Annotated in this window: 46 protein-coding genes and 11 pseudogenes (1 of these 57 cut by a window edge); 29 read left to right on the top strand and 28 right to left on the bottom strand. The window is 61.5% G+C overall.

Going from position 1 to position 57,262, the window contains the following annotated elements; translation table 11 throughout:
* A protein-coding gene (locus tag G3436_RS01415; protein WP_163940568.1) for a TonB-dependent receptor domain-containing protein crosses the window boundary here: on the top strand, positions 1-358 show its 3' portion. 1,616 nt of this gene lie to the left of the window's left edge; 358 of the gene's 1,974 nt are visible here — the last part of the coding sequence; the start codon falls outside the window, past its left edge; the stop codon is at positions 356-358.
* On the opposite strand, the pseudogene G3436_RS01410 reads toward G3436_RS01415, so the two are convergent.
* From G3436_RS01410 to G3436_RS01400, 3 pseudogenes are all read right to left on the bottom strand, one after another.
* Positions 348-1,674 (bottom strand): annotated as a pseudogene (locus tag G3436_RS01410) (ATP-binding protein). The gene G3436_RS01415 and the pseudogene G3436_RS01410 overlap by 11 nt on opposite strands.
* A 23-nt stretch (positions 1,675-1,697) precedes the next feature.
* Positions 1,698-2,425 (bottom strand): annotated as a pseudogene (locus G3436_RS01405) (response regulator).
* 128 nt (positions 2,426-2,553) lie between these two features.
* A pseudogene (locus tag G3436_RS01400) lies at positions 2,554-3,434 on the bottom strand (LysR family transcriptional regulator).
* A 101-nt stretch (positions 3,435-3,535) separates the two neighbouring features.
* On the opposite strand from G3436_RS01400, the gene G3436_RS01395 reads away from it, so the two are divergent.
* The 3 genes from G3436_RS01395 (at position 3,536) to G3436_RS01385 (ending at position 6,095) form a co-directional block, all read left to right on the top strand.
* Positions 3,536-4,600: an alkene reductase gene (locus G3436_RS01395; RefSeq protein WP_163940566.1), complete on the top strand. Its 1,065-nt coding sequence runs from the start codon at positions 3,536-3,538 to the stop codon at positions 4,598-4,600.
* A gap of 11 nt (positions 4,601-4,611) precedes the next feature.
* Positions 4,612-5,448 (top strand): pirin family protein, encoded by an 837-nt coding sequence (locus G3436_RS01390; protein ID WP_163940564.1) that lies wholly within the window; start codon positions 4,612-4,614, stop codon positions 5,446-5,448.
* Between the two features lie 62 nt (positions 5,449-5,510).
* Positions 5,511-6,095, top strand: coding sequence for an isochorismatase family protein (locus G3436_RS01385; RefSeq protein ID WP_163940562.1), 585 nt, complete (start codon positions 5,511-5,513; stop codon positions 6,093-6,095).
* Positions 6,096-6,412: 317 nt separating this feature from the next.
* Here G3436_RS01385 and G3436_RS01380 read toward each other — a convergent pair whose 3' ends face one another.
* Genes G3436_RS01380 through G3436_RS27195 form a run of 3 tightly spaced genes read right to left on the bottom strand, consistent with a single transcriptional unit; the run spans position 6,413 to position 8,434 of the window.
* Positions 6,413-7,639 (bottom strand): MFS transporter, encoded by a 1,227-nt coding sequence (locus tag G3436_RS01380; RefSeq protein WP_163940560.1) that lies wholly within the window; start codon positions 7,637-7,639, stop codon positions 6,413-6,415.
* A gap of 48 nt (positions 7,640-7,687) precedes the next feature.
* Complete coding sequence (locus tag G3436_RS01375; RefSeq protein WP_163940558.1) at positions 7,688-8,074, bottom strand: ectoine synthase; 387 nt, start codon at positions 8,072-8,074, stop codon at positions 7,688-7,690.
* 36 nt (positions 8,075-8,110) lie between these two features.
* Entirely contained in the window at positions 8,111-8,434 is a 324-nt protein-coding gene (locus G3436_RS27195; RefSeq protein ID WP_243666968.1) for a hypothetical protein, read from the bottom strand.
* Positions 8,435-10,494: 2,060 nt separating this feature from the next.
* Between G3436_RS27195 and G3436_RS01365 the strand changes: the two are divergent.
* Positions 10,495-12,554, top strand: a pseudogene (locus G3436_RS01365) (TonB-dependent receptor).
* A 211-nt stretch (positions 12,555-12,765) separates the two neighbouring features.
* On the opposite strand, the gene G3436_RS01360 reads toward G3436_RS01365, so the two are convergent.
* The 3 genes from G3436_RS01360 to G3436_RS01350 form a co-directional block, all read right to left on the bottom strand.
* Positions 12,766-13,764, bottom strand: coding sequence for an NADP-dependent oxidoreductase (locus tag G3436_RS01360; protein ID WP_163940556.1), 999 nt, complete (start codon positions 13,762-13,764; stop codon positions 12,766-12,768).
* An 83-nt stretch (positions 13,765-13,847) separates the two neighbouring features.
* Complete coding sequence (locus G3436_RS01355; protein ID WP_163940554.1) at positions 13,848-14,636, bottom strand: SDR family NAD(P)-dependent oxidoreductase; 789 nt, start codon at positions 14,634-14,636, stop codon at positions 13,848-13,850.
* Between the two features lie 71 nt (positions 14,637-14,707).
* Positions 14,708-15,802 carry an alkene reductase gene (locus G3436_RS01350; protein ID WP_163940552.1) on the bottom strand — a complete coding sequence of 365 codons (1,095 nt, stop codon included), beginning with the start codon at positions 15,800-15,802 and terminating at the stop codon, positions 14,708-14,710.
* Between the two features lie 146 nt (positions 15,803-15,948).
* On the opposite strand from G3436_RS01350, the gene G3436_RS01345 reads away from it, so the two are divergent.
* From G3436_RS01345 to G3436_RS01335, 3 genes are all read left to right on the top strand, one after another.
* On the top strand, positions 15,949-16,524 hold the full coding sequence (locus G3436_RS01345) for a TetR family transcriptional regulator (protein WP_163940582.1): 576 nt from the start codon (positions 15,949-15,951) through the stop codon (positions 16,522-16,524).
* A gap of 138 nt (positions 16,525-16,662) precedes the next feature.
* The gene (locus tag G3436_RS01340; RefSeq protein ID WP_163940550.1) at positions 16,663-17,169 is read left to right on the top strand and encodes a DMT family transporter; all 507 of its coding nucleotides are present in this window, start codon (positions 16,663-16,665) and stop codon (positions 17,167-17,169) included.
* A 213-nt stretch (positions 17,170-17,382) separates the two neighbouring features.
* Positions 17,383-17,799 (top strand): VOC family protein, encoded by a 417-nt coding sequence (locus tag G3436_RS01335; RefSeq protein ID WP_163940580.1) that lies wholly within the window; start codon positions 17,383-17,385, stop codon positions 17,797-17,799.
* 86 nt (positions 17,800-17,885) lie between these two features.
* Here the strand turns inward: G3436_RS01335 and G3436_RS01330 are convergent, their stop codons facing one another.
* Positions 17,886-18,791, bottom strand: a complete 906-nt coding sequence (locus G3436_RS01330) for a LysR family transcriptional regulator (RefSeq protein WP_163940548.1) — start codon at positions 18,789-18,791, stop codon at positions 17,886-17,888.
* 198 nt (positions 18,792-18,989) lie between these two features.
* Here G3436_RS01330 and G3436_RS01325 point away from each other — a divergent pair, with 198 nt between their 5' ends.
* Together G3436_RS01325 and G3436_RS01320 are read left to right on the top strand one after the other, a co-directional pair.
* Positions 18,990-19,142, top strand: coding sequence for a hypothetical protein (locus G3436_RS01325; protein ID WP_163940547.1), 153 nt, complete (start codon positions 18,990-18,992; stop codon positions 19,140-19,142).
* On the top strand, positions 19,139-19,363 hold the full coding sequence (locus G3436_RS01320; RefSeq protein WP_163940545.1) for a hypothetical protein: 225 nt from the start codon (positions 19,139-19,141) through the stop codon (positions 19,361-19,363). Before G3436_RS01325 ends, G3436_RS01320 begins: the two co-directional genes overlap by 4 nt.
* Before the next feature lie 35 nt (positions 19,364-19,398).
* On the opposite strand, the gene G3436_RS01315 is transcribed toward G3436_RS01320, so the two are convergent.
* The 3 genes from G3436_RS01315 to G3436_RS01305 all read right to left on the bottom strand — a co-directional run bounded on the left by G3436_RS01315 (position 19,399) and on the right by G3436_RS01305 (position 21,406).
* On the bottom strand, positions 19,399-19,911 hold the full coding sequence (locus G3436_RS01315; RefSeq protein WP_163940543.1) for a hypothetical protein: 513 nt from the start codon (positions 19,909-19,911) through the stop codon (positions 19,399-19,401).
* 23 nt (positions 19,912-19,934) lie between these two features.
* On the bottom strand, positions 19,935-20,891 hold the full coding sequence (locus G3436_RS01310; protein WP_163940541.1) for a YncE family protein: 957 nt from the start codon (positions 20,889-20,891) through the stop codon (positions 19,935-19,937).
* 137 nt (positions 20,892-21,028) lie between these two features.
* Positions 21,029-21,406 (bottom strand): hypothetical protein, encoded by a 378-nt coding sequence (locus G3436_RS01305; RefSeq protein ID WP_163940539.1) that lies wholly within the window; start codon positions 21,404-21,406, stop codon positions 21,029-21,031.
* 366 nt (positions 21,407-21,772) lie between these two features.
* On the opposite strand from G3436_RS01305, the gene G3436_RS01300 reads away from it, so the two are divergent.
* Complete coding sequence (locus G3436_RS01300; RefSeq protein WP_163940537.1) at positions 21,773-22,180, top strand: hypothetical protein; 408 nt, start codon at positions 21,773-21,775, stop codon at positions 22,178-22,180.
* Here the strand turns inward: G3436_RS01300 and G3436_RS01295 are convergent.
* Positions 22,113-23,051 (bottom strand): LysR family transcriptional regulator, encoded by a 939-nt coding sequence (locus tag G3436_RS01295; RefSeq protein ID WP_163940534.1) that lies wholly within the window; start codon positions 23,049-23,051, stop codon positions 22,113-22,115. The two genes, G3436_RS01300 and G3436_RS01295, sit on opposite strands and share 68 nt — an antisense overlap.
* A 110-nt stretch (positions 23,052-23,161) precedes the next feature.
* Between G3436_RS01295 and G3436_RS01290 the strand changes: the two genes are divergently transcribed.
* The 7 genes and pseudogenes from G3436_RS01290 to G3436_RS01260 all read left to right on the top strand — a co-directional run bounded on the left by G3436_RS01290 (position 23,162) and on the right by G3436_RS01260 (position 30,372).
* Positions 23,162-24,085 (top strand): NAD(P)-dependent oxidoreductase, encoded by a 924-nt coding sequence (locus G3436_RS01290; protein WP_163940532.1) that lies wholly within the window; start codon positions 23,162-23,164, stop codon positions 24,083-24,085.
* Positions 24,086-24,092: 7 nt separating this feature from the next.
* A pseudogene (locus G3436_RS01285) lies at positions 24,093-24,556 on the top strand (2-keto-4-pentenoate hydratase); the annotation flags it as partial.
* A 100-nt stretch (positions 24,557-24,656) separates the two neighbouring features.
* Positions 24,657-25,380: pseudogene (locus tag G3436_RS01280) on the top strand (transporter substrate-binding domain-containing protein).
* A gap of 211 nt (positions 25,381-25,591) precedes the next feature.
* On the top strand, positions 25,592-26,989 hold the full coding sequence (locus G3436_RS01275; RefSeq protein WP_163940530.1) for an amino acid permease: 1,398 nt from the start codon (positions 25,592-25,594) through the stop codon (positions 26,987-26,989).
* A 77-nt stretch (positions 26,990-27,066) separates the two neighbouring features.
* Positions 27,067-28,431, top strand: coding sequence for an NAD(P)/FAD-dependent oxidoreductase (locus G3436_RS01270; RefSeq protein WP_243666966.1), 1,365 nt, complete (start codon positions 27,067-27,069; stop codon positions 28,429-28,431).
* 12 nt (positions 28,432-28,443) lie between these two features.
* On the top strand, positions 28,444-28,794 hold the full coding sequence (locus tag G3436_RS01265; protein WP_163940526.1) for a cupin domain-containing protein: 351 nt from the start codon (positions 28,444-28,446) through the stop codon (positions 28,792-28,794).
* A gap of 66 nt (positions 28,795-28,860) precedes the next feature.
* Positions 28,861-30,372 carry a CoA-acylating methylmalonate-semialdehyde dehydrogenase gene (locus G3436_RS01260; RefSeq protein WP_163940524.1) on the top strand — a complete coding sequence of 504 codons (1,512 nt, stop codon included), beginning with the start codon at positions 28,861-28,863 and terminating at the stop codon, positions 30,370-30,372.
* Between the two features lie 56 nt (positions 30,373-30,428).
* On the opposite strand, the gene G3436_RS01255 is transcribed toward G3436_RS01260, so the two are convergent.
* Positions 30,429-31,877, bottom strand: a complete 1,449-nt coding sequence (locus G3436_RS01255) for a PucR family transcriptional regulator (protein WP_163940522.1) — start codon at positions 31,875-31,877, stop codon at positions 30,429-30,431.
* Between the two features lie 48 nt (positions 31,878-31,925).
* Positions 31,926-32,465 (bottom strand): P-loop NTPase family protein, encoded by a 540-nt coding sequence (locus G3436_RS01250; protein ID WP_163940520.1) that lies wholly within the window; start codon positions 32,463-32,465, stop codon positions 31,926-31,928.
* 277 nt (positions 32,466-32,742) lie between these two features.
* Between G3436_RS01250 and G3436_RS01245 the strand changes: the two genes are divergently transcribed.
* Together G3436_RS01245 and G3436_RS01240 are read left to right on the top strand one after the other, a co-directional pair.
* Positions 32,743-35,241, top strand: a complete 2,499-nt coding sequence (locus G3436_RS01245) for a PAS domain-containing protein (RefSeq protein WP_163940578.1) — start codon at positions 32,743-32,745, stop codon at positions 35,239-35,241.
* A 71-nt stretch (positions 35,242-35,312) separates the two neighbouring features.
* A complete protein-coding gene (locus G3436_RS01240) occupies positions 35,313-35,822 on the top strand; it encodes a hypothetical protein (protein WP_163940518.1) in 510 nt (169 codons plus the stop codon).
* Positions 35,823-35,898: 76 nt separating this feature from the next.
* Here the strand turns inward: G3436_RS01240 and G3436_RS01235 are convergent, their stop codons facing one another.
* On the bottom strand, positions 35,899-36,537 hold the full coding sequence (locus G3436_RS01235) for a hypothetical protein (RefSeq protein ID WP_163940516.1): 639 nt from the start codon (positions 36,535-36,537) through the stop codon (positions 35,899-35,901).
* 232 nt (positions 36,538-36,769) lie between these two features.
* Here G3436_RS01235 and G3436_RS01230 point away from each other — a divergent pair.
* A pseudogene (locus tag G3436_RS01230) lies at positions 36,770-37,276 on the top strand (serine hydrolase family protein); the annotation flags it as partial.
* A 15-nt stretch (positions 37,277-37,291) separates the two neighbouring features.
* On the opposite strand, the gene G3436_RS01225 reads toward G3436_RS01230, so the two are convergent.
* Both G3436_RS01225 and G3436_RS01220 read right to left on the bottom strand, forming a co-directional pair.
* Entirely contained in the window at positions 37,292-37,879 is a 588-nt protein-coding gene (locus G3436_RS01225; RefSeq protein ID WP_163940576.1) for a P-loop NTPase family protein, read from the bottom strand.
* Between the two features lie 63 nt (positions 37,880-37,942).
* A complete protein-coding gene (locus tag G3436_RS01220; protein WP_163940514.1) occupies positions 37,943-38,248 on the bottom strand; it encodes a DUF6124 family protein in 306 nt (101 codons plus the stop codon).
* A gap of 434 nt (positions 38,249-38,682) precedes the next feature.
* On the opposite strand from G3436_RS01220, the gene G3436_RS01215 reads away from it, so the two are divergent.
* The 6 genes and pseudogenes from G3436_RS01215 to G3436_RS01190 all read left to right on the top strand — a co-directional run bounded on the left by G3436_RS01215 (position 38,683) and on the right by G3436_RS01190 (position 46,297).
* Positions 38,683-39,666: an IS5 family transposase gene (locus tag G3436_RS01215; RefSeq protein WP_163940512.1), complete on the top strand. Its 984-nt coding sequence runs from the start codon at positions 38,683-38,685 to the stop codon at positions 39,664-39,666.
* Positions 39,667-40,025: 359 nt separating this feature from the next.
* Entirely contained in the window at positions 40,026-40,328 is a 303-nt protein-coding gene (locus tag G3436_RS01210; RefSeq protein ID WP_163940510.1) for a hypothetical protein, read from the top strand.
* Between the two features lie 694 nt (positions 40,329-41,022).
* Positions 41,023-41,538 carry a sigma-70 family RNA polymerase sigma factor gene (locus tag G3436_RS01205; protein ID WP_163940508.1) on the top strand — a complete coding sequence of 172 codons (516 nt, stop codon included), beginning with the start codon at positions 41,023-41,025 and terminating at the stop codon, positions 41,536-41,538.
* Positions 41,525-42,515: pseudogene (locus G3436_RS01200) on the top strand (FecR domain-containing protein). Before G3436_RS01205 ends, G3436_RS01200 begins: the two are co-directional and overlap by 14 nt.
* 120 nt (positions 42,516-42,635) lie before the next feature.
* On the top strand, positions 42,636-45,047 hold the full coding sequence (locus tag G3436_RS01195) for a TonB-dependent siderophore receptor (RefSeq protein WP_163940506.1): 2,412 nt from the start codon (positions 42,636-42,638) through the stop codon (positions 45,045-45,047).
* A gap of 830 nt (positions 45,048-45,877) precedes the next feature.
* Positions 45,878-46,297, top strand: a complete 420-nt coding sequence (locus G3436_RS01190; RefSeq protein ID WP_163940504.1) for a hypothetical protein — start codon at positions 45,878-45,880, stop codon at positions 46,295-46,297.
* A 306-nt stretch (positions 46,298-46,603) separates the two neighbouring features.
* Here the strand turns inward: G3436_RS01190 and G3436_RS01185 are convergent, their stop codons facing one another.
* The 4 genes from G3436_RS01185 to G3436_RS01170 all read right to left on the bottom strand — a co-directional run bounded on the left by G3436_RS01185 (position 46,604) and on the right by G3436_RS01170 (position 51,318).
* Positions 46,604-49,072, bottom strand: a complete 2,469-nt coding sequence (locus G3436_RS01185) for a TonB-dependent siderophore receptor (RefSeq protein ID WP_163940502.1) — start codon at positions 49,070-49,072, stop codon at positions 46,604-46,606.
* Positions 49,073-49,165: 93 nt separating this feature from the next.
* Entirely contained in the window at positions 49,166-50,095 is a 930-nt protein-coding gene (locus tag G3436_RS01180; protein WP_163940500.1) for a FecR family protein, read from the bottom strand.
* 5 nt (positions 50,096-50,100) lie between these two features.
* Complete coding sequence (locus G3436_RS01175; protein ID WP_338001184.1) at positions 50,101-50,697, bottom strand: RNA polymerase sigma factor; 597 nt, start codon at positions 50,695-50,697, stop codon at positions 50,101-50,103.
* A 42-nt stretch (positions 50,698-50,739) separates the two neighbouring features.
* The gene (locus tag G3436_RS01170) at positions 50,740-51,318 is read right to left on the bottom strand and encodes a hypothetical protein (RefSeq protein ID WP_163940498.1); all 579 of its coding nucleotides are present in this window, start codon (positions 51,316-51,318) and stop codon (positions 50,740-50,742) included.
* 171 nt (positions 51,319-51,489) lie between these two features.
* Here G3436_RS01170 and G3436_RS01165 point away from each other — a divergent pair.
* A pseudogene (locus G3436_RS01165) lies at positions 51,490-51,822 on the top strand (NAD(P)H-binding protein); the annotation flags it as partial.
* A 297-nt stretch (positions 51,823-52,119) separates the two neighbouring features.
* Here G3436_RS01165 and G3436_RS01160 read toward each other — a convergent pair.
* The 5 genes and pseudogenes from G3436_RS01160 to gcvA all read right to left on the bottom strand — a co-directional run bounded on the left by G3436_RS01160 (position 52,120) and on the right by gcvA (position 55,427).
* Positions 52,120-52,329, bottom strand: a complete 210-nt coding sequence (locus tag G3436_RS01160; RefSeq protein WP_163940494.1) for a cold-shock protein — start codon at positions 52,327-52,329, stop codon at positions 52,120-52,122.
* Positions 52,330-52,533: 204 nt separating this feature from the next.
* Positions 52,534-52,752 carry a cold shock domain-containing protein gene (locus tag G3436_RS01155; protein WP_163940492.1) on the bottom strand — a complete coding sequence of 73 codons (219 nt, stop codon included), beginning with the start codon at positions 52,750-52,752 and terminating at the stop codon, positions 52,534-52,536.
* Between the two features lie 62 nt (positions 52,753-52,814).
* Positions 52,815-53,024, bottom strand: coding sequence for a cold-shock protein (locus tag G3436_RS01150; protein ID WP_044461546.1), 210 nt, complete (start codon positions 53,022-53,024; stop codon positions 52,815-52,817).
* A gap of 173 nt (positions 53,025-53,197) precedes the next feature.
* A pseudogene (locus tag G3436_RS01145) lies at positions 53,198-54,447 on the bottom strand (2-aminoadipate transaminase).
* Positions 54,448-54,536: 89 nt separating this feature from the next.
* Positions 54,537-55,427 (bottom strand): transcriptional regulator GcvA, encoded by an 891-nt coding sequence (gcvA, locus tag G3436_RS01140; protein WP_163940490.1) that lies wholly within the window; start codon positions 55,425-55,427, stop codon positions 54,537-54,539.
* A 335-nt stretch (positions 55,428-55,762) separates the two neighbouring features.
* On the opposite strand from gcvA, the pseudogene G3436_RS01135 reads away from it, so the two are divergent.
* Positions 55,763-57,168: pseudogene (locus G3436_RS01135) on the top strand (amino acid permease).
* Positions 57,169-57,262 lie beyond the last annotated feature (94 nt).

The following is a 57,262-nucleotide window of genomic DNA, read 5'->3' as shown; positions in this document are numbered from 1 at the left end:
CAAGGCCAACTACACCTACACCGACTCCGAGCAGAAGAGCGGCGCCAATGCCGGTGCACCGCTGGCACTGACGCCAGAGCAGAAGGCCAACGTACGCAGCGAATGGGCGATCAACGAGCGTGCCCAGGCGTGGGCGTCGCTGAGCTACTACGGCGAAGAAACCGGCAACACCGTGACCGACGAAAAGCCGGCGCCGGGCTACACCACCGCAGATATCGGCGGTTCGTACGACCTCACCGAATCGCTGACCCTCAATGCCTCGCTCAACAACCTCACCGACAAGCGCCTGGACGATGAAACCTACGGCACGGTGAACTACGGTCGTACGTTGTGGATGGGCGCAACGCTCAACTTCTAGGCACGGCAGCGGGCAACCGCACCACCGCGCACAGGCCGGCCGGTGGGCGGTTTTGCAGCAGCAGTTCGCCGCCGTGGGCCTGGATGCATGCCCGTGCAATCGCCAGGCCCAGCCCCAGCCCGTCACCGCTGCGGGTCAGCTGCACGAACGGCTCGAACACTTTGTCCAGCCAGGCCTCGGGTACGCCCTGGCCGTGGTCGAGAATCTCCAGGCGGATCATCCGGCGGCGTCTGCCTGCAGGCTCAGGGTGGCATCACCGGCGTGGTGCAGGGCGTTGTCGATCAGGTTGGTAAGGGCGCGCTTGAGGGCCAGCGGGCGGCAGCCAAGCAGCATGTCTGGCGCACCGCGCCAGGCCACGGGCTGGCCCATCAAGCGGTAGCGGCGGGCCAGGTCATCGAGCAGGGTGTTGAGTGAAAGGGTCTGGGTTGCTTCCTGCTGCGCATCACCACGTACGAAGGCCAGCGTCTCGCGCACCATCGCATTCAGCTCGCCGAGGCTTTCGAGCATGTCGTCGCGGGTGGGGCCTGGTTCGAGCAGTTCCACTTGCAGGCGCAGCTCGGTGATCGGCGTGTTCAGGTCGTGGCTGACGGCGGCGAGCATGCGCGTGCGCCCCTCGACATGGCGGGCGATATTGGCCTGCATGGTGTTGAAGGCGTGGGTCAGCTCACGGGCTTCCTGGGGGCCCGCCAGCGGCAGCGGCGCGATCCATTCGCCACGGCTGACACGCTCGGTGGCCTGGGCCAGGGTCTTGATCGGGCGTACCACGCGGCCGATGAAAAACAGCACGATCAACAGCACCGGCACCGTGCTCACCGGCACGCTGTAGGCCAGCACGCGGCCCCATTCGTAGGCGCCGGAGGGGTGTTGCAAAGCATTCAGGTATTCACCACCGGGCAGCGCGATGCTGGTGCGCAGGCGCAGGGGTGCCCAGCCGGCAGGGCTGAACACATGGGCGCGGGCGTCGGCGCGCCGATGCGCTCCAGTTGCATGCCGATGGGCACCTCGGCGGGCAGTTGTAGGCGCTGGCGCAGGGCAGTGGCCAGGCGTTGCTCTTCGGGGCGCAGGGCGAAGGGTTCTACATCCGCCTTGGCGGCTGTCCAGAAACGCGTTTCGTCGCTGCTCATGGCGCTGAGAAAGTGTTCGCTTTCGGCGGCGCTGAGGTCCAGTGCGGCGTGGTGTGCGTTTACCAGGCGTTCGAGGCTGTAGCTGCGCGACAGCGGATGGATCAGGCTGCCGGTGCGCTGCAGGAACAGCATGGCGATGGCGTTGGAAGTCAGCAGCGCCAGCAACAGTAGCAGGCCGAGCTGGTGCGCCATGCGGCGTGGCCAGGGCAGGCGCTTCATACCGGTGTGACGTCAGTGGCGAGCATGTAGCCGCCGCCCCAGATGGTGCGCAGCAACTCGGGTGCCTTGGGGTCATGGGCCAGCTTGCGGCGCAGGCGGCTGACCTGGCGGTCGATGGCGCGGTCGCTGACATCGGCGTCGGCGGCCGTGAGGTCGATCAGGCGTTCACGGGGCAGCAGGGTGTTGGGGTGGTTGAGCAGCACTTGCAGCAGTTTGCTCTCGACCGTGCTGAGCTGGATCGGTGCGGTGCCTTCGCGGGTGAGCAGGGCGGTGCTGGCGCTGAAGTGCCAACCGGCGAAGTGGTACTCGCGGGTGGCGGCGGTTGTTGGCAGTGCAGCAGGGCGGGCCCCGTGGCGGCGCAGCACGCTGTTGATTCGGGCCACCAGTTCACGCGGTTCGAACGGCTTGGTCACGTAGTCGTCGGCGCCCAGGTCCAGGCCACGGATGCGGTCGGCGGTAGTGTCACGGGCGGTCAGCAGGATGACTGGAGTGTTGTGACGCCGGTGCAGTTGGTGGCACAGGTCAAGCCGTCGCCGTCGGGCAGCAGTACGTCGAGCACGATGATGTCGAACGCTTGCTGCTTGAGCAGGGCCCACATGCCGGCGGCGTCTTCGGCGGTGCGCACCTCGAAGGTGTGGCGGCGCAGGTAGATGGCCAGGGGCTCGCGGATCTTGCGGTGGTCGTCGACGATGAGGATGCGCGGTGCCGGCGGGGTGTGGGGCATCGGATAAGCGCTCGGGGGAGAGTGTTCGAATCGGCGATGTTACTACGAATAATTATCAAATACAGTGGCTGGGGGTGTGGCACGTTGACTGAGCGGCGCAGCGCAGAAGCGGTCATTCGCCCCTGGCACTACGCACTTTCTAGTGCGTCCCGCAGAAACTCAATAAACCTCTGGGTTTTCGCTGGCAACAGACGCGTTTCAGTGAGCGCGTAAACCGACACCGGCGATGCCTGCCACTGCGGCAAGACCTTGCGAAGTTTTCCTTGTGCAAGGTCCTGCGCCACGATGCCTTCAGGCAGCATCGCAATGCCCAGATCCAACGATGCCAGACGCCTGAGCATGCCTACGCTGTTGAGTTCAAACCGCCCTCCCACATCGATATCCACATTCTCAGAGGCGCGAGACAGCGTCCAACGGTCAGCACCTGCGCCACGCATTCGCAGGCATTCATGGTTGACCAGATCGGCTGGATGCCTAGGCTCGCCGGACACCTCCAGGTATCGCGGCGAGGCATACAATCCGCGGCCCAAACTCGCAAGTTTGCGAGCGATCAGATTCGAGCTCGCGGCTCTCCCATGCGAATCACCACATCCACTGGGTCACTGACCAGATCAACCTGGCGCGGACTGAGATCGAATTCGAAACTGATACCGGGATAGCGCTGGGCAAACGCTGCAATCAGCGGCGCCAGGTAGACAGTGGCGAAGTCCACTGGCAGTGACGCGCGAAGTAAACCGCTGGGCCGGGCCAGCATTTCCCCCAACTGCTCATGGGCCAGACGAGCTTCATCGACGATCCGTTTGCAGCGCTCAAAATACAGCTGACCCGCTTCAGTCGGCTCGATCTTGCGTGTCGTGCGGTGCAGAAGTCGCAAGCCAATCCCTTTCTCCAGCTCACTAATGCGCCGTGACAAAGTCGAGTTGGGTATCCCCAGTGTTTCTGCGGCACGGGTAAAACTGCGCGCCTTCACCACCTCGACAAACAGCGCCATGTCGTTGAGAAATTCCAAATAATTATCCCATTAGTGGATTAGTCATTTCGATTTTATAGGATTTATCCCGAAATCATAATTGATCAATCATAGCCACATCACTCTTGAGGAGCACCGAAATGAACTCTCTTTTTTCACAAGTCCAGCTAGGCCGCTACACACTGTCCAATCGTATGGTGATGGCACCCATGACCCGCTCGCGCTCCGATGATGCCGGTGTGCCCAGTGAACTGGTTGCCATCTACTACGCACAACGTGCCTCTGCCGGGCTGATCATCAGCGAAGGCGTCTTCCCGGTTGCTCTGGGCAAAGGTTACGTCCGCACACCCGGTATCGAAACCGCCGAACAAGTTGCATCCTGGAAGAACGTCACCGACGCCGTGCACGCTCGTGGCGGTCGCATCTTCATGCAACTGATGCATTGCGGACGTGTGTCTCACCCTTCATTGCTGCCGCAAGGCGCACAACCTCAGGCGCCTTCGCCAATCAAGGCCGCTGGCCAGACCTACACCGCCACCGGTTTGCAGGATTTCGTGACACCGCACGCGCTGAGCATCTCTGAAATCGCCGAGGTGATTGAAGGCTATCGTCAGTCCGCACGCCGGGCGATTGAAGCGGGTTTCGACGGTATTGAATTGCACGCCGCCTCAGGCTACCTGCCTGAGCAATTTCTCTCCACCGGCAGCAACCAGCGCGACGATCAGTACGGTGGTTCGGTTGAAAACCGCACTCGCTTCGTACTGGAAGTGCTCGCCGCCATGGTGAGTGAAGTGGGCAGTGACCGTGTCGGCATCAAAATCTCTCCGGAGATGAATTTCAACGACATCGTCGATGCCAACCCACAGGAAACCTACACCTATCTGGTCAAGCAGCTTCGCGACCTCAAGCTTGCTTACCTGCACGTGGCGCTGTTTGGGGCCCAGTTTGATTACCACGCAGCATTGCGCCCTCTGTTCGACGGCCGCTACCTGATCGGCAGTGGCCAGACCAAACACAGTGCTGAATCGCTAATCGCTGAAGGTAAAGCAGACGCCGCAGTGTTCGGCAGTACCTTCCTGGCCAACCCTGATCTGCCTGAGCGGTTCCGCGCCAACGTAGAGTTGAATGTGCCGGACAAAGACACCTTTTATGCCCCAGGCGCAGAAGGCTATATCGATTACCCAGCTATGTCCCAAGGGGTCTGAGGAGCTGTGTCATGCACCCCACCGCACGTTTGCAGCGCATGAACCACGGCAGCCAGTTTCGAGCATTCAGCCTGCGTGGTGACCAGAATGCGAAACCTATCGACCCGTTTCTCGGCGTGGACCACGCCTGGATCAGCGGACCGACGTTTCCTCCCCATCCCCATGCAGGTTTTTCAGCGGTCTCTTATCTGTTTCTGGATTCGGAAACAGGCATCGACAACCGGGACTCACTGGGCAATCGCAACGTGATTCAACCGGGCGGCTTGCACTGGACGGCGGCGGGTGAGGGCATTGTTCATGAGGAGGTTCCAGCCCAGCCGGGCAAGACCGTTCACATGTTGCAAATTTTCATCAACCTGCCCGAAGACAGGCAGGCAGACGCACCCTTTGTCTTCAGTGTGGAGGCTCAGGATGTCCCTACTGTTTATCTGGCGGGGGCTAAAATCAGAGTCCCGTTGGGCAACTTCGAAGGGCTGGCTTCTCCGCTGTTACTGCCTACGGACGTAAGGCTTCTGGACATATCCGTAGAAGCCGCAAGCGAAGTAAAGATTCCGGTGCCCGAAGGGCACGTGGCGTTCGTGATGCCCATTGATGGCGAGGTATACGTCGACGGCCAGGCCTTCGATTTAACTGACCCGAAGGCACCAGTCAATCTTCCTAAGGGCGCGGATCGGGTTGTCACCCTGCAAGCGAAGAGTGGAAATGCCAAGGCCGTACTGTTCTCCGGCACTCCGTTGAATCAACCCGTGTATTGGCAAGGGCCGATGGCCCTCGCTTCGATGGACGCGCTGGCCACAGCCGTAGATGGTTACCGGCGTGGTGAGTTCGGAACCCTGCACGCTCGTTAAGCGATTTATCTATCCAATTAACCGGGGTAAGTGCCCCATCGTAGTTGCCAAGGAGAATCACCATGTCATTCGAAAACTTCAATGCTGATAATGCCGCCCTGCTGCTGATCGACCACCAGGTCGGGACCATGGGCTGGGCTAAATCCATGCCGTTCGAAGAGCTGAAGCGCAATGCCCTGATGCTGGCCAAAGCCGCCCGCATCCTGAAGCTTCCCGTGGTGCTGACGTCCAGCATGGAAGAACATGCCCAAGGCCCACTGTTGAGCGAACTGGAAGAAATCCTGCCTGCTGAGTTTGCCGGTCGCATCAAGCGTATGGGTATCGTCAACGCCATGGACGATGAGAACTTCGCCGCAGCCGTGAAGGCGACAGGCCGCAAGAAACTGATCATTGCCGGTGTAACCAATGATGTGTGCACCGTCTACCCTGCGCTCTCGCTGGTCCGTGAGGGCTATGAAGTGCAAGTGGTTGCCGACGGTGGCGCTTCACCTACCGCTATGGCGGATGACATCGCTTTGCGCCGTATGGACAAAGCCGGTGTGACGCTGACTACCACCAACCAGCTGATCGCTGAACTGGCAGGTAGTTGGGCGACACCAGAAGGCGGGGAGCTGGTTCAAGTGCTTATGGAAGCCTTCGGCGAGTAGAGATGTTTAATGGCCCGGAATACTCCATCTTGGGTATCCGGGCCTTTCTGGACGGCGAAAAAATATGCTTCTGGCCTGACCGAGACGCTGACGCCTCAGGTCAGGTCAAAGTGTTTCTCCCGCCAAGCCTCCCCGCGCCCCAAAATACCGTGCTTATGCCCTTATCGTCGGTGCCGACAGGCCGCTATGGGTCGAAAGCGCTACCTCGCGATAAGTTCCAATGACGTGATAGCTGGCCTTGCGAGGCGCAGATTGCCTTGTCCGATACTATCTACATGGCTGCGGCCTATAGGTAAGCAGTCGATGCGCCCCCTCGCTCACTTGCCGGGATCTTGGCCTGACTCCAGTGGCGATGCGCGGAGCGGGCCCCGTGTCGTTGCAAACCACCACCGCGCCCCCACCCCCAGCAACGTAGCCGAAACAGCCAGCATCAGAATCACGCCTTGCGTGCCCAAAGGCGTAGCCAACCCCGCCACCAGCAAGCCGGCCAGGGGCTGCGATAGATTATTGAGCAAGGTAATCACGCCTACCGTCTTGCCAAAGTCCTGAGGCGCAATCACCCGCTGACGGATACTGCGCATATAGACGTTGAACATCTTGTCGAAGCCGACGATCAGCACAAACCCCACCACATAACCGATCAGATCCGGGCTCCAGGCGCTGATGAACGCGCCTGTGGCGATCATCGAGTAGGCCACGCCCCCCATTACACGTAAAGACACCACCACCCGGGAGAGGAAAAACAGAATCACGATGGTGGTCACCGCACCAACTGCCTGCAGCCCTGCGTAGTCATCCTTGCCGGCGCTGTACTCGCCGAGCACCATGGCCGCCGAGGTGGCCAAGGTGACCCCGACGATCAGGTTGACCCCAACGGCTAGGATGATGATCTTTTTCAACTCCGCCAATTCGCGGATATGCCCGAAGGCGATGCGCAGCGGCTGCAGCCAGATATCCTGATGCTGCTCGAACACTCCCAGCGTGATGCGGCTTAGACGTTGCCACGCCAGCATGCCGATGTCGGCCAGCAAGAACAGCACGGCCACCCCAAGCACCACCCAATGCCAGGCCCAGGCTTCCAGTAGCAGCGCTGCCACCAGCGGGCCGAGCACCAGTCCGGTCTGGTCGGCGATCTGCGAGTAGGACAGGGTCTTGGCGTAGCTGTAGTGCTGGAAGATATGTGGCATCAGCACCTCTCGGGCCATGATGCCCTGAGTGGTCAGTACCCCACACAGCGCCGACAGCACCACCAGCCAGGCAATGCCGTCGAAGAGGGCGTAGAACACCACCGCCAGCACGCAGAGAAGCGCTCGGTAGATCTGGCTGATGTGCAGGATCCTGATGGGGGAGAACTTGTCGCACAGGGCTCCGCACACAGGAAACGCTAGAAAGCGTGGCAGTGATTCAACGAAAAAAGCGAGCCCGGCCCAGGACGCACTGTTGGTGGCCTGGAACACCACCAGCGGCACGATGAACAGAAGGATCTGGTCTGCCAGTCGAGAGAAGAACAGCGAGGTGAAAAAAGCCAGGTAATCCTTACGCACAACAACCTCCTGCCGCTTGGCGGCGTGGCGTGACGGCATGCCGCTACATCAATAGGCAGAGCCCGAGCTGTCGTTGAGGTTATGTCGCTCGTCGCCGTGTAAGGGTGGGTTGAAAACGCTCACCAGAATCAGGTCCTGTTCCTTGCCCCCGCGCAGATAATGGCGGTCGTGCTGGTCGAGCACATACACGTCACCGGGTCGAATCGGATAAACATTACCCTGCATGTCTTCGACTTCGCCTTCCCCGGCGATGCAGTAACACGCCTCCAGATGATTGCGGTAGTGCAGCAGTGATTCAGTGCCAGCACGGACCAAGGTGTGGCACAGGGTAAAACCCATGGCGTCACGGTCGGTGAGCAGGCGATGGCTTGTGCCGGCGCCCCAATCGACAACGTACGGGGTTTTTTCGACGTCGGATTTGTTGCGAACGAACATGTAGGCCGCTCTGGTAATGCAGGGTTTAAGAAGGGGTCAGACCGGTTTTGTAGTGGTACTGACGGGGAGCAGGATGTTTTCGCCGCAGGCCAGCATCGCGTCATTCCAGGCCACGTCGCGGTGCGCGGCCATGGCCTGGATATCGCGCCAGTGACGCAACTGGTGGGTCAGTACATCGTGCGAACCGGTTGCGGCCATGCCGTAGCTATCCCTGCTGTCCAGCTTCTGGACCTTGTGCGCAGCGACCAGCAGCAGGAAACGCGGGCTCTGCGCAGCATCCGGGTGGTTCGGGCAGGAGGCATTGAGCATCAACCCGGTGGCGTCCTCTATGCCCGAGCTGAAGCGCCAGCTACCGCTCACCCGAACGCCGTAGGCCTCGAATGACAACTGGCTGTCGGCGCTGCTGGAGGCTGAGGCGAACAGCTGTCGGGGGCCTTCGGCGTATAGCTGCGCTTGGCAGGATGGAGGCAGGCGCCGAGCGATTCAGACATAACGTTGGCAGTTACTTTCGATTGGTTATGTGCACCTACATACAGTGGTGTTGCAGAGGAAACGTGAATCTGTTTGCCCCCGGATTCGTTGAGGGCGCTCTGATTCATTCAGGTCGGTGCCCAAGGGCTTGGCTATCTCGGATAGGCAAAGGACCATCTCGCTGTAGCGTGTCTGACATTCAGGTGTCTATGTGTTGATGGTCTTGGTGCCACGATCGATATTCACAGTGAGCAAAAAACGCAGGGAGCTGTGTGGTTTCATCAGGTTTATAGTTTTCGGGCGAGGAGGCACGGTTCTATGTTTTTATAGAGGTGTTTGTTATTTGAAAGTTTCGGATGGCGACGTGATGGTGGATATATTTCCATTTGGCGCGCTGGCCTGTCAAGGAGAGACGGGACTTGGGTTGAGGGTATTTTGTCACTATCCAGTGACGTACTTATGTTCGGAGTGTTAATGGTCTTTTCGGCTGGAGGGTGTTGATTGTTGTAGTGGTAGGAGGTTTCCTATCGCGAAGGAATTTTTTATTCGGGTATTGAGTTAAATGATTTAAGCAATTGCGAAATGTCTTGATTAGGGTGAAGGGTAATATTTTCTAAAATGACTGGGTCGGGACAGTTAAGCCATCACGGATTGGGTCTGATCATTTCAAAAGGGTTCCGCGGTTATGGCGGTCAAGGTAACACGCCCAAGCTGCACATAGTCTCGATCACGGCAGGCCGCGTATATCCTGCACCCGGATCTCATCGTCACCCACAGCAGGGGGGCAGGGGCTATGGGTATGGAGGTGCCCATGCTGTAGGGCGAACCCAGGAAGATCCCCCCGCCGCGCGCGGGCTGTTCCGGACCTTACGCCTGACAGTAGCGGATGGGACGGAACTCTTTGGCACACTGGATCATGACCGACAGGTAGAGCAGCGCGTCTTCGAATTTGATGTTTTCGCGCACGGAAAACAGGGGAGGGTGATCGCCGTGGCAACAGCCGAAGGCGTTGCGATAGCCAAAATGCGGCTCGTAAGCTGCCCTCAGGCTCTATACGAAATCAGATAACGTACGATCAGATACTCAAGCTCTTGCAGTTGAGGCTGAATGAACAAGGTTTGATTGATTTGCAGAGCTGGATGCATACTTTCAGTTATGGATAGTAACTACGCAGGAAGGCTCTGGATAGTTTCCCATTGAAGTCGTCCAGCTTGTTTAATCTCCAGATCTCTCCGATAGTCATGAGCTCTCGGTTGAGGAACCTGGCGAGAGGTATATTTACCAAGACTCGATCCATTGCCAATACTCCCCACTCCTCAGACGAACTCTCGCACGCAAGCCATTCGTAATTTATATCAAAATAGAAATTGGGAAGTTCGTGCGCCAGATCACCCTCCAATTGCTGTCGTTTGAGTTTCAGTACACTGACTTCAGGGCCTTTCCATCAAACAGTCTGCCTTTGCAATCGATCGTGCCCCAGGAAGTGGTGTAACGATCTCGGGGTACTTCTCACGCAGTTGATCAGCGATCAAGCGCCATTGCCGATGACTGGCAGCAACTACGAGATCGGCTTGACGGGAGAGTTCTCGATAAGCGCCTGCAAACCGCTATCGCGCTGTTCCAGGCGGACTAGACCGGCCGCGCCGAGCGAGTGACCTGTGCGCAGACCTGGGCTTGCTAGCGGGCGTCCGACCCAGTGCGCAACAAAGGTATCGAGCTGGAGCTGACCGGTGAGGTACCGCCGAACTGGAACGTATCGGGGGTACGCCTACACCCAGTCCGAGTACATCGGTGGCGAGCAGAAAGGCGAAGACTACAACCGACATACTAGTCACAAATGATAATTGTTAACAAACGCATCGCGCTTCGATTAGACTCCCGCAACTGCGCGATGCGCAGTGTTCCAGGCATTACAAAAAAACCAATAAACAGTCGTAGGGGAGCGGGGCGTGGACTTCAGGAAAAGTGCGATTGCGCTGGCGGTAGGGTCGGCCTTCTGCCTGGCCAATGGTGTGGCGGCAGCCGAGCAAGCGGCAACGATGGAGCTTTCGCCCATCACGGTGACCGGCGAGAAGATCAACCGCACGCTGGAGCAGACCCAGTCCAGCGTGGTGGTCATGACCGAACAGCAATTGCGCGAAAAAGCTGACAGCAACCTGGTCGATGTGTTCGCCCGTACGCCAGGGGTCTACAGCCAGGCAGGTAACGAAAACTGGGGGATCCGCGGCGTACCGGTGTCCGGTTTCGACGACCAGGGCCCAGCCACCCTCAACGGTGCCGTGTCGGTGTTTGTCGACGGCGCCGTGCAACCCAACCGCGCCCTGACCCTGAGCCCCATGCCGCTGTGGGATGCCGAGCAGGTCGAAGTGTTCATGGGGCCGCAGTCCACCACCCAGGGCCGCAACTCGCTGGCCGGCGCGGTGGTGATCCAGACCCGCAACCCGACCTTCGACCCCACGTTCTCTGCCCAGACCAACGCCGGCAGCTACGGCGAGCGCGGCGCAGCCGTCGCCGGCGGCGGGGCGATCATCGACAACAAGGTCGCCGGCCGTATCGCCGTGGACTATCAGGAAGGCGACGGCTACATCGACAACACCTTCCGGCATGACGACGCCAACCCCGGCCGCACCAGCAATGCCCGCGCCAAGCTGCTGGTGTGCCCAACGAAGACCTCGATGTGCTGCTGACCTATGCCCACGGCGAAAGCCGCAAGGGCGACAACACGATCATGCGCGACAACGGTCGGCCGCGTTACTACAAGATGACCTCCAACACCCGGGCGTTCGACGAGCTCGACCAGGACACCGTCAGCGCCAAGGTCGATTACCGCCTCGACGACGCCTGGTCGATCACCAGCCTCACGGCCAACACCGGCTCCGACTACGACGCCCGCCTGGACTTCGACCAGTCGGCCGACCGCAACCGGGTGGTGCTGCGTACGCAGGAAGGCAACCTGTTCAGTCAGGAGTTGCGCCTGAACTACACCTCCGACACCGTGAAGAGCTTCATGGGCGTGTACTACGGCCACAACACCAATGAATTTCATGACCGGCTGTTGTTCGACAACGTGCTGGCCGGCACCGCCAAGGGCGATACCCGCATCGAGAACAAGGCGCTGTTCGGCGAGGTCAACTGGACCTTTGCCCCGCAATGGACGCTGATCACCGGCCTGCGCTACGACCACGAGACCAATGACACCGATATCGACATCGACGATTTCTCCAGCCCTGCCGATATCAGTAAGTCGTTCGACGCGGTGCTGCCCAAGCTCGGCATCGATTATCAGCTGGCCGAAGGGCAGTACCTGGGCTTCATGGTGCAAAAGGGCTACCGCGGCGGGGGCGTGAACATGCGCGCCGGTGGCGGGCATGAAGCCTATGACCCCGAGTACACCACCAACTACGAGGTGTCGTACCGTGGTTCGTTCTTCGACCAGACCCTGCGCACCCGCGCCAACCTGTACTACACCGACTGGAAAGACCAGCAGGTCAGTGTGCTGGACCGCACGACCGACTTTGCCCACGTGTTCAATGCCGGCAGCAGCGATATCAAAGGCCTGGAAGTGTTCGTCGAGAAAGACCTGGGCGAGCAGCTGACCCTGAATGCGGGTGGTGCGATCACAGTGGGCAAGTACAAGGACTTCATCACCGGTGATGGCCGCGACATGAGCGGCCAGGACTTCCTCTATGCGCCACGCTACAAACTGTCGGTAGGCGCCACCTACCGCTGGGATGAGCGCCTGACCCTCAACACCGACCTGGTCTACCAGAGCACCACGCCGTCCGAGTATCTGTTCGATGCCGCCGGCCAGGTGAGCGGCGAGCGGCGCAGCGACAATTACTGGCTGGCCAACGTCAATGCCGAGTACAAGCTCACCCGCAGCATTGCCGTTTCCGGGTTCGTGAAAAACGCCTTCGACAAGCAGTACCTGACCAACAACCGCGACGACGACATCATCGACGCCGGCGCCCCACGCACCTTCGGCGTGGCACTGCGCTACGACCTGTAACCTTCGACACGCTCCGGGTTCAGCACTCGGGGCGTGCCCGATTGCTCGCTATTGCTCCAGCATCAAGCCACGCGCAAAAATGACCGGCTGTTTCGCAAGCGCAGCGTCCAGCTGCCGTTGCCCGTGTGTCTGCGGCTGCTGTGTTTCGGGTTCAGTCTGCGCCGGCTGATCGTCGGCATGGGGGATGTCGGCCGACAGCGGGGCAGCGCACTTACTGGATGATGAGGGTGACTTTGCCCTTCGCTCTGCCTTGCTCGACATACGTCAATGCCTCTGCCGTCGATTCAAAAGGGAAGGCTCGGTCCACCACCGGCCTGATCACGCCCGCCTCGACGAGGCGCGTGATTTTCCTGAGCTGGGTGCCCTCGGCACGCATGAACAGAAAGTCGTAGTGCACGCCCTGCTTGCGCGCCTTGCTACGAATACGGCGGCTCAACAGGCGCATGACCTGCTTCAGCGGCCAGGACAGGCCGCGCGCTTGCGCGAACTGCAGTGTGGGTGGCCCCGAAATCGAAATCAGCTGCCCGCCAGGCTTGAGCACCTTGAGCGATTTTTCCAGTACGTTGGCGCCGAGGCTGTTCAGCACCACGTCGTAGCCGTGCAGCACGTCTGCAAAATCTTGCTGTGTGTAGTCGATGACCACATCTGCGCCGAGCGCCTTGACCCACTCGATGTTTGCCGTGCTGGTGGTGGTCGCAACGACCGCACCGAGGTGTTTGGCGAGTTGGATGGCAAGTGTGCCGACACCGCCTGAACCGGCGTGAATCAGTACCTTCTGGCCTTGCTTTACCCGGGCGATTTCAACCAGCGCCTGCCAGGCGGTCAACGCAGCCAAGGGCAGGCTGGCGGCTTCGGCCATGCTGAGGTTGGCAGGTTTCAGCGCGAGCGCGTTTTCGTTCACGGCAATGCGTTGTGCAAACGTCCCGATGCGTGCTTCGGGAGGGCGTGCATAGACTGCGTCGCCCGGCTTGAAGCGCGTGACCGCCGAGCCGATGCCAACCACCACCCCGGCCAGGTCATTGCCCAGCACCAAGGGCAATGTATAGGGCAGCACCCGTTTGAATTCGCCGGTTCTGATCTTCGCGTCCAGCGGGTTCACGCTTGCGGCATGTACCTGAATCAGCACGTCGTGCACGCCTACGGCAGGCTCGGGCAGTTCGCCAATGGCGCCGTTGTGCTTGCCGTAGCGGTCGATGAAAAATGCCTTCATGCGGCTGCAGCCTCGTCAGTTGGAATGAGAATCGGGGCGCTGGCCCGACAACACTTGAGTGTCGAGCCAGGCGCCCTGCAGGGTCAGGCTTGAGCGAGGTAGCGTGGCGCAACAGCGGACTGTTTGATCTGCGACAACAGGCCCTGACGCGCTGCCTGCAGCTCATCCCAACGCTCACCTGCCTGCAGCGGCGGGATGGTGACCGGCTCGCGACGGTCGAAGCCCACCAGTGCGGCATCGACCAGATCAGCCACCTCCATGATTTCGTTCAAGGTGTTGATGTCGATACCGGCGCGGTCCCAGATCTCGGTACGGGTGGCGGCAGGCAGCACGGCTTGCACATACACACCCTGGGGCGAAAGTTCCAGGCTGAGGCCTTGGGAAAGGAACAGCACAAAGGCCTTGGTCGCCCCGTACACGGACATGCCGAACTCTGGCGCCAGGCCAACCACCGAGCCGATGTTGACGATCGCACCGTTGCCCGCCTTGGCCAGGCGGGGCGCGATGGCACTGGCCAGGCGTACCAGGGCGGTGGTGTTCAGGGCGACCAGCTGCGCCACGCTGTCGGTGCTCTGCTCGATGAAACTGCCGGACTGCGCGGCGCCGGCGTTGTTGATGAGGATGCCAATGCTGGCGTCATCGCGCAGGCGCGTCTCTACCGCGGCCAGGTCGCTCAGTTGGGTCAGGTCTGCCTGCAGTACGTCAACGGCAACGCCATGTGCGCTGTGCAGCCGGGTGGCGAGGGTTTGCAGGCGCGCCTGGTCCCGGGCGACCAGCACCAGGGCATGCCCGCGTTGGGCGAAACGCTCGGCGTACGCGGCGCCGATGCCGGTGGAAGCGCCAGTGATGAGAACGGTAGGGCGAGTGGTCATGGTGTTATCTCTTGATCAGGTGCACTGATGGGGGGGTGTTTGTGAAAACGCACGGCTCGATCACACTGCACCTAGTTGGCCGCAGCGTTGGCCTCTGCCATCGTCGGGTAGTCGATGTAACCCGCCGCCCCGCCGCCGTAGAGCGTGGCCGGGTTGAACGGCGACAAGGGCGCGCCGGTCCTGAACCGCTCCACCAGGTCGGGGTTGCCGATAAAAGGCTTGCCGAAGGCGATGAGGTCGGCCTTGCCTGCTGCGAGTCGCGAGGTGGCCAGGTCACGGTCATAGCCGTTGTTGGCGATGTAGGTGTTGTGGAAACGCCGGCGCAAGCCGTCGAAGTCGAACGGCGCCACGTCGCGTGGCCCGCCGGTTGCGCCCTCGACGACGTGCAGGTAGACGATGCCCAGCGCATTGAGCTGATCGACGATGTAATCGAACTGCGTCTGCGCATCACTGCTCGACACACCGTTGGCCGGTGACACCGGCGAAATACGCACACCGGTGCGATCTGCGCCGATCTCGCTGATCACCGCTGCCGTCACTTCCAGCAGCAGGCGCGCGCGGTTTTCGATCGAGCCGCCGTAGGCATCGGTACGCGCGTTGGCGCCGTCCTGGATGAACTGATCCAGCAGATAGCCGTTCGCCGCATGCACTTCCACGCCATCGAAGCCTGCGGCAATGGCATTTGCCGCCGCCTGGCGGAAATCGCTGACGATGCCAGGCAACTCGCCCAGCTCAAGCGCTCGCGGCTCGGAGGCGTCCTCAAAGCTGTTGTTGACGAACACTTTGGTTGCCGCGCGCAGCGCAGACGGGCCTACCGGGGCGGCGCCGTCCATTTGCAGGAGCACATGAGACACGCGCCCCACATGCCACAGTTGCAGGAATATTTTCCCGCCCTTTGCATGGACGGCATCGGTCACCTTGCGCCATCCCTCGACCTGCGCCTGGGTGTAGATGCCCGGTGTGTCCTGGTAGCCCTGGCCCTGCTGCGAAATTTGCGAGGCTTCGCTGATCAGCAGGCCTGCGCTGGCGCGCTGGCTGTAATACACCGGCGCCAACTCACTGGGCACGCCGCCTGGCGCTGCGCGGTTGCGTGTCAGCGGCGCCAGTACCAGCCGGTTGGACAGCGTCAGGGAGCCAAGCGTGTAGGGGGTAAACAGATCGCTCATGGGTCGAGGTTCCGTGTTTGTTGAGGAGTCGTTGTGTTACTTGTGATTAGGATGATGATCGAAATCTAAACTGTCAACAAATTTGATTACGCTCAACATCTATGTATCATTGGCGCATTGTTTTGAGCGCACATGAGGTGTTGCAGGTGAGAGTGACCAAGGCTCAGGCCCAGGCCAATCGGGCGCACATCGTCGAAACGGCTTCAGCGGTATTTCGCGAACGCGGTTATGACGGCGTGGGCGTGGCCGATCTGATGGCGGCCGCCGGGTTTACCCATGGTGGGTTCTACAAGCATTTCGGTTCCAAGGCCGACCTGATGGCCGAGGCCTCTGCCAACAGCCTTGCCCGCTCGCTGGCCCGTGCTGAAGCGATCGATGTGCAGGGCTTCGTCGATATGTACGTGTCGAGGGATCATCGGGACGGGCGGGGCACGGGTTGCACGATGGCGGCCTTGTGCGGCGACGCCGCGCGCCAGTCCGACGACCTGAAGGAGGCGTTTGCACAAGGCATAGAGCACACGCTGCAAACCCTGGGGGAAAAGTACCCACTGGGGCCTGATGCACCGCCAGGGCAGGCGAGGCAGAGGATGATCGAACTGCTTGCGCAGGCTGTCGGTGCGATCGTGCTGTCGCGGGCATGCCCGGATGACGCAGCGCTTGCCGATGAAATACTTGAGGTCTGCCATGCGCGCATGACGGCGTCATTGCCTGTGCAGTCATAGGGCTGAAGCGTGGACCACGCTCTCGCGCTCAATCATCCATCAGATGAATAACGTGAGTGCAAATATGTGATTTCCATCGCCGGCGTGGATCGATAAGTATTTACCCATCGAAACCCGCCCGCTCAAAAGGAGAATCCCATGTTCCGCAAAGCAGCCGCACTTGTACTTATCCCGTCGGCGACCGCCTTGCTGGCAGGGGCATTGCTGCCTTTCCAGGCCGCCAGCAATGCCGCCCTCGGCAAGGCGCTGGGGCACCCGCTGTGGGGTGCGCTGACCTCGCTGATGGTGAGTGCCGTGGTGGTGGTGATTGCGCTGTTGGCCCTGCGTGTTGCTGCACCGGATATCAGCAGGGCGTTGCAAGGCTCCTGGTGGTTATGGATCGGTGGCGTAGTGGGGGCGTTGTATGTGGTCAGCGCCGCAGCCATTACGCCCCAGCTCGGGGCAAGCGGCTTTCTGCTGCTGGTCGTCGCTGGCCAGATTGTGGCGTCGCTGCTGGTTGACCACTTTGGCTTGATGGGGCTTGCCGGCAAGCCGATCACCTTCGCGCGGCTGGCAGGGGTAGTGCTCATTTTCGGCGGTGTGTTGCTGGTGCAGGGCGTTGCGACGTCAACGGCTGAGCCCGGCACTGCCCGGGTCGGCCAGTAACCCCCGTCACCCGCTTGATACAGGTTAGGGGCGTGTTCATGAATACGTCGGACAACGCGTTGCCAGCGCTCATTCACCATCCGCGTCGATGAGCCCAGCGTGCCGCACGCCGAGCTGCTGACAGCAACCCTTGGGTCGACGTTTCGAAAGACGTGCCTCAGCTGTTTTCCAGGGTCGGCCAGGCCCGCCAACCGAACGAGAGGAGTGATCGTCATGCGCAGTTTTTCAATCCAGCGGCTAGACCATGTTGTTTTGCGGGTGCAGGACATCGAGCGCAGCCTGGCGTTCTACACCGGCGTACTGGGATGTGAGGTCAAAAAGCGCCGCGACGACCTTGGTATGGTTCACCTGGGCGCGGGCACATCGATGATTGACCTGGTGGATGTCAACGGGCCTATCGGTCGCCAGGGCGGGGCGCCGGCCGGCAAGCACCGGCACAATGTCGATCACTTCTGCCTGCGTGTAGAGCCGTTTGATGAACAGGCCATTCTGGCCCACCTGGCGGCGGCGGGTGTGTCAGCTGAAGAGGCGGTGATGCGCTATGGCGCAGAGGGTAGCGGCCTGTCGATCTATCTCAATGACCCCGACGATAATCAAGTCGAGTTGAAAGGCCCTGCGCAAGCCCGATGAATCCCATCAGGTCGACGGGTACATGACGCCTGCGAGGATATCGAACGGGTCGTGATGGAGCGCCCGTTGGCGGCGCGGGCATCAGCTCAGTTTGGCTGGGCGCAACTGAACACGGCTTCGCGCAGCCAGCGATGTGCCGCGTCGCCTTCCTTTCTGATGTGCCAGGCCTGCTGATAGGCGAATCGGGGTAGCTCAAAGGGCGGTTCGAACTGGCGCAGGTCTGTGTGATTGCGCATGGGGCCGACCGCACGGCTGGCGACCGTCAGGATCAGGTCGGTGCCGGCCAGCACGTCGACCGCCGCGCTCCAGTGCGGCAGCGCCAGGGCAATGTGACGTTTCAAGCCGCGGGCGGCCAGCGCCTTTTCGATCTCGTCGTTGGCGTCCGGGCGCATGGCGAGCATTACATGCGGGCGAGACAGCCAGTCGCTGAGTGACAGGCCGCCCTGCGCCGGCAGTACTTTTTTGCTCGCGAGGCTGACGAACCCCTCTGAAAAAAGGTCTTGCAGCGCAATCGCAGGCGCAACCTCGGGAAAGATGCCCAGTGCAAGGTCGAGCTCACCATCCAGAAGCTGGGAGATCATCATTTCTCGACTTGCCTGGCTGATGGCCAGGTCAATCCCGGGCGCTTCAACACGAATTTTCTGCATGAGTGCAGGCAGAAGAATCCGCGCCGCGTAGTCCGACAGCGACAATCTGAAGCGGCGCTTTGCCGTTGCAGGTTCAAATGACGCAGCGCCCAGCAACGCGTTCAGGTTGCCCAAGGCATCCTGCAGTGGCTGCGCCAGCGCGTGTGCCCTGGCCGTCAGCACCATGGATCCGTTGCGTCGTATGAGCAGAGGGTCATCGAAATGGGCCCTGAGCAATGCCAGTGCATGGCTGACGGCTGGCTGGCTCTTGTGCAGCCGAACGGCGGCCCGCGTGACGTGTTTTTCGGCCAGCAGTGCATGAAGCGTCACCAGCATGTTGAGGTCAATTCTGCGCAGTTCATCCATGCCACGAATACTCGGCTCGTCAGGCGGGGGGCTTGATCAATCTATCACATGAGCAAGCGCCTTTCAGAACCGTGCGCCAGGCGATTACCATGGCCACGTCCCCGGCAAGCAAATGCCGCTGCTGCGGCGCACAGCCTCCATGTAAACGGCTTGCCTGGCGCTGTATCGAAGGCCGGACACTTGCCCCAGGAAATGACCATGAAGCGATCGCTGTTCTTTTTGCTTTTTTTTTCTCAACCGCTGCTTGCCCAAGAATTACCGTGCCAACTCAGTGGCAAGATCGTTTCCGTTGCTGAGTATCAGACCCCGACCAATGTCTTTACCCAACTGAAAAATGACGGCAGCCGATGATGGCGTTCGGCTTTCTGGTGTCTGACAGCAAGGCGCTGAAAAACACCAAGGCCGTTCGTGACTACTGTGATGCGCTGAACAACCAGACGCGCACGGTCATCTTGTCTGGCCAGTACCCGGATGGCCACTTCCAGTTGGGGCAGCGTCTGTCTCTGCGGCATGTGCATCAGGACGAGAATGTGTGGCCGTACTGGCCGGACCGTTACTCCGAAGGTCGGTAGCGCGGCGTGCCGGCAACGCCTGAACTTTGGGTGTTTCAAGGTCGTGGGGTAGACGAGACCTCTTTCCAGCGTGCCACCCAGGGGTGGGCGGCGATGCAGGGGGACAGGGCGGTAATCAGTACCATGAAGTCATCCGACAGTGCGCACAGCATCTCAAGCAGCCTGTCGCGATCCATTGAACTGCAGCTCGGGTTTGGGACCCAGTCCAGTCTGCCTGTACAGTGCAGGAAATAGTGATCGCCCGTGTCGCAGGGGGTCAGCCTGATCAGGCGCTCGACACCTTGTTCATAAAAGTCGATATCAATAGCTTCGCTGTTTTTCACGGCCTTCAGTACGTGGGGTAGCTGCTCGAGAAATACCGGCAGATCAGTCCCGGTATCCACAGGCCAGCGATCTTGGCCGAAGCCTGAAACAACAAAGATAACGTGGTGCTCCAGCAGGCGGCAGGCATCCATCAGAATGGACCTTATGTCATCCAGCTCAGTGTCATAAGCGCGAAAGTGGGTTGCCTTGATGCTGTGGTTCAGGCGTGAAAGTTTTAGATGCATGGTGGACGCTCGCCGGCGTTCTGTCAGGTACTGGGGCTGACGGTATTGTGCGCTTGGGCAGCCATTACACTGTGCAGGTCCAAGCGGTCCACCACTGCGCCGGTGAAAAAATCCACGATCTCGGCGCTATGGGTCAACAGGTGATCGCCAAACCAGTCGGCAGCCAGGCGCCCAGGCGGGCCTTGGTGGCGCAGGATCATGTTCTCGGTTCGCCCGGTGTCCGCCGCGATGATCATGTCCTCACCCCAGTTGCAGCGCGGCGTCTGCGAGAGCGGTCGGCACAAGTGGCTGCCCGATTCATTGAACAGGATCGTGCCTGCCCCCACGTGACCCTGCTCGCTCATGTCCTTGGACCACACGATTGTGCCATCGCGATCGCAGCAGACCAGCCGATTGTTCTTGCCTGTGACAAACACATGCTGGCCGTCACGCGAAAACCGCAGGCTTTGTACGTTGGCGTCGATGGGCACCGTTACCTTGCTGATCTGCCCGCTGGCGCAATCCACCGTCAGTACTCGGTTGCGGGCACGCTCGTCGGGCACCCACAGCGTGCCATCCAGGGGGTCGATATCGCCGTACCGCGCATCCAGGTCACGGGCGATCGGCTCGCTGTGCTCGCCGGTGTGCAGGTCGATGATGACGGGGCGTTTTTTTCCGTTGAACACGCTGACCAGCACATAGCGCCCGCTGCGATCGAAGCGCGACCAGAACGACAGGTACTTATCGGTTGCATGCAGCGGGTTGTCGTCCTGCAGGATACTCAGCCGCGAGCGACTGGCGCCACGCACCACCAGCCAATCTACCCCGCTCAGGGCCATGCGGCGGCCGTCGTGTGCGATGTCCCAGACCCTGTCATCAGGCTGGGCGCAGGGCGGGCGGCTCAGAACACCTGTGTCCGGGTGGTACTGGACCAGGCAGGGGGGGCGAGCGGTGTCTTTTTTGTCGAGGAACACCAGGCGGCGGGGTACGTCTATGTACATTGGAGCATCCTGAGCCAGCATGTGAAGCGGCACAGGATAAAGGCTGGCCAGGTTGCAGGAAAGCGGTGGTGCGTGTGGTCGCTGCGCAGGTCAGGCCATTTTGCGAGGTGCAGGTGCGCCACGCAGGCTACGTCTGGCTAGCGGTAGAGATGGAATGATTCATCGTAGAGGGACACGACAAATGCTGGCGCACCAGAGAATGTCGGAGCGATCAAAAGGTCCCTGAGGTCATTGATTGCAGCTGATTGCTTCAAAAACATGATCAGGTCATCTTTGCGCGTGATGACCATTTCGCCGTCAAGGTAAACCGTTTTCCCTTTGCGCGAAACAACGTTGTGGGCGACATGGTAATGGCCGTCAGGGAGTGCTTTTTCCAGTGCGTCGAGGGTTGCGATGGGGTGGGCTGTTGCGCCCGCCTCAGTGAGTTCGAGCATTGCAAAAAACAGCGCGTTCTTGTCGGGTTTGCAACAGTGTTGCTTGTTCGCAAGCAGCTTGAAGGAGTAGGTGTTTTTCATCGTTCAACTCATGCCGATACTTGTATGGGCTGCCGATCTCTTCAGGGAAATCCGACCGGTATGCGTAGCGCTGGGGCATGGCATCACAATAGCTCGACGCTTCTACCTGCCAGCCAGCGTTCTCGGATCAAGGGTGTCTCAACCGCAAAGACTGCAGGGCGCAACGATGCGCAGGATAACGAGTTGAAGGGCTGCTGGGTACAGGTGAATAAAGCGAGCCTGCGCTCAAGGGCTAGAGAGGTATATCGGGAAGAACCCAGGGCGCGAACGCGCGGGGATGTTTGATCAGGAAGGCTGCAGGTTCAGCGCCAAACACGAGGACAAGCAATGCCGATTGGCCGTGCAGGTGATCTGAGGTGCTCAGCATTGCTGATCACCCCGATGCTGATTTATGCCGCTGGGCAAGCCAGCTTCTGGTACCTGGCAGCCTTGCCCGTCGCGGTGCTGCTGCTGGGCATGCTGCTGCGTATGCCAGGCCTGTTTGTGACGGGGTGCACCGTTGCGTCGCTTGCGGCGTTGCTGGGTTACCTGATAGCCACGTCGGGCCATGGTGGGCAGGCGGTGTTCCTCTGGCTGGGGTACATCTTTTCCGCGCCCGGCATGCTCGTGGGCATCGTCGTGGCAGCCTGGCTGCTGAAGCGTCGCGCGCGCACTGCCGGGGCGTGGCGGGTGGCGGGCACGGGCCTGCTGGGGGCAGGGGCGGGGTTCATGCTGCCCCAGATGATTGTGTGCAACACCCAGCTGTATTGCGGGGTGCTGTCGCCGTTGTTGTAAGGACCGCCCTTGCCTGCACGAAATCGATAAAGCGCCTGGTTGCCAACGGCAGGTATTCGGCTTGCCGCCAGCACAGTCGAAAGCTCATCGGCTGCGCGGGCTGGAACGGCACCGCCACCAGGCCCGGCGTGCACTGCTGCACCGAGCGCAGCAAGGTGGCGATACCGACCTTGTCCCGTGCAGCCTGGATCACCAGCGAGACGAAATTGCTCTGCAGGGCCGTTCGGTAGGTGATGCCGCGTGCCGCGACGAAAGCGTCCAGCAGGTGGCGCTGCAGAAAGGTCTGGTCAAAAACCGCCATGTCGACGTCGTGCAGGTCGTCAGCCTCAAGGTGAGGGCGGGTGGCCAGGGGGTGATCCGGGTGCATGCACAGCACCATTTCGTCCTGCCCCAGCAGCACTGAATCCCAGCTGGGGATGACACGGCGCGACTCCAGCAGTGCCAGGTCGATCTCGCGCCGCTCCAGGCGCTGGCTGATGTCGTCGGCACTGCCCTCGACCACGCTCATGACAACGCCGGGGTACGCCTGGCGGAACGCGCTCAACAGGCTTGGCAGGTAATACAGGCCGAACATCGGCGGGATGCCCAGCCTGACTTCGCCACACTGCAGCTCAACCATGTCGCGCAGTTCCTGGCGGGCCGTGTCCAGCTCGCGCAGCGCCGACTCCACGCGGGCCAGGTAGCGCTCACCTTCAGCGGTTGCGGTCACGCGCCGGCCGATGCGGTTGAACAGCATCACGCCCAGCTCTTCCTCCAGGCGCGTGACCGCCATGCTCAACGCCGGCTGGGCGATATGCAGGCTGTGCGCCGCCTTGGTAAAGCTGCCTTGGCGAATGATTTCGACGCAACAGCGCAGCGCTTTGAGGTTCATTGCCTGAACAATCCATAACAGTTTGTGATGCGGTGCATCATAACAAAGTATTTTTAATGATCACTCGGCGCCCCTAGGCTGTGCTGCACACACTTGCCAGGGAACGCCACATGACAATCGCCTTTATTGGCCTGGGCCGGATAGGTTTGCCCATGGCCACCCGCTTGCTCGCCAAGTGCCCGGGGTTGCGGGTGAGTTCTGCCAGCGGTCGTGCCTATGCCGCGCTCGAACGCCTGGGGGCTCGCCCCACCGACGCGCGCGAGGTACTGGCCGCGTGCGATACGGTGTTCCTGTGCCTGCCCGATGACCAGGTGGTCGAGCAGGTGCTGTTTTCGGCGCAAGGCCTGGCCCAGTGGATGCGCCCCGGCAGCACGGTGGTCGACACCAGCACGCTGGGGTACACCCAGACGCTGGCGATCGCGCGGCGGCTGGCCGCGCTGGGCCTGCGCTTCATGGATGCGCCTGTCTCCGGCATGGTGCAGCGCGCTGCCGAGGGTACGCTGACGGTCATGTGCGGCGGGGCGCAGCAGGTACTCGACGACATGCGGCCCTACCTGCAGGCGATGGCGTCGAACATCGTTCACATGGGCCCTGTCGGCAGCGGGCAGTTGGCCAAGCTGATCAATCAGATGCTCTACAACATCAATACCGCGGCGCTCGCCGAAGTCATGCCCCTGGCGTGCAAGCTCGGCCTGGATGCGCAGGCCATCGCCACGGTGGTCAACAGTGGTACCGGGTGCAGCCACGCTTCGACGTACTTTTTGCCGCAGATACTGGCCGGCACCTTCGACAGCAGCTACCCCTTGCGCGATGCCTACAAGGACATGCGCCACGCGGCGCACCTGAGCGCCGAGCTGGGTGTGCCGCTGCCCGTGCTGGCCGCTGCCACCGCCACCTACCAGACGGCGTTGCTGCAAGGCCATGGCTGCCAGGACAAAGGCGCCATGATCAAGGTATTCGAAGCGCTGCTGGGGGTGCAGTTTCGCCGCACCCCTGGCGCCGATGGCACCGCCCCCAGCTACCCTGCAAACTGAGGTTCAGATGAGCCCTTCACGTTTTACCGCGCAAGCCACGGCCGCCTTGCTGCTGCAGCACTGGCGCAGCGACGAGCGTCTGCCGGCGTTGCCTGCGCACCTCAAGCCCGAGACGCTGAGCCAGGGCTACGACGCCCAGGACCAGTTGTTCGCAGCAGCCGGTGGCCGCCGTGCCGGCTGGAAGCTTGGCGTCGGCAGCCCGGCCGCCTTGCGCGCCGGTAAGCTGGCGCGAGCGCTGGTTGGGCAACTGGATGCCGCCCGCTGCCATGGCAGCGGGGTACACATACACCTGCCGGCGCCAACCCCCGTGACCCTTGAATGCGAAGTCGCCTTCGTGCTCGCGCGCGATGTACCGCCTGAGCCGGGGCGAGCCCCCACGCCGCAGGACATCCGCGCACGTACCTGACCTTCGAGGTGGTACGCTCGCGCTTTGTCGATCGCAAAAGCGTCGGCTGGCCCAGCTTCGTGGCGATGTGACCGGTGGGTGTGGTGCCCCGCCTCTGATCAAGGCGGTTGAGCGTTTCCTTTAGCCTGCCGATCGGGCAGGCCCAAACCTGAAGTGGAGCGAGTGATGACAGATATATTGCCGGCGGTGCTCGCCGACCTCGCGCCAGGCGGCGTGTTGCATGCCGCAATCAACCTGGGCAACCCGGTGCTTGCGCAGCAGGCGCCCGATGGCCGCTTGCAGGGCGTATCGGTTGCCCTGGCCAGCGCCCTGGCCCAGGAGTTGGGCGTGCCGTTGCAGATGCGCAGCTTTGATGCGGCCGGCAAGGTCTTTGCGGCGCTGCAGGAGGGCGTCTGGAACATCGCGTTCCTGGCCATCGAGCCGGTGCGCGAAGCACAGATCGCCTTCAGTGAACCCTATGTGATCATCGAGGGCACTTACCTGGTGGCGCGTGACGCCCCGTATCGGGTGGTTGCCGATCTCGACCAGCCCGGCTTGAAACTGGCGGTTGGCAATGGCGCCGCCTATGACCTGTTCCTGTCCCGGAGCTTGCGCCATGCTCAGCTGGAGCGCGCCGAGACCTCGGCAGCGGCCATCGACCTGTTTTTGCAGCGTCACCTCGATGCGGCGGCAGGCGTACGCCAACCGTTGCAGCAGGTGGCCGATGCACCCCGGCTACCGGGTGCTGGACGATGCCTTCACCGCCATTCGCCAGGCGATGGCCGTGCCGCGCGGGCGTGACGCAGGGGCGCAGTACGTGCGCGGGTTTGTCCAACGCAAAAAAGCCGAGGGGTTCATTCATACGGCGCTGGCGCAGAGTGGCCAGGCCGACGTCACCGTTGCGCCGTAGCCTGGCCCTTGGCCGCTTCCTGCAGGCTGCTGCGTGGTTGCGCGAACAACAGCTCGCGCAGCGTCGGCAGGCGCAAACGTTAATACCCAGCCTTCATACATTTGTACAGGCCGTCCGCCCGCGACGTGTTTTTTGACGATGTTCTCCCGCACCCCACGTGCATAACCTTTTGAAAAGGCGGTGTTGATTACTAAAACAAGAGGAGACAGCCATGCCTGTTCAGACGGAGCACGATCCGCGTTTGAAGCGTGCACTCAAGACGCGACACATCAGTATGCTGGCCCTGGGTGGTGTCATCGGTGCGGGGTTGTTCGTCGGCTCCAGTGCCGTGATTGCCGCGACCGGCCCAGGCGCGTTCATTACCTACGCCATCACCGGCCTGATCGTTGCGCTGGTGATGCGCATGCTCGGCGAAATGGCCGCCGCGCACCCGGCCAAGGGCTCATTCGTCGATTACGCACGCATGGCCTTCGGTCGCCCGGCAGGCTATATGACCGGTTGGCTGTACTGGTACTTCTGGGTCATCGTGGTGGGCTTCGAGGCCGTGGTCGGTGGCCAGATCATCAATGGCTGGTTCCCCGACCTGCCGGTGTGGGTCATCGCCCTGGGGCTGATGGTGGGCATGACCCTGCTCAACCTGATGTCGGTGCACTCCTTCGGTGAGGCCGAATACTGGTTCGCCGGCATCAAGGTCGTTGCCATCGTGGTGTTTCTGCTGGTGACCGGCGCCTATGTGTTCAACCTGTGGCCAGGCTCCACCGCAAGTTTCGCCAACCTGACCGAGCATGGCGGCTTCCTGCCCCATGGCGTGTCGTCGCTGTTCACCGGTGTGGTGGTGGTGATCTTCTCCATGACCGGTGTGGAGGTGGCCACCCTGGCCGCCGCCGAGTCCGAAGACCCTTCGCGCAACATTCGCAAGGCGGTCAACACCGTGATGGTGCGCATCCTGGTGTTCTTCGTGCTGGCGACCTTCTTTATCGTCGTCGCCCAGCCCTGGACCGACATCACCCCCGGCAAGTCACCCTTCGTGACCACGCTGGAGCACATGGGCATCCCTGGCGCTGGCGACATGCTTACCGTGGTGATCCTGGTGGCGGTGCTGTCGGTACTCAATGCCGGGCTGTACACCTCGTCGCGGCTGCTGTACGTGCTGGCGTCCAACGCTGAGGCACCGCGCTGGATCGCGGCGGTGAGCAGCAGGGGCGTGCCGGTACGCGGCGTGATCGCCTCGACCCTGGTGGGGTATGGCTGCGTGGTGATCGCGGCGGTGTGGCCCGACACGGTATTCCAGTTCCTGATCAATTCATCCGGCACGGTGTTCCTGTTCGTCTACCTGGTGATCTGCCTGTCGCAGATCAAGCTGCGCCGCAAGTGGGTGCAGGCAGGCACGCTGAAATTCGCGATGTGGGGCCACCCGTGGCTGCCGCTGCTGGTAACGGCGTCGATCCTGGCGGTACTGGTCAGCATGGCCTTCGACCCCACCATGCAGGTGAGCCTTGTGCAATGCCTGCTCGCGATTGCCGTGATCGCGGCCTCCTACGTACTGCTGCGTGTGACCCGTGCAGGGCGCAGCCGCGAGGTCAAGGTCGGGCCGGCGAGCAGCAGCTAACCCGCCCCGCCGTATCAGACACACCCCCTGTTCAGGGGCGTCAATGGGAAGCCATCAGCATGTCAGCAAAACTTGAATTGACTCAGTTACCCAACCGGCCGCTGTGGTTCGCGCCGGGCCCGCCGCGCGAGCGCCTGCATGCCACGGTGCAGGCCGATGTGGTGATCATCGGCGCGGGTTACACGGGCCTGTGGACCGCGTACTACCTGCTCAAGCAAGACCCGTCACTGCGTGTGGTGTTGCTTGAACAGCACCAGGTCGGCTTCGGCGCCTCGGGGCGCAATGGTGGATGGGCGTCGGCAATTTTCCCGATCTCGCTGCCCAGGGTGGCGCAGTTGTACTCCCACGATGCGGCCCTGCACCTGCAGGCGGCGATGAACCATACCGTCGACGAAATCGGCCGCGTTCTCAGCGTGGAGGGGGTCGAGGCCGACTACGCCAAGCAGGGCTTTGTTTCGCTGGCCCGTAGCAGCGCGCAACTGGCGCGCGTGCACGCCACGGTGGCGGCCTCGACGCAGTTCGGCCTGCCTCACCAGTGGCAGGCCCTGGATGCGGCCCAGGCCGGCGCCAGGGTAGGGGCACAGGGCGCAGTGGGCGGGTTGTACACCGAGCATTGCGCACTCATTCACCCCGGCAAGCTGGTGCGGGGGCTGGCCCAGTTGGTCGAACGGATGGGGGCCAGGATCTACGAACAGTCGGCCGTCACCGAACACACACCTGGGCGCGTATGTACTGCACACGGCGCGGTGAGCGCGCAGTTCACGGTGCGCGCCACCGAGGCGTTTACCTCGCAGCAACCCGGTTATTCGCGCTTTGTCATCCCGCTGTATTCGCTGGTGCTGGCCACCGAGCCGTTACCGCGCGAGCTGCTCGCCAAACTCAACCTGGACCATCGCCAGGCGTTCAATGACATGCGTCACCTGCGCGTCTATGGGCAGGTCACCGCCGAGGGCCGGCTGGTGTTCGGTGGGCGTGGCGCGCCCTATCAATGGGGCTCGCGCATAGCCGAACAGGCCGACCTGGTGGACAGCATCCATCACAAGATCCACGCGGCGCTGGTCGAGTTCTTCCCGGCCCTGGCCGACGCGCGTATCACCCACCGCTGGGGCGGCGCACTGGGCGTTGCGCGCGACTGGTGCCCCACGGTGAGCATCGACCGCAAGCACCGTATCGCCTGGGCCGGCAACTATGTCGGTGACGGCGTGGCCACCAGCAACCTGGCGGGCCGCATCCTGCGCAACCTGATCCTTGAACAGGACGAGGACATCAATGCGCTGCCCCTGGTCAATCACCGCTCCCCGTCATGGGAGCCAGAGCCGCTGCGCTGGCTTGGTGTAAACAGCGGCCTGGCGGCCGCTGCGCTGAGCGACATCGAAGAACGCATCACCCGCCGTCCCTCTCGCACCGCGATGTTGCTCGAGAAACTGACCGGTGCGCATTAACAGGAGTATGCCGTGACAACTTTCACGATTATCAAAGCCGGCGCCATCGCGTCGCTGCCGCTGAACCCTGCCGGCCAACGCGCCGGTGCGGACCACGGCGACCCGCAGATTGCCCTCCAGACGCTGGCGCCCGGCGCTACTGGCCACCTGGGGGTGTGGGAATGCCAGCCTGGTGGCTGGCCGGTGGTCGATCGGCCCGATACCGAGTTCACCTACATCATCAGCGGCCGCGCCGTGCTGACCGATGACGCCACCGCACAAGCGGTGGAGGTCACCGGTGGTGACCTGATCATCCTCCCGCCCGGCTGGACCGGGCGTTGGGATGTGTTTGAGACCGTCAGAAAGGTCTACGCCATCTACTGACAGGCGCCGTTTCCCTGGCGGCGGCTTCGACAAGCCGCCGTGTTACCCATGCTCGAGAACTTCTTTATGACCCATACCCTCGCAAACTGGATTTGCGGCGCGCCTGCGCCTGCCACCAGCGGCCAGCAGCTGCCGGTCTACAACCCGGCTACCGGTGCCGTCAGCGGCCAGGTGCAACTGGCCAGCCATGCCGATGTGGCGGCTGCCGTGGCCAGCGCCCAGGCGGCATTCCCGGCCTGGAGCAACCTCTCGCCGCTGCGCCGCTCGCGGGTGCTCAACCGCTTCCTGGCGCTGCTCAACGAACACCGCGACGACCTGGCCCGCTTGATCACCGCCGAGCACGGCAAGGTGTTCACCGACGCCCAGGGCGAAGTCATGCGCGGCATCGAGGTGGTCGAATTCGCCTGCGGCGCACCGCAATTGCTCAAGACCGATTTCACCGACCAGGTCAGCACCAACATCGACAACTGGACCCTGCGCCAGCCGCTGGGTGTGGTGGCCGGCGTGACGCCCTTCAACTTCCCGGTGATGGTACCGATGTGGATGTTCCCGGTGGCCCTGGCCACCGGCAACACCTTCGTGCTCAAGCCCAGCCCGATCGACCCCAGCCCGAGCCTGTACATAGCCCGGCTGCTCAAAGAGGCCGGCCTGCCGGACGGCGTGTTCAACGTGGTGCAGGGCGACAAGGAGGCCGTCACCGCGCTGCTGGAACACCCCGATGTGCAGGCGATCTCGTTTGTCGGCTCCACGCCCATCGCCAACCATATCTACGAGACGGGTGCCCGCCACGGCAAGCGTGTGCAGGCGCTCGGCGGGGCCAAGAACCACCTGGTGGTCATGCCCGACGCCGACATCGACCAGGTCGTCGATGCGCTGATCGGCGCCGCCTATGGCTCGGCCGGCGAGCGCTGCATGGCCATCAGCGTGGCGGTCTTCGTGGGGGATGAAACCGCCGAAAAGGTGATGCCGAAACTGATCGAACGCACCCGCGCGCTCAAGGTGCTCGACGGCAAGAACCTCGACGCCGAGATGGGCCCGATCGTGACCCGCGCTGCCCACCAGCGGATCACCGGCTACATCGAACAGGGCATCAAGGAAGGTGCCACGCTGTTGGTGGATGGCCGCAACTTCGACGCTGAAACGGCGGGCGAGGGCTGTGGTGATGGCTTCTGGATGGGCGGTACGCTGTTCGATGACGTCACCCCCGACATGCGCATCTACAAGGAAGAGATCTTCGGCCCTGTGCTTGCCTGCATCCGCGTCAAGGATTTCGGCGAAGCCGTGCAACTGATCAACGACCACGAGTACGGTAACGGCGTGAGCTGCTACACCCGCGATGGCCATATCGCCCGCGAGTTCGGCCGTCGCATCCAGGTCGGCATGGTCGGCATCAACGTGCCGATCCCGGTGCCCATGGCCTGGCACGGTTTTGGTGGCTGGAAGAAGAGCCTGTTTGGCGACATGCACGCGTATGGCGAAGAGGGCGTGCGCTTCTACACCAAACAGAAAAGCATCATGCAGCGCTGGCCGCAGTCGATTGCCAACGGCGCGCAATTTGCGATGCCGACCAGCAACTGACACCGCCGGCTAGCGGCACGACAACGGCCCCGCCCACGCAGCGGGGCCGTTTGCGTTCAACCGTTGGGGGTGAGCAGGTCGGTGTTCTTGCCCGCCTGCAGCGCAATCCAGAAGCGTGCGATGCCAGCGGTAGTGGTGGGCTTGATCCCGGTCAGTTGCTCCACCAGCTTGAGGCGGTACACCAGCGTCTGGCGGTGTATGCCCAGGTCGGAGGCGGCGGCCTTCCAGTTGCCATCGTTTTCAAGAAAGCGCATCAGGGTTGGCAGCAATGCCGCGCCCTGGCTGCGGTCATGCTCGATCAAGGGTCCCAGGTAGCGCCCCACCAGTGCACGGGCCTCCTCAAGGGATTTGGGCGCCATGATCAAGCCGCGTTCTGCCTCTGCATAGCGCAGTAGCGGTGTACCGGTCTCTTGCGCCTGGGTCAGTGCCAGCCGTGCTTGCCTCACGCTTTCACGAAAGCCGGTGGCCGCAGCGAGGGTACCGCTGATGCCGATCAGCGTACGGGCGCCCAGGTTGTCACGCAGCGCCGCGAAGGTCTCAGGGTGGTCCTGGCTGAGCACCAGCAGCAACGGCGGTTCGCTCAGCAACAGCGGGCTTGAACGGTGCAAGGCGGGTGACTGGTGCAGCGCGTCGGCAGGCCAGGGCCCGTCGCCACCGGGCAGGATGGCCAGGCTGACCAGTGGGCCCACCAGGCCACGGCGTTCCAGCACGGGCCGGGCGAGGGTGAGTTCGGTTTCGTTGTCGAGCAGGCTGCGCAGCAGTGCCGCGCCTTCTTCACGTTGCTGGTCGCGGTGAATCAGCAGCCGCTCCAGCTCCACACCCAGCAGGCCCACCAGTGAGCGCACCAGGATAGCGTCATCCTGGGTGCGCCTTGTGCTGCGCGCCATCACCAGGTTGGCGCGTGTTCGGCCACCAATCGGTATGCGCTCGACGCCTTCGCGCGTAGTGGGGGCGCTCAATGCCGTGTCGACGATGCACGTGCCGCTGACGGCATCCTCGATGGCCAGGTCCAGTTGCAGTGCGCTGGCCAGCAGTGACAGCCGCCCGGCCATGTCGGGTGCCTTGCGCAGGGCTTGGGCGTAGGTCTGGAACAGCCGCTCGCTGGCATTGAAGCGTTCGCGCTGGGCTTGCAGCACGCTTTCGATCACATAGTGGGAGAGCTTCACGAACTCAAGCTCGAAGCTGGCTTGCAGCACCGGGAACATCAGGCGGTCAGCGGCCTCCAGCAGGTTGCGCGAGAGCGGCGGCGCATCCTGCCTGGGCGCTACAACCAGGGCGCTGGCGTTGCTTTGCACCAGGTGTTCGAGCCAGGTGGTCTGCGCTTTCGCTGTGCGCGGGATGCCGAGCCCCGTGGTCATCACCAGGTCGCCGGGCGACACCCAGCGCCAGGGGTCTGGCAGCTCGACGGTATGGGCCCAGGTGATTTGCCTGCTGGTGCCGGCCAGGCCTGCCACTGCCTGCAGCTTGAGCAGCTCGATATCGATCAGGTCCTGCACGGTGAGCATAGGGTGTACCGTTGTGCGGTTTTCAGGGTGCCATGCTACCGGCTAACGTCAGCGCAAACCATGCGCGCAGGGGTGCAAAACGGGTTGAGCGAGAAACGCCTCGATCTGCTGTCTACCGCGAAGGTGCACAACCGGCACCTGCGGTCCCTTGGCCAGGCGAACCGCCTCGATACCAGGTCGATACCCTGCGTCGAACGTCCACACGAACTTCAGAAACGTCAGGAACGCACGGTCCAGTTTTTCGGTGCAGCCTGCCGCAAGGTCCGGGCGCGGGCGGTTCATCACGCTGCGCACAATTACCCGCCAGAAACAGCTGAGCCGTGGCGTGTCCAGCCAGATGACCAGCTCGGCACGTGGCAGGCGCAGGTCGAAGGTGCGCCGGGCGTAATTGCCTTCACATACCCAGGTCTCTGGCGCGACGGCTTCACGCACCCTGGCGCGGAACTGTTCGGCATCCGGTTCGACCCAGCCGGGCGCCCAGAACAGCGTGTCCAGATGCACCACGGGCAACCCCAGGCGCTTGCCCAGGGCGCGGGCGAGGGTGGATTTGCCGCTGCCGGCGTTGCCCAGAATCACGATGCGCTGCATGGGGACTTCCTGTCGGGAAAAAAGCCGGCAATTGTGCCGGTTTTTCGTGGTCGCAGATAGGCCGTGCGCGCAGTTCGAGCTGCTTTGGAACCAGGCGCGCAGTGGCCTGGTCAATCAGCAGAGCGGTAACCCTGTTGTTGTGTGGCGCGTGTTCCGCCGCGATGCTTTGACGGGTAAGCTCACGCGATCGAATCCCCATCCTTCTGCAGCGACACAGGGTGCGTCAGTGGCTGAAACCTTGAGACATCTTACCCGCGAGCAACTTGAAGCCGAGGTGATGCACTTGCGTGCGGCCCTGCAGCAGGCGCACCACAGCCAGGTCACTGCCGAGCTGGATGCCAATCGTTCGGCACTGGCCAGCAGCCAGGCGCGTTACCGGCTGGCGGTCAAAGCCACCAATGACGCCATCTGGGACTGGGACCTGGCGGCCAACCACGTGCTGTGGAACGATGCGCTGGAGGAGGCCTACGGGCATCTTCCAGCAGCGGTGGAGCCGACCGGCGAGTGGTGGATCGCGCAGATACACCCCGATGACCGTGCGCGTATCCACGCCTCGATCCACGCCGTGATCGACGGCACCGGCTTTGCCTGGGCCGATGAATACCGCTTGCGCCGCGCCGACGGCTCCTACGCCGAGGTGCTCGACCGCGGCCACGTGATTCGTGACGCCAATGGCCTGGCCATTCGCATGATCGGCGCCATGCTCGACCTCACCCGCATGCGCAGTACCGAAGCGGCACTGCGCCAGAGCGAGGAGCGCTTCAGGACCATCCTGGAAACCGTCGAAGCGGCCTTCGCGATCGTGAAGGTCAAGTTCGATGCCGACGACAAGCCTATCGACTACTGCTTCGTCGAAGCCAACGCGGCCTTCGAACGTCAGGCCGGGGTAGACCTGCGCGGCAAGTGGGTCACCTCGTTCGCCCCCGACCTGGAGCCGTTCTGGTTCGAGACGTATGGTGGCGTGGCCAAGACCGGTATCCCGGCCAACTTCGAAAGCTATGCCAAGAGCTTTCAGCGCTGGTTCGACGTGCGCGCGTTGCGGGTGGGGGACCCGGCCGACCGGCAGATCGCGATCCTGTTCAGCGACGTGACCGGGCGCCGCAACGCCGAAGAACGCCTGCGCCAAAGCGAGACGGTAGCCCGCGAAAACGTCGAGCGCGTTCAATTGGCGCTGGCCGCCGGCGCCATCTTCGGCACCTGGCACTGGGACCTGCCCAATGACAGCTTCACCGTGGACGACGCCTTCGCCCGCGCCTTCGGCCTGGACCCGGCCCTGGGCCATGAGGGCCTGAGCCTGGAGCAGGTGATTGCCACGGTGCACCCCGAAGACCGCGCAGGGCTCAAGCAGGCCATCGACGAGGTGATCGCCCGCGGCGGCGCCTATGCCTACCAGTACCGGGTGCGGCGAGCCGACGGCAAGTACTACTGGATCGAGGCCAATGGCCGCGTCGACCACGCCGCGGACGGCACGCCGCTGAGCTTCCCGGGGGTACTGATCGACGTCGAGGAGCGGCGTTCGGTGCAGGCGCAGCGCGACCGCGCCACCGCCGCCCTGCGCTCGCTCAACGAAACCCTGGAGCAGCGCGTGGCCGAGCGTACCGCCGAACTCATGCAAGCCGAAGAAAAGCTGCGCCAGTCGCAGAAAATGGAAGCGGTGGGGCAACTCACCGGTGGCCTGGCGCACGACTTCAACAACCTGTTGGCCGGCATCTCGGGCGCACTCGAATTGATGGCCACGCGTATCGCGCAAGGGCGCCTGGCCGACGTCGACCGCTACCTGGTCACCGCCCAGGGCGCGGCCAAGCGTGCGGCCGCGCTGACGCACCGCTTGCTGGCGTTCTCCCGGCGCCAGACGCTGGACCCGCGGCCCACCGACATCAGCGCGCTGGTGGAGGGCATGACCGAACTGATCCAGCGTACCGTGGGCCCCAGCATCGACGTGCAGACCGTGACCTCGGCCGACCTCTGGCCGGCGCGGGTCGATACCAGCCAACTGGAGAACGCCTTGCTGAACCTGTGCATCAACTCGCGCGATGCCATGCAGGACGGCGGGCGGATCACCATCGAGACGGCCAACCATGTCATCGACGCACACAACGCCCAACTGCTGGACGTGCCGCAGGGCGAGTACCTGACCCTGAGCGTGACCGACACCGGCACCGGCATGCCGGCTGCCGTGGTGGCCAAGGCGTTCGACCCGTTTTTTACCACCAAGCCGATTGGCCAGGGCACGGGCCTGGGGTTGTCGATGATCTACGGGTTTGCCAAGCAGTCGGGCGGGCAGGTGCGCATCGCCTCCGAGGTGGGCAAGGGCACCACCCTGTGCATCTACCTGCCGCGTTACCACGGCGATGCGGTGGCGCGCGAAGACCTGGGCAAGCAGTTTGCTGCCCCGTGCAGGGCCGGCGGCGAGACCATCCTGGTGGTGGATGACGAGCCCAGCGTGCGGCTGTTGCTCAGCGACGTGCTGAGCGACCTTGGTTATGCCGTGATCGAAGCGGCCGACAGCCTGACCGGCCTCGACGTGCTGCGCTCCGAGGTGCGTATCGACCTGCTGATCACCGACGTCGGTTTGCCCGGCGGCATGAACGGCCGCCAGATGGCCGACGCGGCGCGGCAGGTGCGGCCGGGCCTGAAGACCTTTTTCATCACCGGCTACGCCGAAAGCGCAGCCCTTGGTGATGGGCAACTGGAGCCCGGCATGCACGTGCTGATCAAGCCCTTTGCCGTCGACACCCTGGCGGTGCGGGTGCGTGAGTTGATGAATGCGCAGTGAGCTGGGTAGCCGCGCCGGCCAGTCATCGTGCCCGTCAGGGTGTGTGATCCACTTTTCAAGCAGAGGCGTGTATGCCCGATAATCCCGGCCAGTCAGAGGCCGCCCACTGGTTCGCCCAGTTCGATATGGGTGATATGCCGCAGGGCAGTACCTTTTCCATCGTGCTGAGCAACGACCCCATCGAGCACTGGTTCTACAAGCGCAAAAAATTGAGGCCTGAGAGCCTGAAGCTTGAGCTGATCGTGCCCTCCTGGGGCCATTGGCGGCTTCAACTGGAGCGCCACGACCAGCTCTACCTGGCGCAATGGCGCCCGAATGACGACCTGCGTATCGAGTCCCAGCAGCTGCGTTATCGAAAGCTGGTGAAGTGGCCGCGCCTGGCGAGCCTGGCCGCGTTTCCACACGTGGTCGAGCAACTGGAGCGCAGCCTTGACGTGCGCTTCTTGCCCCACGCCAACATCGGCGCCCGCTATGTCGAGCCCTCGGCGCTGGCGAGCAATCCGCAGCTTCGTCGATGGCTTGCGCCGTGTGCGCAAAGCTTCGGGTGGGACTGGAAAGTTCAGGCGCGGCCTTCGGACTGACCGATTGTTTGCATCGGATTGGACCCGCGCAATCAGCCAGCGTTGGCATAAGGGCGCGAGGCAATGAAAGCTGCTGTTACTCACATTCGAGAAGATCGTCCCTGGCAAGACACATCGCCAGAACCTTCTCGGATGCCTTGTCCAACGACACGAAGATATGCGTTCTTCTGGGCGAGAAGGCGTTGCCCGAAGGGTATGAAAGCCTCATGAACGCGACGCCCTCTGTGAGCGTCAGGTTGTTCTTCCTGATGTAGTTCTCATCACGAATCCGATGCCTGGGGTTGACCTCAAATGCGCGCACAGGTCGATGCTGCTTGAGTGCTTGCTCCAGCTGTGCCTGCGTGGTGGCAGTACGCAGGCTGAGATACAGCGCCCTCAGCTGCCCATCCTCGCGATGCAGCTGCCATTTGCTCATGCCGGGCGTGACCACGAAAAGCCCGACAACGACGCCGATCAGAATGACCATGATGCTCGTCGAATAGCTGAGGTCCGGGCGTTTTCCTTTGGCCTTGCGATAAGCATTTCTTGCAAAAACGATGATGGGGGACAGCAGTAGCAGGGCGACCAGCGAGGCTGCCGAATAGAGGGTAGAGCTCTGTGCGACACCGCTGCCGTAGAACATGCCCAGCCCATAGGTATAGGAGCCATTCAGTGTCCACAGCACCGGTATCGACAGCACCATGAGCAGCAAGTACAGGTATTTTTTATGTGACATCTTCGTTCATCCATTACGGCGGTCACTGCCACTGATTCAGCCCGAACAGCGGAGCCTGCCCGGCATCCATCAAAGCTTGGGCGTGGGTTGAAGCTGTTGTGCACTACTGGTTGGGCTGGAGGGAACCCCGTGATAGCAGATGCAGGAATGGATGGAGCATTAAGATTTATTAAGTTTTGCCGGTGGCGTTCAGGCGTGGCGCTATCCATGGCCGGCAGCAGCCGGCATTACGACTGATCTGACGCTTGATGATGCAGTGGCTCAACGTGTGCTGACCCCTCTGGGCCTGTCGAATGTTCGCTTCGCCAAAACGCGAGCAGACGTGCAATCGACCCAAGGTGCAAGCACCTCAAACTATGACCCTGCCTGGGTTTACCACGGCCTGTTGATCGGCCCGATTTCGCAAGCAGCGCGGTTTCTGGATCGGCTCTTGTGCGCAGACCTGCTCTGCACGGGCTTGATCGAGCAAGTGCAGACGGCCCGAACAGTGGGCGGCCCTATTGCCGGGCGCCCATGGCTCACACCGGGCTATGGCCTTGGTGTGATGCAGGGGGCAATCGAGGGCGGATATTGCCTAAGCGGGCACACAGGCTGCGGGCCAGGCAGTGCCATTGCGGTCTACCGGATTGGCGACCGCGACGCATCGGCTTGTTGCGCTGCTTTTGAGGCGGGCGCCAGTGAGGGCGCCGTCGAAGCCGTCGTTGTTGGACAGCTGATGCAGGCTCTGCGGGGTGGGTGAAGACGGCTGAGTCTTTCAGGCGTCGGTGCGAATGCCCGTAGTGGGCAAGCGACCGTTTGTCATGGGCAGCAACCGACTCAGGGCATCAACCACATCCGCTGCCATTTCGTCAGTACTGCGCGTGCCATCAATCCTAGTCAGCGGCACCGTCTGCTCCGAAATCCACACCTCATGGCGTGCTCGGTTGCGCCCGCCAAACGCTGGGTTGTCATACTCCGAAGCCCAGGCGCGGAAGGCCACGTGTATGTCGTGCATATCGCCGCCGGGGGCTATCCGATCACCAAACCGGCCCTTCTCACGGGCGGCCAGCCGCTCAAGGCGAACGGCGGTTGGGGTTTCCACAAACACGATCAGGTCGGCCTTGGCAATCAGCGCTTCGCCCCACCCATTGCAAGAACCGCTCAGCACCCAGTCGTCGTCACCGAGTGCCTGCTCGATCATGCACACCCGTTCCTCGGGCGGTCGCTTGACCGAGAAGGGGGGATTGGTGGGCAGCCAGTAGAAGTCGTCCACATCGACCTGATGCAGGCCGAGCAAAGGGACGAGGGCATGGCCCAGGGTGGTCACGCCGGCACACGAGGCGCCTGTAATGTAGATCCGCACGGTTTCCTCCATGAACATCGGTTGGTTTCGGTAGGCCGCGTCTGCGGCCCGTGTGTTGCGTCGTTACTTGCTGGCCGCTTTTGCCTCCATGCCATCGAGAACCGACTCGATCAATGCATTGCTCAGTTCCAGCGAATGCTGCGTTGCCATCAACAGGTTTTTGAACTGCTCATCGGCACGTTCGCAGGCTTGAGCGGTGGTTTGCTTGGCGCACTGGATCTGCAGCGACAGGTGGACCAATGCATCTTCGAGTTCGATGCCATCGCAGACGGAAAACAGGGGAGGGTGATTGCCGTTGCAACAGCCGAAGGCGGTGTAGGCGGGTTTGCGGGGGGTAGCAAGCGGAGGATCGGGAACGATTTTTATCATTGTGGAGCTCTTGATTGTCGGAGCCGACCAGCATCGTGACCAAACGATGGGTGGCGGCTGTACGCAGGTTGGTCAACCGGGAATCAAGGAACCCGGCGCGCACGAGTGCGCCCCACGCACAGCCGCCATAACACGAAACAGCAGACACAAAAAAGCGCCACTGGTTCGGATGCGGCGCTTTGTGCGCCTTGATGTTCTCGGGTGACCAAACCCGGACGCTGGATTTACAGCGACCGGGGTAGGCTAACGGGGTTGGGAGGGAGATTCAAGTTTTTGGGGAAGGTGAGAGGGTGGCGTTACCGGCCCGCACATAAAAAACCTGGCAGTCCCCGTTAGTAAGGGCCGCTTAGGATTCTCCGATCAAGTCAGCACAGGCCATCTGAGCTGTGCTGAAATAGCCCTCCCGTCAATTCCCCCCACAAGCCCTCCATCCCATGAGTCAGATGAGCTTTTCCGATTTCGAGTACGCTGGTAAGCGCAAGCAGACCCGCCGCGAACGTTTCCTGGCCGAGATGGAGCAGGTGGTGCCGTGGAGCGGTTTGGTGGCATTGATCGAGCCGCATTACCCAAAGGCTGGCGGTGGCCGCAAGCCTTACCCACTGGAAACCATGCTGCGTATTCACCTGCTGCAGAACTGGTTCTCGTTGAGCGACCCAGCTATGGAAGAAGCGCTGTACGAGATCACTTCGATGCGCCAGTTTGCTCATCTAACGCTCAGCGCTCCGATCCCCGAAGACACGACCATCATGAATTTCCGGCACCTGCTGGAGAAGCACCAACTGGCTTCGGGGATTCTGGAAACCATCAACAATTACCTGCAAGACAAGGGCCTGTCGTTGCGCCAGGGCACCATTGTCGACGCCACCATCATTCACGCCCCCAGTTCGACCAAGAACAAGGAAGGCAAACGTGATCCTGAAATGCATCAGACGAAGAAGGGTAATCAGTATTTCTTCGGCATGAAGGCGCATATTGGTGCCGATGCTGAGTCGGGCCTGGTGCACCACGTCCACGGCACAGCGGCGAATGTGGCTGATGTAACGGAGGTCGCTCACCTGCTACATGGTGATGAAAATTTCGTCTGTGCCGATGCGGGTTACACCGGCGTGGAAAAACGGCCTGAGCATGACGGGAGGCCCGTGATCTGGCAGGTCGCGGCTCGCCGCAGTACCTACAAGCACTTGAGCAAACGCAGCGTGCTTTACAACGCCCGACGCAAGATCGAGAAAGTCAAAGCGCAGGCGCGAGCGAAGGTCGAACATCCATTTCGTGTGATCAAGCGCCAGTTCGGTTACGTGAAAACCCGCTTCCGTGGCTTGGCCAAGAACACGGCGCAATTGACCACGCTGTTTGCGCTGTCGAATTTATGGATGGTGCGCCGGCAATTATTGCCTGCTGCGGGAGAGGTGCGCCCGTGAGGGCAGATAACCAAGGCTTCGCCTTGGTTATCCAATAATCAGCGACTGAAAGTCGGGCTTTTCGGCATCCCCAAACCGCCCATTTCCGGCCGATGGGCAACTTATTCGGAGTTTCCCTAAGAGATAGCATACTTGGAGATGGAGGTCTTGAACTGACAGCTCGCGATCTAATGGACACTTGGGTGAGCGCGCAGCACAGTATGCGGGAGCGAACAGCAGGCGAATGGCAAATGGCTAAGAATCGAGACGATTTCACAGAGTGCACCAGGCGTAAGATCGGACAGCGCGCTGGATGGCTATGCAGTTTTCCAGGCTGTCGCGTCTCTACCGAAGGTGCGACCTCGGACGAGAACGGGCGCATGAGCGTGGGCACCGCTTCGCACATCTGCGCCGCTGCGCCCGGTGGGCCACGCTACGACGAAAAGATGACGATGGACGAACATCGCTCGGTGACCAATGGGATTTGGATGTGCCGAAATCACGGCACAGCGATTGACTCGCCAGATTTGAAGTTCACTACCGAGCTGTTGCGCACTTGGAAGAATGACGCCGAGACAGAATCAAGAACGCGTGTTTTAGAGGGCACTGCACGGCCTGCATCTGAAGAATTCCAAGAAGCAGGAGATCTTCGTGCCGCAGCAACTGCCGATATTGGCTACTAGCAGTTACGCCCCCCCCCCCCCTGCATAAGCCACTGCTCTGAGGCTGCTTTCATATTGAAAAAATACGTTCTTGTATCGGTAATGCCCCCTGCAAAAGAGGGCAAAATAATCTAAAGATTATTGGTAAGCCAATCAGAACAATTTTTGTCTAATCCAACCCATGCCCCGGCACCTGAGAGCCCTAAAACCAACAGCTTGTCATTCGAATCGACATGCTTTTTTAGCTCGTCACGGATCTGCACAAGTGAAAAGTCTGACTTAACTATCCAAGTTGAATCGACACAATGCCACCAGGAGCCCAACGCCTTTATTGCATTGTGAAGCTCTGTGTATTTCTTTCCTGGAGTAATTAGATCGTACGTTATCAAGACTGATGCCATCGCTGCCTCCATTCGATTAGAAGATATCGAAGTGATATCAATTCGAGAGAGTAGTCGGAATGTTTAAATCGTCCAATTTTTGGCAGGCCACTCCCATCTCAGTCCCGTCATTACTTCTCATGATATATCGTAACTGCCCGCTTATGGCTGTGGATTCAACCGGTCGCTAGCGAACGTCCGCTTTTGGCCGAGAGCAGACAGTCGCGAACACCCAGTTTTGACCAAGTACGCGCCCCAAGCCTCCCATTTGCCTGACACCCCACCGCATGAGTAGAATGCGACTAATTATCAATCATGTACTTTCCGGGATGCCGATGCGCAGCGACGATACGCTTGGTACTGCAGAGCTGGGGCTGCTCTATCGCACCCACCATGCGTGGTTGCACGGCTGGTTGAGCCGACGCATCGGATGTCATGAGTCTGCCGCAGACCTGGCGCAGGACACCTTCGTACGCCTGCTCAAGTCCCGTCAGGCAAGCCCCTTGCGCGAACCCCGTGCCTACCTGAGCAGCATCGCCCGCGGGCTGATGATCGACCAGTACCGCCGTCGCGAACTCGAACGTGCCTACCTCGCCAGCATCGAGGCGCTGCCTCAACAAGAGGTGCCGTCGGCAGAAAGCCGGCTGCTGATCCTCGATGCGCTGGAGCGCATCGACCGCCTGCTCGACCAGCTCAAACCCCGAGTCCGCCAGGCCTTCCTGTTCGCCCAGCTCGACGGCTTGACCTGCACGCAGATCGCCGAAAAGCTGGGCGTTTCCCGCGCCACGGTGGAGCGCGACCTGGCCAAGGCCCTGCAACACTGCTATCGCTTGCGTTATGCCGAGGGCTAAGCCGCAGGCGCCAGCCCCCGCCGTTGTCGACCAGGCCATCGAGTGGCTGGTGCGCCTGCGCTTCAATCAGGCCGACGCACACACCCAACGCACCTTCGAGCACTGGCTGCAGCAACGCCCCGAGCATCAGTTGGCGTGGCAGCGTGTGCAGTCGCTGGGCGATGACTTCGCGGGCATCCCCGCTCAAGTGGCCCGGCAAACCCTCGATGGCACCCAGCGCGGCATGCATCGACGCGAAAGCCTGAAGCTGCTGGGCCTGCTGGCCACCATTGGCGCCGCAGGCTGGCTTGGCCGCGATTACACATCGCTGCCGGCCATGCTTGCACAGCACCACAGCGACACCGGCGAGCAACGCCACGTGCAGCTCGATGACGGCAGCCTGGTGCAGCTCAACAGCGACAGCGCCGTCGACAGCGACTTCGACGCGCAGCGACGGCTGATCATTCTGCGCCGTGGCGAAATCATCGTGGAGGTCGGCGCGGATGAGCACGCGGCGCAGACGCGACCCTTCTGGGTACAGACACGCGACGGCGTCGTGCGCGCCCAGAGCACCCGCCTGCTGGCGCGTGAGCGTGACGACGGCACGTTGCTGGCAGTGCAGGGCGGCGCTGTCACGGTGTTCCCGGGGGCCAGCCAAACCGTCGCCGATGGCGGCGGCAGCAACGTCCAGAGCACAAAGCCGTTGCTGTTTACCGCTAGCGGCGCCCGTGAGTTCAGCGGCAACGGCCTGGATGTATGGAGCTGGGGCGACGGGGTGATCAGTGCGCGCAACATGCGCCTCGGCGACTTTGTGGTGGAGCTGTCGCGCTATCGCCCCGGCGTGCTGCGCTGCGCCCGAAGCGGTGGCGGACCGTCGCGTGTCCGGCACCTTCCAGCTCGCCGACAACGATCAGGTACTGGCATTGGTCGCGCAGTCACTGCGCTTGCGCGTGGATTATCGCACCCGTTACTGGGTGACGTTGAGCGCCGCCAGCTGAGCCCGTCTGCTGCCTGAATCCCTTCTGAAAAAATAATGAGGTGATTTCTCATTCTCGTTCGGCCTGTAAGGAAAGCCGACATACAGGCCAATCTGCCGACCCCTCCCATGGAGCGAGAAAATGAGTTCGTCCCCGGTTCCACAGCGCCATCCATTGAATCGTGCCTTGCAGGGTGCGGTGCTGGGTTTGATCGTCAGCAGCTGCGCACTGCCGGCGCTGGCGCAAACGTCAACCACCGACCCGCGCAACCAGGTGCAGCAGTGGAACATCGCTGCCGGCCCGTTGGCGCCGGCGCTTGACCACTTTGCGCGTGAGGCTGGCATCAGTCTGTCCTTCGATGCGGCCAGCGTGGCCAACCGCACCACCGGGGGCGTGAGCGGTACGTTAGATACACAGGCAGCACTGGCTTCGCTGTTGCAGGGCAGCGAGTTGCAGGTCCAGCAGCAAGGCCCGAATGCGTACCTGCTGGTGCCGCAGCCCAAGGCGGCCGCCCCGCTCGAACTCAGCGTCACCGACGTCGAGGACTACCGCCTCGCGCCCCTGATCATCAATGCCAAGGTCAAGGTCAGTGCCGACGACGACACCCACTCGGTGGTCGCCAAGGAGCTCTGGGTGGGCGGCAAGGTGGCGACCAGCATTCTCAACACGCCGGCGTCGGTGTCGGTGGTCACCCGCAAGGAAATGGAACAACGCAGCGTGAGCACCACCGAAGAGGCGCTGCAATACACGCCGGGCGTGGTCAGCGACTTCTATGGCACGGACGACCGCAACGACTACTTCCAGATCCGCGGCTTCCAGGCCACCACCTACCGCGACGGGCTGACCCTGAGTTCGATGCGCGGGGTACGCGAAGACCCGTTCGCCTACGAGCGCATCGAAATCCTGCGCGGCGCCAACTCCACGCTGTTCGGCCCGGCAGACCCCGGTGGCTCGGTGAACTTCGTGACCAAGCAACCGCGCTTCGAGCAGTTCGGCCAGGGCTACGTGACCTACGGTTCGTTCGACCATGTCGAGACCGGCGTGGATGTGGGGGATGCGCTGAACGACGCTAAAACCGTGGCCGGCCGCTTCACGGCCAAGGTGCAGAACAGCGACCGCGAGTACGACCACTCGCAGGACGACAACCGCTTGCTGATGGGCGGTCTGACCTGGGCGCCCACCGACTACACCTCGGCGACGGTGATCCTGGACTACCTTAAAACCGAAAGCTCGCCCAACAGTGGCGGCTACCCGCTGGACAAGGAATACGACCGCAGCGACTTCTTTGGCGAGCCCAGCTACAACTTCCACGATGTGGAGCGCACCAGCCTCAGTGGCAACGTCACCCATGACTTCGACAACGGCTTCGTGCTGCGCAGCAACCTGCGCTACAGCGAGTTGACCGATGACTATGGCTACGTTTACCTGAGCGATAACGCCACGCGGGTCGGCACCACGATTCCCCGCTACCTGCTGGGCACCGACAGTGATGCCAACCAGTTCAACGGCAACCTGATGCTGCAATACGATGCCCGCTTCGAAAACATCGACAGCAGCACCCTGGTGGGCGTGGAATACCTCGACTCGTCCACCAAGGAGCGTTCGGTCTACGACCTGACGTCCTCGATCGACATTGCCAACCCGGTGTTCACCGGCGTCTCGAGCGCACTCACGCCATACACCGCAAAAAAGAGCGAGGCCACCACCAAGGCGCTGTTCCTGCAGCAGAACCTGTCGTTCTACGAGCGGTTCATCGTCACCGCCGGTGTGCGCAACGACGCCATGGAGCTGTCCAGCAAGGGCTACAACCGCTTCTCCAGCCCGGTGCAGTTCGATGACAACGACAGCTTCTCCGAAACCTCCTACCGCGGGGCGTTGACCTACATCGTCAACGATGAGGTTTCCACCTATGTGAGCATGGTGGAGTCGGTGTCGCCGCCCCAGGTGGGTGTTACACCGCAGACCGGCAAGCAGTATGAAGTGGGCGTGAAGTATTCGCCGATGGGGATGGACGCGCTGTTCTCGGCGGCCGTCTACGACCTGACCCAGGAAAACGTCAGCATCGCCGTGGTATTGCCCAGCGGCATCATCGAGCAGCAGACGGTGGGCGAGTCGCGGGTGCGCGGCCTCGACCTGGAGGCCAAGGCGCAAGTGACGCAGAACGTCAGCCTGATCGGCGGCTACTCCTACATGCAGTCCGAGGTGCTGCGCGGCTCGTTGTACGACGGCAGCTCGCTCAAGGGAAATCAGTTCACCACCGCGCCCAAGCATTCCGCCTCGCTGTGGAGCTACTACAGCGTGCCTGGCACCGACGTGAGCGTTGGCCTGGGTGCGCGCTACGTCGGCGCCTATTACCTGGATGCCGCCAACACCGGCAAAAGCGATGGCACCACCTTGTTCGACGCCGCGTTCAACTACCAGATTGCCAAGGGCACCGACCTTGCGGTGAACGTCAGCAACCTGCTGGATGAGCAGCACGTGGTGGGTTCCGGCACGGCGAACTTCTACAACCCGGGGCGTGAAATCACGGGCAAGGTGAGCTACAGCTGGTAAGCCTTTTCACATAGGCAGTGGTGCCCGCTTTATAGCAGGCACCACCAAACCTGCTTGAGCCGCAGGAGTTTGCGGGTCGATTGTTGAGTCTGCCCAGTTGGAATGGCAGGCTCCAGCAGTGACTCCCCGATCAAGCGTACGGCTCGCCCAGCACCACGACGTCGATTTTCTCTTTGATCTGGACGCAATCGCCCGGCGTGAACTTGGGCGATTGATATTCATTGCACGCTCGGTAACCGCCGGCCAATGCTGGATAGCAGTGGAGGCAAGTGATGCCTTGATGTGAACGTACGGATCTGGTGTGCCATCGATACTGTGGTTGTCAATGCGGCTGTCGAGGCTACTGCTGCTTCAACGTGTGGCAAAGTGAAGGACAGGCTCACGGATGAGCGTTTACCGAAGGCCATAGCGATCCACCTGAAATTTTTCAAGCGCTGGCGACCGCCAACAAGCGAGAGAAGGGCGTCTCGCGTCGAAGCACCTTCACTTTCATCGGCCAGAATTCTTCCCCATCGTCGACTTGTATGTTGGTGAGGGTTAGTCGTGGGCTATGGACGAGCCGAGTTACAGCTACACAGGTTGGCATGTTTCGGCAAAGCCAATCGCTATAACGAGTGGTGCGATTTGCTGTCGATAATATCTCAGGGTGCCAGGTCGGTTGGGGGTTGCCTCGTTTGCTTGGCTGATAAAACATCTATTGCCCACGAGCTTGTCTCCCCTCAAGAAATTCTCATGTCAGCCGAAAATAGGTGTTGAACAGCAGACCTTGCATCGCAATTTTCGTGATCGTGAGTGTGTGCCAGTGTTTACTGACTTAAATAAGGAGAATTATGCATAGTGCGATCTGGTCTTGGCCTTACAATGTGATGGTTTTAGTTGTTGGGGGTATTGTTATTTACTCGTTGCTGCACATTGGTACTGATAAGGAAGTTGACGTTTCCTTGTTGGGGGACGGAAAGCATTTTGCTCTTCGTGATCAGCTCGGGGAGGGCAGGTATAGTGCGACTATCTATGTGAAATCCCCTCAGAAAACTGTTGAGATCAACGGTGTGGTAAATGGTTTGGGGCTAAACCAGCCTGGGCAAGTTGTAGAGTTCGAATCGACTGATAAGGATTGCTCGGGTGTGAAATTCAAGATGTTTTATATGCAGTCATTTGTCCGGGTCATTGCACTTGAATCGGTGTTGGATACATGTCGGATGTACGGATTTTTAAAGGATGGAGATTCATTGCTAAAAGTAGTGCGGTAATCGCTGCAATCAGAGTCAATCTGGTGCAGGCCAAAACGGTCAGAGAGGGGGGAAGAATCTACCCCTTTCTGTGCCAATCGTTTTTTCTCTTCATTTATATCCGGCGTGCGATCGTCGTTATCATTCCCGGCAAGCTGCAGGCGGCAGGGGCGGCGCAGGATCGCATAGCATGATGAGACCGTTGTCGAGCGGGCCGGCTGTTTCATTCGTTCAATCAAGCGAGAGCCCAACGCCTACGAAGGGCGTCCCGCACACGCCGAACCGCCCTCCGAATCCTGTGCCAGATTTACACTGCCACTAGCCGATTCAAAACGCCCATCGGGTACTCAGCAATACATTGCGCGGGTCGCCATAAAACCCGCTGTTGAAGGTCTGGTCCAGCGAACTCAGGTACTTCTTGTCGAATACGTTGTTCACGTTCAGCGTGGCTGAAATGTCCGGAGTGAACGCATACTTGGCCATCAGGTTGAAGGTCGCGTAAGCAGCTTGTTCCGCCTCTACGGGCTGGGCAAACATCCACGATGAATAGCTGAAATGGATCCTGCTCTGCCAGTTCCAGCCACCGCCTACGGTCAGGTTGCTCAACTGCCCCGGCAGTTTGTAGGTGGACCACAGTTTTGCCATGTGCTCGGGCATGATGGTCTGGATGGGGGCGTGGTGTTCATCCTCGGTGCGGCCATAGGTATAGGACGCCATGACATTCCAGTCCGGCAGCACTTCGCCGGTCACCTCCAGGTCTACCCCCTGAGTACGCCCATCGGCTGCCCGGTAGGCGGTCTCCAGCGGGTAACCTGGTACCGAATGGTCGCCGTCAGCCACCGCAAGGTTGTCCTGGTTGATTTGATAAAGCGCGATGGCGGTGTTCACGCGCCCGTCGTAGAACGCACTTTTCAGGCCGAGTTCGACGGTGTCGCCTTCACGCGGGTCAAGCACCGTGCCGGTGCGGTCGCGGTAAGCCTGGGGCATGAAAATGGTCGCGTAGCTCGCATACAGCGTGTGCTGCTCGTTCAGGTCATAAGTGATGCCGGCATAGGGCGTGAGCACGCCGTGCTTGCGGCTGGACTGGTCCAGGTCGTAGACGCTGCGCGCAGCGTCGGCGTTGACGTACGTGTAGTGCCGATCGTAGTCGCTGACCCGCGCGCCGAGGATCACATTCAGCGCATCGGTAATGTTCAGGCGCGTTGCCAGGTAGTAGCCACGCTCACGGATGTCGGTGTCATTGTCGTAGAACTTGGCCCCGAATACCGGAGCACCGGTGCTGTTGTTCCATGTGTAGAGGTTGAACGGGGTTCGGCCGGCCAGGCCGCCGGTCTCCCGGTAGGTATCGGTTTTGGTGTGCGAGTCGGTGTAGTTCAAGCCCATCACCAGCGTGTGCTTGCGGCCGAGCACTTGATACGCACCCTCCAGCCGTGCATCCAGCCCGGCCTGGTCCTGATGGCTGTTGCCCTGCTGCGTGTAAAGCGGCAGCCCGGCACCGGTGACCTGGTTGGGGAAACCCGACCATACCGCGCCCATTACCCACTGGTAATCACGTTTGCTGTAGAGGTAGTTGCCCGAGACGTTCAACGCCCAGTCGTCGTTGAACTGCTTGCGGTAGTTGGAAAACAGGTTGTAGGCGTCGACCTGATTGGTGTTGTCGCGGCTGGCGATGTTGAACGCGCGCGACAGGCTGGTCTGCTGGCCGTTGCTGTAGAACAACGGGTTGCCGACGCCGCCGAACACGCCGCGCGGGTCATCCTTCTGATAGGAAATGCCGGCTGTCAGGGTATCGGTCTCGGACAGATCACCTTCAAGTACCCCGTAGAGCACTTGCTTTTCCTGTTGATACACGTCGATGAAACTGTCGCTTTGCTGATAGGCGCTGACAAAACGCCCACGCACGTTGCCGGTCTCGGTCAACGGGCCGGAAACATCCAGTTCACCGCGATACTTGTTCCACGACCCGACGGCGCCGGCGACATGCCCCTGGAACGTCGAAGTAGGACGCTTGCGTACCATGTTCAAGGTACCCGAAGGGTCGCCCGCACCGTTCATGAGCCCTGATGCTCCGCGTAGCACTTCCACACGGTCGTAAATGGCCATGTCTGCCAGGCTCTGCGATACGTCTTGCGTCTGGATTTCTGCTGTGGTCTTGATGCCGTCGATCTGGTAGCTGCTGATCGGATAGCCCCGCGAGTACACATTGAAGCGCTCGCTGCCCATGCTCTGCACCGACACTCCAGGGCTCTGCTGAAGTACTTCGGTAACGCTGCTCAGCGCTTGGTCGTCGATACGCTGGCGGGTCATTACGCTGACCGTCTGCGGCGTCTCGCGCAGGCTCAGGTTGAGCTTGGTGGCCGTATTGGTCGCGCCGGTGGTGTACGACCCGGTGCCCTCGGTCGTGGCACCCAAGGGGTTGGCGTTGACCGTGGTGGCACCGATTTCCAGGGTGCCGCCACTGGCTGGCCGCGGCTCCAGCACCACACTGCCCGCACCCGTACTGCGCCATGTCAGGCCGCTGCCTTCAAGCAGTTGCTCAAGGGCGGCCTGTGGCTCCTGGGCACCACGAATGCCCTGGCTGGATTTGCCCTGCACGATCTGCCCGTCATAGATGATCTGCAGGCCGCTCTGTTCAGCAAGATGATTGAGTGCACTGGCCAGCGGTTGCGCAGCAATGTCCAGCTTCACCGGCGCCGCGATGGCCAGCAGGGGCAGCAGGCTGGCCAGCAGGCCGATTCGGCGCACGGTGGCAGCCAGGGGGATGGGTTTGACGGTGTGGCACAACGGGCGATACATGTGCGTTCCTTTTCCTTGAATGCGAGGCATTAGCGTTTTAGAAAAGGAAGACGGGCGGTACGCGGGGAACCGTAAAAATAAATCAAAAATTGTTCAGCGCCGTGCTTTGAGCACGACCCAATAGTCGCTGTAGCGCACCACGTCCAGGGCGAATGCCTGGGCCAGGCTCTGCACGCCTTCGTCCAGGCGATCGAGCTGTACGGTACCGCTTACCTTGAGGTTGCCCACGCGTTCATCCGCCGCCTGGATGAAGCCCGGACGATAACGCTGCAATTGCTCCAGCACTTCAGACAACGGCGTCATCTCGAACACCAGGCGGCCATGTTGCCAGGCCAGGGCGCTGCTCACATTCACCGACTGTTTGGGCCCCAGCCCGTGGGGCGTCTGGTTGATGCGAGTACCGGCCTGCAGCACCGCATCGCCCGAGGGGTCTTCAACTTTCACGCGGCCACGTGCGACGGTCACCTGGGTGTCGGCGCCGGCGCGGCTTACCGCGTACACGGTGCCCAACGCGGTGGCACTGAGGTCGGCCGCCTCGACGCGAAAAGGCCGCTGCGGGTCGTGTGCCACATCGAACAGCGCTTCACCTTTACGCAGGATGATCGTCCGGCCATGGGCAGTGAACTGCACATCCACCGCCGAGTTTGAGTCGAGCAGCAGGTGCGAGCCGTCCACCAACTCGATGCGGCGCTGTTCGCCGCGTGCGGTGTGATAATCCGCGTCCCAGGCGTTCTGGCGCACCAGCACAAGGCTCAAGCCCAGCACCAGTACGGCAGCGCTGGCGAACTGCCAATGGCGCTTGTAGGTACGCCGTGGCGCAGGTGCCTTCAACTGCCCGGTCAGTTGCCACAGCCGGCGTGCCGCGATGAATGCCTGCTTGTGCGCGGGGTGCTCGTCACACCAGGCACGCGCAGCGGCGACATCATTCGCCGACGCGTTGTCGGCGGTGAGGCGTACCACCCAGCCATGGGCGACATGATCGACGTTTGAAGCGTCGGTGATGGAAGACGGATGATCGTGCATGGGGGTCATCGTTGCAGGCATTGACGAAGAAAGTCGAGGGCAACCACCAGCTGTTTTTCCACGGTGCTGACGGAGACGCCCAGCGTCTTGGCCACCTGTTTGTGCGGCAAGCCTTGCAGGCGGCACATCAGAAAAATCTGTTGGCATTGCGCAGGCAGGCGTTGCAGCGCCTCGGCCAGGGTGTCCATGTCACGGCGTGCGGCCACCACCTCGAACAGTTCGGGGCTTTCCCCGGTGACTTGGTAAAGATACGCCAGGCCTTGGTCGTGCTGATCGCGGGTTTCGCGGCTGCGTGCGTGATCGATGATGAGGTTGCGTGCGATACGGAAGATCAAACCGCGTACGTTCAACACCGGTTCCCGCGGTGGCTGGCGCAGCACCCGCAGGTAGGTTTCCTGTGCAAGCTCTGCGGCCGTCTCGGTGTTCTTCAGGTGCCGATAGAAAAACGAGCGCAGCGCTCCCGCGTGCGCTTTGAAAGCACGTTCAAGTTCTTCGGTAGTCATGCTCGACATTGGCGGCAGCCGCGTAACCGGGGAGGCGCAAAGGTTAGTAGTAATGTTTTGCATTTGCAATTGCGGGCGTGATTGTTCCAGCGTCAACACGCCCGCTGGGCGCCGTCGCCGGCGCCTTGATCGGTTGTTTGCTCAGCGAGAGGTCGTCACCGTCAGCACTTCGGTGTAGATGGCGTCTACCGTCTGGCCGACCTTGAGGTTTTTCATGCGGGCTTGCAGGTCGGGGTTTTCCACCTTGACCACCTTCACCTTGCCTTCGGGGGGCAGCAGTGTCACCTCGTGGTTTTTCAGGTCGATGGCAGTGATCTTGGAGGTGACCTTCACCTGGCGGTAGGCTTCGCCGCCGGGGTTGGGGTTGTCCTTGGTGGCGCGCACGGTGCCGGACTCTTCGCTGACCTTGGGGGCGCCGCCGGCAGTGGTGTCGAGCACATAGGCCACCGAGCGGGCGACGGTGATATCGACCGTGTCGCCGACTTTAAGGTTGGGCAGGGCTTTGGCCTTGTCCGACAGCTGGATGGGGATCTGGCTCTTGTCGGGGCCTTCGATGGTGACCTGGTAGTTGGCGGCATCCACGGCCAGTACCCGGGTGCTGATGTGGTCTTCCAGCGCCACACCGCCCAGGGGCAGTTCGGCGGCGTGGGCGGCGAGGCTGGCGGTGCCGAGCAGGGTGGCCAGGGCAACGGCGCGAGCGAGGGAGCGAGTGGGGGTCATGAGCCTGCTTTCCATAGTGAGGGCTGAATGAGGTGCGTAAGGTACGGGCAAAGCATAGCCATTGATTGGCGATGTGCCCGTTCGATGCGCTGCACGCGGCGGCCTTGACTCTGTCCCTAGGGGCAGGTCTCACGCTCCAGGCGAACCCCATCGCATTCTTCAGGCGCCTCGATGAGCAAACTGTGTCTGGTGACCGGTGCCAACGGTCACCTCGGCAATACCCTGGTCAGAACCCTGCTGCGCCAGGGCTATCGCGTGCGCGCCGGTGTGCGCGATGTGCGCAACCTGGCGCCCTTCGCGGGCCTTGACTGCGAAGTGGTGTATGCCGAAGCCCTCGACCAGGCGGCCATGTTCAAGGCGTTGCAGGGCGTCGACGTGCTGTTTCAGGTCGCCGCCGTGTTCCGGCACTGGGCCCGGCACCCGCAACAGCAAATCATCGCCCCCAACGTGCAGGGCACCCGCTGTGTGCTCGCTGCCGCCGCCCGCGCCGGCGTGCAGCGGCTTCATCTCGGCCAGTTTGAAAGCGGCCTGTTGCGCCCGGCGAATCAACTGCACCATGGCCAGGTGATGGGGCGTGTAAACGCGGTAGCGGCCGCTGCGTTGCGGCGCCTGGAGGATCGCCTTGGGGGGCAGCCGGTGAGCTGAGCGAGTCGTCCGATGAACATGCCGAGTGTCCTTGTGCCGCTGGCCAGGGCAGGGGTTCTGGACGATACGCGCGCAGCAGGTGAGGGGCAAGGGCGCTGCGGGCCCGTCGGGATTGGCCCCTGCATCCTGATGAAGGTAGGAGGGGCCTGCGGGAGGTCAAAGGGCCTCGACCTCTATTGCCTCGTCGCCTTTCGGGCCGTTCGCAACGACAAAGCTGACCGGCTGACCTTCCTTTAATGACTTGACCCCCGCCGCTTTGATCGAGTTGACATGAACGTACAGTTCCTTGCCATGTTTATCTGTGATAAAGCCGACCCCCTTTGAATCGTTGAAACATTTCACTGTGCCTGTCTGTCTGTCGCTCATTTCTGATTCCTCGAATACGCTATTGGCGTTGGCCCCGCACAAGGCGGCCAGTCGCATGGTTTCGAAAACGCCGTGCAAGATCATCGTGGGCGAAATGGCCGTGCAGCGAAACTGGCATTTGTATCAGTTGAGCGCCGCCACCGCGCCCGGGCCACAGTGACCAGCCCACGCTCCAGCGCCATCGCTTGCGTGAGGGGGGTACGGCTAATTCAAATTGGACCCCTCGACAATTTCGATGTTGGTGGCGTACCACTCGCCGTCAGTCCCGAGTTCCAGCTCATAGGTGATGGCTTGTCCCGTATGCAACGTTGGCCAGGCCTTGGGCGCGGCGGGGTTGAGAACGATGATGTCCTGAGCCGGGGAAGGTGCTGCTGTGAGGCAGCTGTGTTGAGAAAGCGAAATTGCTGCGGGTTTCCTGTTCATCACCATCACACTCCTGTGCGCTGGCCCTCGCAGCATTACGGGTGCGAGGGGACGCAGCGGTTTCAGATGACTTGGACCTCTTCTGCCTGCATGCCTTTCTGACCTCTTGTCGCGATAAAGCTGACCTGCTGACCTTCCTTCAACGTTTTGAAACCGTCGGATTGAATAGCTTTGAAATGGACAAACAGGTCATCGCCACTTTGCGGTGTGATGAAGCCAAAGCCCTTTTCATCGTTGAACCATTTCACTGTACCGGTCTGTCTGTTGCTCATCTCTGACTCCTCGAATGCGCTGTGTGGGCGTTGGTCCACACCAGGGCGGCCAGCCGTATGGCCTGAAAAACGCCCTGCAAGGTCATCGTGGGCGAAATGGCCGTACAGCGAAACTGGCATTTGTATCAGGTGAGCGCGGTCACGGCGCCTGCGCCACACTGCCCAGTCCCCGCCTATGCCAGCTGCGCGAGGCACTGCTCCAGAATGTCCAGCCCACGCTCCAGCAGCGCAGGCTCGATGGTCAGCGGCGCCAGCAGGCGGATGATGTGCCTGGCCTTGCCTGCCGGCATCAGCAGCAACCCCGCCGCACGCGCCTGTTCCATCACCTGCGCCAACTGCGCAGTGGCCGGCTTGCCCTCAGGCGTGATCAGCTCGATGCCACGCATCGCACCCACGCCGGTCAACCGCCCCAGGTAAGGTGTCAGGCCGTTGGCTTTCCAGGCCGCATAGCGCCCGACAATCGCCCGCTCCTGCAACTCGCCCCAGCTCGACAGGTTGGCGTCGCTCATCAACGCCAGCGTCGCCACACCTGCCGCGCAGGCCAGCGGGTTGCCCGAGTAGGTACCGCCCAAGCCACCCTTGGGCAAGCTCGCCATCAGTTCACGCCGGCCTACCACTGCGCCCAGCGGCACGCCGCCGGCAATACTTTTGCCGAGCAACAGCAGGTCCGGCTCGATGCCCAGCCGCGGGAACGCAAAACGTTGCCCGGTACGCCCAAAGCCCGACTGGATCTCGTCGATGATGATCAGGATCCCGTGGGTGTCGCAGAACCCGCGCAGCGCCTGCGCGAAGGCCGGTTCCAGGGCCAGAAAACCCGCTTCGCCCTGTACCGCCTCAAGGATGAAGCAGCCCACCTCGTGCACATCGATTTCAACGCTGAACAGGCGCTCCAGCGCTTGCAGTGCCTGCTCGGTGGTCACGCCATTGTCGGCGCTGGGGTAGGGCAGGTGGAACACCGGCCCCGGCAGCACGCGACCTTCTGCTTGTACGGCGCCACCTTGCCATTGAGGTTCAGGGTGGCCAGCGTGCGCCCATGAAAGCCCCCGTCAAAGGCAACCACTGCGCTACGCCCGGTGGCGGCGCGCACCACTTTCAGGGCGTTCTCCGCCGCCTCTGCACCGCTGTTGGTGAGCATGCCCGCCATCGGGTAGCTCAGCGGCAAAAATGCTTCCAGGCGTTGCATGAACGTCACATACGGCCCGTGCGGCGTGGCGTTGAAGGCGGCATGGGTCAGTTGCGTGGCCTGCTGCTGGATGGCACTGACGATGGCGGGGTTGCAGTGCCCCAGGTTGAGCACGCCAATGCCGCCGACAAAGTCGATGTATTGTTTGCCATCGGTGTCCCAAACTTGCGCATTGCGCCCGTGGGAAAGTGTAATCGGGTGGGCGACAGAAATAGATCGGCTGATCAAGGCATGGGGCATGTTGAACACCTGGCGAACATAAGTATTTATATATCTAAGCCAACACTCCGGCATTGCCGCAAGCGAAATAAAGTCGAGCAATCATTCCTTCAAGTCGCGATCCTGCCGCAAATCCACTCCACGAATGCCTTCACCTTGGGGACCTGCGCCGCATGCTCGGCATGGGCGATGAAGTGTGCCCCCTCGCTGGCCATCGGGTGGTCCCAGGCCACTACCAGCTTGCCTTCGGCCAGTTCTTCGGCCACCAGGTAGCGGGGCACCAGGGCAATGCCGCAACCGGCCTGCGCCGCGCGAATGCACAGGTAAAAGGTATCGAAGCGCGGCCCGTGGTAGCTCTGCTGCGAATGCAGGTCCTGCTGCAGAAACCATTCGTGCCAGGCTTCCGGGCGCGAGGTGCACTGCAGCAGCAGGTGCCGGGTCAGGTCCTGGGCGTTGCGCGGCGGCGCCCCGGCAATCAGCTCGGGGTGGCACACCGGTACCACCTCTTCGTGAAACAGCGCGATGCAGGTTGCCCCCGGCCAGGTGCCCTGGCCGAAGAAAAAGGCGATGTCGGCCTTGTTGTTGAGCAGGTCGAACGGCTCCAGCTCGCTCTTGATGTCCAGGTGGATATTCGGGTGCTGATGGCTGAACCCGCGCAGGTTGGGCACCAGCCAGCGCGCCCCGAAGGTCGGCTGGGTGGCCACCGTGAGCACCTGGGTTTCGCCCCCATAGGTGAGGATGTAGCGGCTGGAGATATCCAGCTGGGTGAGGATCTTGTTCACCTCGGCCAGGTACAGCGAGCCCGCCGGCGTCAGGTGCAGGCGTCGGCGCACGCGCTGGAACAGGGGGTGGCAGAGCATCTCTTCGAGCTGCGCGACCTGTTTGCTCACGGCACTCTGGGTCAGGTGCAGCTCCTGCGCGGCGCGGGTGAAACTCAGGTGGCGCGCTGCGGCTTCGAAGCACTGCAAGGTCGTGGTAGAAGGCATCAAGCGCTTGGACATCGAAGGTACCGGGTGGATGAAATGGACTGAGTTCATTCCTCAGTGGAATCATGTGTTTCTAAAAGGTCGTTTGTAAGCAGCCTCTTGGCAGATTAATACTGATCTGCGTCAATGATTTCAACCGCTGTTTTCGATGGCCCACGGGGCCGGGAAAAGTGCGCCCATAACTTCAATAAAGAGGCGATCACGCACACCGCATTACTGCTTTCAATGCCCAAAAAACAATAACGGCTCCTTCTATTTCTGCTGCCGCACACCCTCCATGAATTTCCTTGGCCTGAGCCGCGTACGTCGTGCGCAATCAGGTGCAGCAGGCATTGGCCAGAGAGGCAACCATGTCGTCCCTACAAGAAAAACCCCAACGTTCACTCAAGCATGGCCTGACCTCGCGTCAGGTCTCGATGATCTCCATTGCCGGCATCATTGGTGCCGGGTTGTTCATCGGTTCTTCCAACGCCATCGCCAAGGCCGGCCCGGCCATCCTCATCTCCTACATGATTACCGGCCTGCTGGTGCTGCTGGTGATGCGCATGCTCGGCGAAATGGCCATCGCCGACCCCAACAGCGGTTCGTTCTCCACCTACGCCGGGCGTGCCATCGGGCCGTGGGCCGGCTTCACCATTGGCTGGTTGTACTGGTGGTTCTGGGTGCTGATCATCCCGGTCGAAGCCATTGCCGGTGCCGACATCCTGCACGCCTGGTACCCCGACGTGCCGTCGTGGGCCTTCGCCTTTTTGATCATGATCGTGCTGTCGTGTACCAACCTGATCAGCGTGAAGAACTTCGGCCAGTTCGAGTACTGGTTCGCGTTGGTCAAGGTGGTTGCGATCATCGGCTTCCTGGTGGTGTGTGCGCTGGGTGTGAGCGGGGTGTGGCCGCTGGCGCCGCAGACTTCCGGGGTGCAGAACCTGTGGGCCAATGGCGGCTTCATGCCCAATGGCTTCGGCGCGGTGCTGGGCGGTGTGCTGATCACCATTTTCTCGTTCTTCGGTGCCGAGATCGTCACCATTGCCGCCGATGAAACGGCCAACCCCAAGGACAAGATTCGCCGTGCCACCAATCTGGTGGTGTACCGCATCGCGATCTTCTACATCTTTTCGATCTTCTTCATCGTCGCGCTGGTGCCGTGGAACGACCCGCGCCTGCTGCAGGTGGGTTCGTTCAGCGCGCGCTGGAGATCCTGAACGTGCCGGGGGCCAAGTTCCTGATCGATGTGGTGGTGCTGGTGGCAGTCACCAGTTGCATGAACTCGGGCCTGTATACCGCCTCGCGCATGCTCTATTCGCTGGGCGCACGGGGTGAGGCGCACCCGGCCACCCGGCGTATCTCGGGTAGCGGTGTGCCGACGGTGGCGGTGGTGTTGTCGACATTGGCCGGGTTTGTCGGTTGCTTCGTCAACTTCGCCTTCCCGGGCAAGGTGTTTGGCTTCCTGCTGTCGACCACGGGCGCGATCGCCTTGCTGGTGTACCTGGTGATTGCCGTGTCGCAGTTGCGCATGCGCGCCATCGTTGAACGCGAAGGCACGGAGCTGGCGTTCAAGATGTGGCTGTTCCCGTGGCTGACCTGGCTGGTGATCGTGGTGATCTCGCTGGTGCTGGGGTACATGCTGTTCAGCGCCGACTACCGTTATGAAACCCTGATGACGGCGGCGGTGACGGCGTTGATCCTGGGCATTGCGTTGTACCGCAAGCGGGCACGGATAGAGCACACACCGCAGCGGGTTGCGCCGGAACGCGTGTAAGGCCAGCGAGCGTCTTGGCCCCTTCGCTGGCAAGCCAGCTGCCACAGGTACCGTGCCGATCCTGGGGTTTGCGCCAAACCTGTGGGAGCTGGCT

The sequence above is a fragment of the Pseudomonas brassicae genome, from assembly GCF_010671725.1.
In the GTDB taxonomy this organism is placed as follows: domain Bacteria; phylum Pseudomonadota; class Gammaproteobacteria; order Pseudomonadales; family Pseudomonadaceae; genus Aquipseudomonas; species Aquipseudomonas brassicae.
This window is presented reverse-complemented; position numbering and strand designations above follow the sequence as displayed.

Excerpts from the sequence above, each read along its gene's own strand:
- G3436_RS01395 (WP_163940566.1), top strand. The coding sequence starts at position 3,536 with ATGAACTCTCTTTTTTCACAAGTCCAGCTAGGCCGCTACACACTGTCC.
- G3436_RS01390 (WP_163940564.1), top strand. The coding sequence starts at position 4,612 with ATGCACCCCACCGCACGTTTGCAGCGCATGAACCACGGCAGCCAGTTT.
- G3436_RS01385 (WP_163940562.1), top strand. The coding sequence starts at position 5,511 with ATGTCATTCGAAAACTTCAATGCTGATAATGCCGCCCTGCTGCTGATC.
- G3436_RS01375 (WP_163940558.1), bottom strand. The coding sequence starts at position 8,074 with ATGTTCGTTCGCAACAAATCCGACGTCGAAAAAACCCCGTACGTTGTC.
- G3436_RS01360 (WP_163940556.1), bottom strand. The coding sequence starts at position 13,764 with ATGAAGGCATTTTTCATCGACCGCTACGGCAAGCACAACGGCGCCATT.
- G3436_RS01355 (WP_163940554.1), bottom strand. The coding sequence starts at position 14,636 with ATGACCACTCGCCCTACCGTTCTCATCACTGGCGCTTCCACCGGCATC.
- G3436_RS01350 (WP_163940552.1), bottom strand. The coding sequence starts at position 15,802 with ATGAGCGATCTGTTTACCCCCTACACGCTTGGCTCCCTGACGCTGTCC.
- G3436_RS01340 (WP_163940550.1), top strand. The coding sequence starts at position 16,663 with ATGTTCCGCAAAGCAGCCGCACTTGTACTTATCCCGTCGGCGACCGCC.
- G3436_RS01335 (WP_163940580.1), top strand. The coding sequence starts at position 17,383 with ATGCGCAGTTTTTCAATCCAGCGGCTAGACCATGTTGTTTTGCGGGTG.
- G3436_RS01330 (WP_163940548.1), bottom strand. The coding sequence starts at position 18,791 with ATGGATGAACTGCGCAGAATTGACCTCAACATGCTGGTGACGCTTCAT.
- G3436_RS01325 (WP_163940547.1), top strand. The coding sequence starts at position 18,990 with ATGAAGCGATCGCTGTTCTTTTTGCTTTTTTTTTCTCAACCGCTGCTT.
- G3436_RS01320 (WP_163940545.1), top strand. The coding sequence starts at position 19,139 with ATGATGGCGTTCGGCTTTCTGGTGTCTGACAGCAAGGCGCTGAAAAAC.
- G3436_RS01315 (WP_163940543.1), bottom strand. The coding sequence starts at position 19,911 with ATGCATCTAAAACTTTCACGCCTGAACCACAGCATCAAGGCAACCCAC.
- G3436_RS01310 (WP_163940541.1), bottom strand. The coding sequence starts at position 20,891 with ATGTACATAGACGTACCCCGCCGCCTGGTGTTCCTCGACAAAAAAGAC.
- G3436_RS01305 (WP_163940539.1), bottom strand. The coding sequence starts at position 21,406 with ATGAAAAACACCTACTCCTTCAAGCTGCTTGCGAACAAGCAACACTGT.
- G3436_RS01295 (WP_163940534.1), bottom strand. The coding sequence starts at position 23,051 with ATGAACCTCAAAGCGCTGCGCTGTTGCGTCGAAATCATTCGCCAAGGC.
- G3436_RS01290 (WP_163940532.1), top strand. The coding sequence starts at position 23,162 with ATGACAATCGCCTTTATTGGCCTGGGCCGGATAGGTTTGCCCATGGCC.
- G3436_RS01275 (WP_163940530.1), top strand. The coding sequence starts at position 25,592 with ATGCCTGTTCAGACGGAGCACGATCCGCGTTTGAAGCGTGCACTCAAG.
- G3436_RS01260 (WP_163940524.1), top strand. The coding sequence starts at position 28,861 with ATGACCCATACCCTCGCAAACTGGATTTGCGGCGCGCCTGCGCCTGCC.
- G3436_RS01255 (WP_163940522.1), bottom strand. The coding sequence starts at position 31,877 with ATGCTCACCGTGCAGGACCTGATCGATATCGAGCTGCTCAAGCTGCAG.
- G3436_RS01250 (WP_163940520.1), bottom strand. The coding sequence starts at position 32,465 with ATGCAGCGCATCGTGATTCTGGGCAACGCCGGCAGCGGCAAATCCACC.
- G3436_RS01245 (WP_163940578.1), top strand. The coding sequence starts at position 32,743 with ATGCACTTGCGTGCGGCCCTGCAGCAGGCGCACCACAGCCAGGTCACT.
- G3436_RS01240 (WP_163940518.1), top strand. The coding sequence starts at position 35,313 with ATGCCCGATAATCCCGGCCAGTCAGAGGCCGCCCACTGGTTCGCCCAG.
- G3436_RS01235 (WP_163940516.1), bottom strand. The coding sequence starts at position 36,537 with ATGTCACATAAAAAATACCTGTACTTGCTGCTCATGGTGCTGTCGATA.
- G3436_RS01220 (WP_163940514.1), bottom strand. The coding sequence starts at position 38,248 with ATGATAAAAATCGTTCCCGATCCTCCGCTTGCTACCCCCCGCAAACCC.
- G3436_RS01215 (WP_163940512.1), top strand. The coding sequence starts at position 38,683 with ATGAGTCAGATGAGCTTTTCCGATTTCGAGTACGCTGGTAAGCGCAAG.
- G3436_RS01210 (WP_163940510.1), top strand. The coding sequence starts at position 40,026 with ATGAGCGTGGGCACCGCTTCGCACATCTGCGCCGCTGCGCCCGGTGGG.
- G3436_RS01205 (WP_163940508.1), top strand. The coding sequence starts at position 41,023 with ATGCGCAGCGACGATACGCTTGGTACTGCAGAGCTGGGGCTGCTCTAT.
- G3436_RS01195 (WP_163940506.1), top strand. The coding sequence starts at position 42,636 with ATGAGTTCGTCCCCGGTTCCACAGCGCCATCCATTGAATCGTGCCTTG.
- G3436_RS01190 (WP_163940504.1), top strand. The coding sequence starts at position 45,878 with ATGCATAGTGCGATCTGGTCTTGGCCTTACAATGTGATGGTTTTAGTT.
- G3436_RS01185 (WP_163940502.1), bottom strand. The coding sequence starts at position 49,072 with ATGTATCGCCCGTTGTGCCACACCGTCAAACCCATCCCCCTGGCTGCC.
- G3436_RS01180 (WP_163940500.1), bottom strand. The coding sequence starts at position 50,095 with ATGCACGATCATCCGTCTTCCATCACCGACGCTTCAAACGTCGATCAT.
- G3436_RS01170 (WP_163940498.1), bottom strand. The coding sequence starts at position 51,318 with ATGACCCCCACTCGCTCCCTCGCTCGCGCCGTTGCCCTGGCCACCCTG.
- G3436_RS01160 (WP_163940494.1), bottom strand. The coding sequence starts at position 52,329 with ATGAGCGACAGACAGACAGGCACAGTGAAATGTTTCAACGATTCAAAG.
- G3436_RS01155 (WP_163940492.1), bottom strand. The coding sequence starts at position 52,752 with ATGAACAGGAAACCCGCAGCAATTTCGCTTTCTCAACACAGCTGCCTC.
- G3436_RS01150 (WP_044461546.1), bottom strand. The coding sequence starts at position 53,024 with ATGAGCAACAGACAGACCGGTACAGTGAAATGGTTCAACGATGAAAAG.
- gcvA (WP_163940490.1), bottom strand. The coding sequence starts at position 55,427 with ATGTCCAAGCGCTTGATGCCTTCTACCACGACCTTGCAGTGCTTCGAA.